The sequence below is a fragment of the Streptosporangium sp. LJ11 genome (assembly GCF_051918945.1).
In the GTDB taxonomy this organism is placed as follows: domain Bacteria; phylum Actinomycetota; class Actinomycetes; order Streptosporangiales; family Streptosporangiaceae; genus Streptosporangium.
Window position 1 is genome coordinate 1 of the sequence record NZ_JBPXMB010000044.1, and the last position, 54,458, is coordinate 54,458.

The following is a 54,458-nucleotide window of genomic DNA, read 5'->3' on the forward strand; positions in this document are numbered from 1 at the left end:
GCTTCATGCACTGGCTTTTAACACACTGTTGAGTTCTCAAGAAACGGACGCGTACACCATCACCCTGACCCGACCAAGTGGTCCGGCAGAACTCCGGGGCGTTCCATTTCGTGTCACTATCTTATCAGGAGTGTCGGTTTCGTGTCAAACTGTCGGATTTCCGACGCTCGACTCGAACCCGTCGAACCCGCTAGGATTGCGACTGCCCCGTTTCCAGGGCAACCCCTCTAACTTACTCCAACATCCGGTCGTTGTCCAACCGGACTTCGGCGTGACGCATGCGCCCCGACGAAGGAGGTGATCAGAAGGAGGGTCCCGAGGCTCTGGCGATCTCCGCCGACCCCCTCGGGCCTGTGAACTCTATGTACGCCGCCGAGCTCCGTCAAATCGAAGAGCGCGCCCTGCCATGACGTGTTTCCCACCCGCTGGGTAGAGATCCGTCATGACGGACCAAAGAGTGTTGCCCAGGGCGCTCGTCGTGCTCCTCTGCGCCGCGGGCGCCGTGGTCACCCTGGCGGGGATCAGGGAGATCGGGTCGATCATCGGGCCGGTGTTGCTGGCCCTGGTTCTGGTCCTGGCGGTATCCCCGGTAAGAACATGGCTTCGCGAACGTGGGGCTCCCGGGTGGACGCTGGTGGCGATCCCCCTCGCGATCGTGCTGCTGGTGCTCCTGGGCATGGTGGCGATCCTGACCGTGGCGGTCGCGCAGATGGCGGCCCTCGCACCCACCTACGACGCGCAGTTCAACCAGCTCGTCGCGGAGGCGCAACAGCAGGCGGCCAGGCTCGGCATCGGCACCCAGCAGATGAACGAGGCGATCAACTCCTTCGACCCCGGCAAGATCTTCGCGCTCGCGCAGGGATTCGTCTCAGGACTGCTGGGCGTGTTCTCCGGCCTGGTCCTCGTCATCGTCCTGCTCCTGGCCATGTGCCTGGACGCTCAGGCCTTCTCCAGGATCCTCGCCATGGGAACGGCGCGCAGGCCCCTGCTCATCGAGGCGCTCAGCAACTTCGGTCACAAGACCCGCCGTTATCTCCTGGTCTCGACGGGGTTCGGGCTGATCTGCTCCGCACTGGACGTGGCCGCGCTCTGGATCCTCGGTGTGCCGCTCCCCCTCCTCTGGGGAGTACTGGCACTGATCACGAACTACATCCCCAACGTCGGGTTCATCCTGGGACTGATCCCGCCCGCCCTGCTCGGTCTTCTGGAGGGCGGGCCGAAAACCATGATCTTCGTGATCGCCGCCTACATATTGATCAACTTCGTGGTGCAGTCGCTGATCCAGCCGAAGTTCCTCGGTGACGCCGTCGGCCTCTCCACCACCGTGACCTTCCTCTCGCTCATCCTGTGGACGTTCCTGCTCGGCCCTCTGGGCGCGCTGCTGGCCATCCCGCTCAGCCTGCTGACCCGGGCGCTGCTGATCGACAGCGATCCCGACGGTGACTGGGCCGCCGCTCTCGTCTCCGGGGACGTGCCCGACGACGGGCGACCCGGCGTGGGGAAGAAGCCGGGCGGGGGGCAGGAGAAGGTTCCTCCTTCGCCCGTACCCTGAGGTCATGTATCGCGAGTGGGCGCCGGACTCCCGCCTCGCCGGGCGGGTGGCCTGCGTGTGGAGCAACGAGGCGACCTTCGTCATGACGCAGCTGGTCGTGCCCGACGGCTGCGTGGATCTGATCTGGGGACCGGAAGGTGCGCTTGTCGCGGGACCCGACACGGGCCCGAAATCCGTCCGGATGACGCCGGGTAACCACTACACGGGGATCCGGTTCAGGCCCGGCGCGGTGGGCGAGCTGTTCGGCGTGCCGCTCGACAGGCTGCGCGACCTGCGGGTGCCGCTGTCCGACCTGGGGCCGTTCGCGGAGCTGTCCGAGCTGGAACCGCTCACCGCGCAGGCCGAGCCGGAGCCGTCCAGCGGGCCGGCCGGGGTCCGGCGGCCGGAGCCGTTCTCCGACGTCGTACAGCGGGCGCTGGCCGTACGGCTGCGCGCGGCGCCCGGCCCCGACCCGGCCGCGCCCGCGATCGCCGAGGCACTGCGGGCGGGCCGGAGCGTCAGGGAGGTGGCCTGGGACCTGGGGTTCGGCGAGCGACAGCTCCTGCGCCGGTCCCTGCGGTCCTTCGGGTACGGCCCGAAGGTGCTGCAGCGGGTGGTCAGGTTCCAGCGGGCACTGCGGCTGGCCAGGCGCGGCGTCACGGCGGCCGAGGTCGCCGCGGTCAGCGGGTACGCCGACCAGGCGCACATGGCGAACGAGGTACGGCGGCTGGCGGGGGTGCCCCTGAGCCGGTTGCTCGACCAGCCCGGCGACGGGACCACCTGACCGGACCGGTGCGGGTCAGGCGGTCTCCAGCGCGACCGCTCCGCCGCTCACCCGGCTCCGGCCGTCCGGGGAGGCGATCGAGACCTTCAGCGTGCTGGGCCGCCCCATGTCCACCCCCTGGATGACCGTGAACTCCGAGGAACCGTTCCCGAGAACACGCAGGTAACCGCCGAAGGCCGCGGCGGCGGCCCCGGTGGCGGGGTCTTCCACGACGCCCCCGACCGGGAACGGGTTGCGGGCGTGGAACCGCTCGTCGCTCTCCCGCCAGAACAGGTTCACCGTCGTCCAGCCTTCGCGGGTCATCAGCGCCTTCAGCCGCTCGTAGTCGTAGTCGAGGCCGGCCAGGCGTTCGCGCGAGGAGGCCGCGACCACGAGATGCTCCACGCCGCCGAAGGCGACGTGCGGAGGGAAGGCCGGGTCGAGATCGTCGTGGGACCAGCCGAGGGCGGCGAGGGCCTCCTCCAGCGCGTCCTCCGCGACGGGCCGTGAGTGCGTGGGGACGCTGGTGAGCGTGGCCCGGAGCGCGTCGTCGGCGATCTCGGTGTCGACGACGATCTCGCCCGCGTTGGTGTCGAACGTCAGGCGCCCGGTCCCGAGACGTTCGGCCAGCACCACCGAGGTGGCGATCGTGGCGTGCCCGCAGAACGCCACCTCCGCCGAGGGGGCGAAGTATCGGACCCGGAAGGCGCGTCGCTCGTCGTCGCGTGCGGTCACGAACGCCGTCTCGGAGTATCCGACCTCGGCGGCGACGGCCAGCATCTCCGCGTCGGAGAGCCCGGCCGCGTCGAGGACGATCCCGGCGGGGTTTCCCCCCTCGGGGTCGTGGGTGAAAGCGGTGTAACGCAGGATTTCCACGGTACTCGTCACGGAACCGGAATTTACCAGCCTTCCGGGCCGCCCCGCCGCCCCGTCACGCGGCGGTGACGGGGCGGGCGTGCTCGGGAGCGGGCGACCCGGACGGACCACGGGGCCGAGGGCCGGGCGGGAAGGACCGGCGCCGTTCAGGCGGGCGTCGGGATCCGGGCGCCGCGAGACGTCAGGCGGACGCCGGGACGGGTGCCGAGGGGGGTGGCCCCTCGGGGGAGGCGACGGGCGCGCGGGGGACGCGGCGCCCCCACGGCATGGCGAGCGCCAGGATCGGCAGCAGCACGATGGAGGACTGCGACCAGACGATGTGGAGACTTCGCCAGGTAGCGGAGTCGAACTGCGTCATGTAGAGGTAGCCGTAGCCCGCCCACAGGGAGACGCCGATGATCGCCGGCCACGCGAAGCGGGTGGGACGGGCGATCAGGAACGGCATGAACCACAGGAGATACTGCGCGCCGAGCCTGGGGGTGACGACCATGAAGGCGAGCAGCAGCGCCGTGGTGAGGTCGATCGGGTCGGCGCGGCGCCACACGAAGGCCACCGCCAGCATGGTGACGTAGATCAGGCGGGTGCCGAACGTGGCGAACCCCTGGTGCAGGTCGTTGATGCCGTGCATGCCGACGGCGGTCCAGCCCCACTGTCCGACGATCGGGCGGACGTCCTGGATCACCCGGATGACCTCGGGGATCTGGCTCAGCGAGGTGCCGGCGAAGATCGGCAGGGTGACCAGGAAGAAGACCGGTGCGATGCCCGTGGCCACGAACGCCACGGCGCGGGCGCGGAAGGTGGGCAGCAGCAGGAGCATGCCGGGAATGAGCCAGATCGGCCAGCTCTTGGCGCACAGCGCCAGTCCCATCAGCAGTCCCGCGAGCAGGGCGCGGCGCAGGGACTGCCGGTCGCCCTGGCGCGGGGTGAGCGCCCCGCGGAACATCCCCTCGGGGCCGAAGGCGTGCCGTACGGCGCCGGCGAGGCCGTGCAGCGCGACGCTCTGCCGTACCAGCGAGAGCGGGTCGGTGGTCATGCCCGGCCGGTGGGGATCGCCGGGACCTCGGGCCACGACGAAGGCGGCGACGCCGAAGACCAGGGCGACCGGCTCGACCTGGCCGTGGACGGAGGCGACGAGGATGGCGAGCGGGTTGCAGGCGTACTGGAAGGCGCGCAGCGACGCCTTGGGCCCACCGGCGAGCTTGCCGACCAGCGGGATCAGCACGATGTCGGCGACCACGGTGACCAGGCGGCCGCCGATCTCCCAGGGGATGCCCAGCCAGAGCAGGAGGCCGTAGACGTAGGGGATGGTCGGCAGGAAGTGCCAGCCTCCCGAGCTGCCCAGAACGGGGTCCTCGCGGTTCAGGACCGCCTCGCCGGCGGGCTTGAAGCTGTTGATGAAGTCGACCGGTTGCCAGGTGTCCACCGCCGAGGTGGCCATGATGAGCACCCGGAAGGCGATTCCGACCCCCAGCACGACCAGCAGCGAGGGCCTCCAGCCCTTCCACTGCGCGACCAGGGCGAGCACGACACCGAGAACGAGGACGAACCCCGTGAGAATTGCGTAGTCCATGACGGCCCCTAGCCTGCCGGACCTGGCGACCAACCAGCCACCCGGATCTCCAAACCGAGACCACTCTGCCAGTTTTCCCGGCCTCCGGAATCCGGGCCGTCACGGCGGGCGACCGCTTCGGGACGCCGGACACCCGCGGCCGTGAGGAGGCGCGGAGGGTGGAACCTCGCCGCCGGAAGTCCGTCTCCCCCGGCGGCGAGGGGCTTTCAGCCCAGGCCGTCGAGATAGGCCCGGTGGCTGCGGGAGAACTCGAAGGCGTTGTACCTGTCCCAGTTGATCGACCAGGTCATCAGGCCGCGGAGGTTCGGGTAGACCCCTCTCGGCCGGTACGACCCGCAGCCGGTCCCCTTGGCCAGGCAGTCGAAGGCCTTCTGGACCTCGGCGACCGTGGTGAAACCGTTACCCGCGAACGGGGCGGCGGGCAGGCCGATGGCGACCTGGTCCTGGCGCAGGGCGGGGAAGACGTTGTTCGGGTTGCCCGCGACGGGGAAGCCGGCGAGCAGCATGTCGGTCATGGCGACGTGGAAGTCGTGGCCGCCCATGGTGTGGTACTGGTTGTCCAGCCCCATGATCGGTCCGGAGTTGTAGTCCTGGACGTGCAGCAGGGTCAGGTCGTCGCGCATCGCGTGGATGACGGGGAGATACGAGGCGGCCCGCCGGTCGGCGGAGCCGTTGGGGCCCGGGCCGTAGAACTGGTAGCTCAGCTGGACGAAGAACGTCTCGGGGGCCATGGTCAGCACGAACCTGGCGCCGTACCTGGCCTTGAGGGTCCTGAGCGCGGAGATCAGGTTGACGATGACCGGGGTGGTGGGGGCGGACAGGTTGGTGTCGCCGTTGTCGAGATAGAGGGAATGGCCCTCGAAGTCGATGTCCAGCCCGTCGAGGCCGTACTTGTCGATGATGGCGCCCACCGACTGGACGAACGTGTCGCGCGCGGCCGTGGTGCTCAGCTGGACCTGGCCGTTCTGGCCGCCGATCGAGATCAGCACCTTCTTGCCGAGTGCCTGCTTGGCCCGGATCCCGGCGATGAACTCGGCCTCGGACTCGACGTTGGGGCACTCGGCGACCGGGCACCGGGTGAAGCGGATGTCCCCGGAGGTCACCGAGGTGGGCTCTCCGAAGGACAGGTTGATGACGTTCCACTCGTTGGGCACGTCCGCCATCCGGATGTAGCCGGAGCCGTTGGCGAAGGAGGCGTGCAGGTAGCCGACCAGCACCCGCTTGGGCAGGTTGCCGGGGGGCGTGCCGGTGACGGTCGCGGAGACCGCGCCGGACCTCGCCGACTCACCGGCGGAGTTGGAGGCGCTCACCTGGTAGCCGTGCGTCCCCGCGCCCGGGGTGTCGGTGTAGGAGGTCGCGGTGGGGGTGCCGACCCTCGTCCCGTTGCGGTAGACGTTGTAGGAGGTCGCGCCCGAGGAGGCGTTCCACCTCAGCGAGACGCTCGTGCCGCTGACGGTGGCGGCCAGCCCCGACGGTACGGACGGGGGCGGTGGCTGATCGTTGCCGACCGTCACGGAGACCGCGCCGGACCTCGCCGACTCGCCCGAGGCGTTCGTCGCGCTCACCTGGTACGAGTGGGTGCCGGTACCGGGGGTCTCGGAGAAGGTGGTCCCGGTGGCGGTGCCGACCCTGGTGCCGTCGCGGTAGACGTTGTAGCCGGTCGCGCCCGAGGAGGCGGTCCAGCTCAGCGAGGCGGTGGTGGCGTTGCCGGTGCCGGTGAGCCCGGTGGGCGCCGCGGGGGGCTGCCCCTGCCCCGGCGCTCCGTCGAGGACGACGTCGTCGGCCTGGTAGACGCCCTGGCCGTACCAGCCGTTGACGTGGATCGTCACCGAGGTGGTCGAGGCGCCGGTGGTGAACGAGGTCGACAGCTGGGCGTAGGACGACGGCGAGGACGTCCACGTGCTGGGGTCGGTCCCGCCGGTTCCGGTCGCGCCGAGGAAGACGTAGCCGCCCCTGACCCAGGCAGACAGGGTGTAGGCCGAGGACGGCCTGACACTGACCGTCTGCTGACAGCGGGCGGTGTCGTTCCCCGCCGGTGTCGCCTGCAGGGCCCCGGTCCCGCCGTGTACGGGTGAGGAGACGGTCGTGGCGCCCGAGGAGGCGGAGCAGGTCCACCCGCTCAGCCCGTTCTCGAAGCCCGGGTTCGTCGCGATGTTGGCCGCGTGGGCCGGTGTCGCGGCCAGCATCGTCCCGCTGAGCGCCAGTACGGCGGCCACGGCGAGTTTCCTGAGGTACATCCGATTTACCCCGCAAAGATCTTTAGGAGGGTGTCGTGGGATACGGCCCGCACCCCGGGCGGGGTGCGGGCCGTACGGGTCGTGCCGGCCGTACGGGTCGTGCGGGTCGTGCCGGTTCAGAAGCCGGCGGTGACGCGGGTGAAGTCCCAGTCGTTCTGGGCGATCCCGCTGCAGGTGGAGGTCACGCCGCCGCCCGGGCAGGGACGGTCGCGGTTGACCGCCCAGTAGGCGAAGCGGGTCAGGCCCTTGGACCTGGCCCAGTCGCGGATCTGGGTCCAGGCCGCCACGGTGGTCAGCTCCTGCTGGTCGGACAGGCCGTTCATGCCGGAGATGCCCATCCGGGCGTACGCCTGCGCGTCGGTCCAGCCGTTGGCGGCCTTGAGCGCGTTCTTCAGGCCCTCGGCGGAGCTGACGGTGGCGTTGTAGATGTTGGAGGCGCCGAAGTTGAACGGCATGATCGTGTAGTTGTCGATCGGGACGTTGAGCGCCCTGGCCTGGTTGATCAGGCGGACACCGGTCGAGCTCGGGCCGTTGATCCCGGTGCCGAAGGTGACGGCGATCTTGACGTTCGGGTTGTTCTGCTTGACGATCTTCAGGCCGTTGAGGATGCGGTCCTGGACGGTGTAGTTCTCGAACTCGTCGGTGTTCTCGATGTCGAAGTCGACGACCGCGGGGCCGACGGCGTTGATGACCTGCTGCACGGCTCCGGCGAAGGCGGCCGGGGTGGAGCAGTTCGGGCCGAGCTTGTTGCCCGACCAGCCGCCGAAGGAGATCTGCACGCTGCCGCCCGCGGCCTTGATCTGGTTGATCGCGGCCTGGTCGGTGCCGCCGGTCAGTGGCCGGTTGCCGTCCCAGGCGGGGTTGCAGCCGCCGCTGGACAGGATGAACGCCATGGTGAAGGACTTCACGCCGGTGGCGCTCATCACGGTGGCGGGGTTGGGCGGGCTGCCCCAGCCCATGTAGAGATACGGGGCTCCGGGCATCTTGCCGGGCGGCTGCGGGTCGGTGCAGCCGGTGGTGGTGGCGCTCACCGCGCCGCCGGCCGCCGACTCGCCCTGGGCGTTGTAGGCCTTGACCGTGTAGGTGTGCGAGGTACACGTGCCCAGCGAGCCGATCGTGGCGCTGGTGCCGGTGACCTGGGCCCGCTGCGTGCTGCCTTCGTAGACGCGGTAGCCGGTGACGGTGCCGCTGGAGGCACCCCACGACAGCGAGATCGAGGAGTTGGTCGTCCCGGTGACCGACGGCGTACCGGGCGCGCCCGGGGTGCCGGGGACGCCACCGCCGCCGCACGCCGCGCCGTTGAGGGTGCAGTTGGACGGGGTCACGCCGCCCGGACTGCCGTTGAAACCGAAACTCGCGGTCGCACCGGGCGCCAAAGTGCCGTTCCAGCCGACGTTGGTGAAGGTGAAACGCTGCCCGCTACGACTCAACGACGCGTCCCAGAAGGACCCGATGTTCGCCCCCGAGGGCAGATCGAAGGCGACCGACCAGCCGTTGACGGTCGTCGTACCACCATTGGTGATCGTGTACTTGCCCTCGAAACCGGTACCCCAGTCGGAGACCTTGGTGAAGACGGCGGTGGGGGGCGCCGCGAACGCGGGGGTCGCGACCAGTGACAGGCCGATTGACATGCCGAGCGCGGCCAGGACCGCGGTCAGCGTTCGTCGAAATCTCATGGCTCTTCCTCGGTTGGGGGGTGCGAGGTGTTGGGGGTGCGAGGTGCCGGGGGTCGAAAGAGGCGAGGTGTTCGAGGTACGGGATCCGGGGCCCGCCCGGCCCGGTCGTGGGTCGCGCGGTGCCGGGCAGGTCCGGAGATCGGGAGGTCGGGGGTCCGGGGGCGGAAGGTGAGGAGGTTCCGGGTGCTAGGGCAGGGTCGCCAGGTGCGGCTTGACGGTCCTGGAGAAGTTCCAGTTGTTGCTGGCGTCCCAGTTGATGGACCAGGTCATCGCGCCACGGATGCCGGGGTAGGTGCGCGGCGGCACGAAGCTTCCGCAGCCGGTCCTGGTGGCCAGGCAGGTCAGGGCCTGGTTCACCAGGGCGGGGGCGACGATCCCGCCGCCCGCCGCGCCGGGTCCGGCGGGCAGGCCGAGCGCCACCTGGTCGGGGCGGAGGCCGTTCTCCAGCTGGATGCAGGCCAGCGCGGTCATGAAGTTGACCGAGCCCTGCGAGTAGGCGGCCATCTGGTCGCAGCCGAGCATGGAGCCGGAGTTGTAGAACTGGGTGTGGACGACGGTGAGGATGTCCTTGATGGCCAGCGCCAGCTTGAAGTACTCGCCGCCGGTGGACTGCATGTCGATGGTCTGCGGCGCCATCGTGATGATCAGGTTCGCGCCCGCCTTGGCCCGCAGCGATCGGAGCGCCTGGCCCATGTAGGTGGAGTTGAGCCCGTTCTCCAGGTCGATGTCGACGCCGTCGAAGCCGTAGCTCTGCATCAGGGCGTAGACGGTGTCGGCGAACTTGGTCGCGGCGGCGGCGCTGGCCACCTGCACGCGGCCCGCCTCGCCGCCGACCGAGAGGATGACCTTCTTGCCGCGGGAGTGGAGGGTCTGCACGTCGGCCCTGAACTGGGCGTCGGTGTAGCCGCCGAGGGAGGCGGACAGGCCCGGGTCGACGCCGAAGACGACCTCACCGGGGGTGGCGGTGGCCTCGCCGAAGGAGACCGCGACCAGGTCGTACTCGTTGGGCACCGCCGACAGCCGCAGCTCGACGGCCGGGTTGTCGAAGTTGTGCCAGTAGCCGGTGAGGAAGTGCTTGGGCAGCGGGCCGCCGCCGGTGCAGCCGTTCGTGGTCGCGCTCGCCGGGTCGCTCCTCTGGCCCTCGCCCGCCGAGTTGTACGCCGCCACCGTGTAGGTGTGCGCCTCGCACACGCCCAGCCCCGACACCGTCGCGCTCGTGCCGGTCACGGTCGCCCTCACCGTGGACCCCTCGTACACCCGGTAACCCGTCACCGTCCCCGAGGACGCGCCCCACGACAACGCGACGCTGTTCGCACCGCCGGTCGCCGACAGCGCGCCCGGCTTGCCGGGGGCGCTGCTGTTGCAGCCGGTGGTGGTGGCGCTCACCGCGCCGCCGGCCGCCGACTCGCCCTGGGCGTTGTAGGCCTTGACCGTGTAGGTGTGCGAGGTACACGTGCCCAGCGAGCCGATCGTGGCGCTGGTGCCGGTGACCTGGGCCCGCTGCGTGCTGCCTTCGTAGACGCGGTAGCCGGTGACGGTGCCGCTGGAGGCACCCCACGACAGCGAGATCGAGGAGTTGGTCGTCCCGGTGACCGACGGCGTACCGGGCGCGCCCGGGGTGCCGGGGACGCCACCGCCGCCGCACGCCGCGCCGTTGAGGGTGCAGTTGGACGGGGTCACGCCGCCCGGACTGCCGTTGAAACCGAAACTCGCGGTCGCACCGGGCGCCAAAGTGCCGTTCCAGCCGACGTTGGTGAAGGTGAAACGCTGCCCGCTACGACTCAACGACGCGTCCCAGAAGGACCCGATGTTCGCCCCCGAGGGCAGATCGAAGGCGACCGACCAGCCGTTGACGGTCGTCGTACCACCATTGGTGATCGTGTACTTGCCCTCGAAACCGGTACCCCAGTCCGAGGTCTTGGTGAAGACGGCGGTCGCCGAGGCGGCCTGGGCCGGGAGCGCGACCGTCATCGCCAGGACGAGGGCCGCCAGGGCGACGAGAGAACGAGCGATGGCACGTAATTTCACGTTGACCTCATGCATTCCGTGGGGGTGACCGTACGACCCGCGCCACGCGGGGGGTGCGCGGGCGCGAACGTGGACGCGGGCCGTACGGCGGGGTGGGCACGGCTCCGACCGGGGGGGCGTTCCGTTGATCGGCGCGGGACGCCGAAGACCGCCGGGTTCGGCGAGTCGTCACCGGGTCGCCGGCGCCTGGGCCGCCGTCACACGCTCCGGACACCGCCGACCGGCGTGCGGTGCCGATGGGATCCGGTGCCGGCGCTTCGAGGACGGGCCGCGATGGCGGGGAAGGACGTGTCGCCGGAGACGGGGGTGGCGGGGCTGGGCAGGCCGCGGTGAGGGCTTGCAGCCGCAGTCAGGACAAGTAAGGAAAAGGTGCGCCGCATGATCGCTCCCATGGACGTGGAACCTGGGGGTGAGGCGTCCGGACGGTCGGACCTTCAGCAGTGACGGCTGCCGTCGTCGAGTTCTCGCAGCTGGACATCGGTCAGAGGGGAGGCACGGGCCACGGGCACCCCCGGTCGGCATTTCTTTTAGGAAAGTTTCCTAAGAGTTGTCGCGATCGTAGCCTTGACAGACCCTTGCCACAAGGCCCAAAAAAGTCAGTCTCCGATGCCGCGCCCAGGTGCGTTCCGGCGCCCGCCCCGGGCGCGCGGAGGAACGGTACGGCGACCCCTCACCCGCCGCCCTCCCCCGCTCTCCATTCCCGTCCGTCACTCCCGCCCGCCACTCCCGTCCGGACCGGGAGTGCCCCCCAAAGGCACGATTCGTCGCGCCCGAATGGCATGATCCGCCACATCCGGGCTACGCGATCCGCGGCGTCCGGGCGACATGGTGCGCGGCGTCTGAGGTACACGGCGCATGGCGTCCGGAAAACCCGGAAAGGGAGATAAGCACCTTTAGGCGATACGGTAATGACGCATCCGTAACGCCCCCTGGAGTATCGACGTGTTCTTCGGCATCACCGACATCTGGACCTACGTGGTCGGCGCCTTCTTCATCATCCTGTTGCCCGGCCCGAACTCGCTGTACGTGCTCAGCACCGCCGCCCAGCGTGGGGTGCGGCAGGGGTACCGGGGGGCGATGGGGGTCTTCGTCGGCGACACCGTCCTGATGGTGCTGGCGGCGGCGGGGGCCGCCTCCCTGCTGAAGTCGACGCCGCTCCTGTTCAACGTCGTCAAGTACGCCGGTGCGGCCTACCTCGCGTGGATCGGGTTCCAGATGCTCCGGTCGGCCTGGCGCTCGTGGCGTTCGCCCGACGCCGGGAGCGCGACCGCGGAGGCGGCCCCCGGCCGGGAGCGGGTCACGGAGAACCCCTTCCGCAAGGCCCTGATCGTCAGCCTGATGAACCCGAAGGCGATCCTGTTCTTCGTCTTGTTCTTCATCCAGTTCGTGGACCCCGCCTACGGCACCCCCGCGGTGTCCTTCCTGATCCTGGGCGCGATCTGCCAGCTGTTCAGCGTGCTCTACCTGTCGGCGCTGATCTTCGGCGGGACGTTCCTGGCCGGACGGTTCCGGGCCCGCCGCGGGCTGTCGGCCGGGCTGCGGACGGGCGTGGGCGCGCTGTTCATCGGCTTCGGGGCGAGGCTGGCCACCGCGACCCTCGGCTGACGCCGCCCACCACCGCCGCCGCCCGTTCACCGCAACTTCGGACCGGCGCCGGCCACCGCGAACCCCGGATGACACGCCTGCCGCCGCCCTCGGCCGACGCCGTTACCGCGGGCCCTGGTTGACCTTGATCGCGACGCTGACGAGCGAGAGGAACAGCTCGGCGTCGGCCCGGCCCTCGATGGACATGGCCACCCATCCGGCGTCGGCGCCCGGGGTGATCCGATGGCAGTCGGTGAGCACCCGCGCCCACTTGTCGATCATGGGTTTGGTGAGGAGCAGCTCCGCGGTGTGATCGCCGGACATCCTGACGATCTCCCTGCCGCCGGCCCGGAATCCCAGCCCTTTCCGGGTGCGTTTCAGCGCCAGGTCCGGCCAGCGGACGAGCTGGGCGGCCACATTCTCGACACCCTCGGTGGAACGGCGGGACGCGTGCGTGCGCAGCACTGCCATGTCTCTCATGGTCGCGGACCGGACCCGATCAGGAAAGCTCCCGTTTCTCAACCGTTACCGGCATAGTGATCCTTTTTGTGAATCGTAATGATCCGCACCTGTCTCATCCGTTATTGCAGTGTTATTGAGTTGTTTTCACGAGAGCACTGCACGGCGTCAGGTACGGTGAGTGGCCGGTGAACAGCCGGAAGCAACCCTCTCCGCAACCCCTCGCGACGGCCTGACATGCTCGTGTCATGCCGGGGTAGGCGTGAACGCCCATCGCCTGCCACCGCACCAGCCCGTGGAGCGTCATGAGCCACCAGCCCATCGTCCTCCCCCGCCTCACCGCCCTCGCCAGGCAGGCGGCACCGAAGCTGCTGGAGGGCGTCGTCGCCCCCCTCGCCGTCTTCTACGCCGCGCTCGCCCTCCTCGGCCTGAAGGGCGCGCTGATCGCGGCGGTCACCTGGGTGTACGCGGGGGTGGGGTGGCGGCTGATCCGACGGATTCCCGTGCCGGGCACGATGATCCTCGCCGTCATCGCGATCACCGTACGGGCGCTGCTGGGGTTCTGGACCGGGAGCGCGGTGATCTACTTCCTCCAGCCGGAGCTCGGGACGATCTGCATCAGCATGGTCTTCCTCGCCTCGGTGCGGTTCAACCGCCCGCTGGTGCAGAAGCTGACCCTCGACTACATCCACCTGCCCTCGGCGGTGCTGAAACACGAGCGGGTCCGCCGGTTCTTCGCGCGTATCACCCTGCTGTGGGCCTTCGTGCTGCTGGCCAACTCCGCGGTGAGCATCTGGCTCCTGCTGCACGAGTCGATCGGCACCTACCTGCTGGTCCGCACCACGGCCGTGGCCGCGATCAGCGGCCTGGCGGTGGCCTTCTCCCTGTACGCCTTCCGCCGGATGCTGCGCCGCCTGCACTACGACCCCGTCGCCACCCGGGCCATCGCCGCCCCGCCCGCCTGAGCCCCCCGCGCCCTGAACCCTACGCCGGGAAACCCCGGAGCTCCCGTACCGGGCCCGGCGAGGATACGGCGCCCCCGTACGAGGGAAACCGCGGCGCGGTAGATCCGCGAAGAGGGGGGCAGGGAGGTTTCCATGGTCATCGCGCAACAACCGAAACGCTGGGCCGGGCTGCCTGTCTTCGCCGTCGCGCTCGTGCTGGTCGCGGTGGTGGGATCGCTGTCGGCCGTCGACGCCGGCGGCGAGTACCTGTCGCTGGAGCGGCCGCCCTGGGCACCGCCGCAGTGGCTGTTCGGCCCGGCCTGGACGGTCCTGTACGTCATGATCACCCTGTCCGGCTGGCTCGCCTGGTCGGCGCGCGGCCTGACACCGGCGCTCGGCGTCTACGCGGTCCAGCTGGTCCTCAACGCCGCCTGGACACCGCTGTTCTTCGGCGCCGGCCAGTACGGCCTGGCGTTCGCGGAGATCGTCGTCCTCTGGCTCGCGATCGTGCTCAACATCGTCATGTTCCGGCGGATCAGCCGCCCGGCCGCCTGGCTGCTGGTGCCCTACCTGCTCTGGGTGACGTACGCGGCCTCGCTGAATCTCGCCATCTGGCAGCTCAACTGAGCCGTGTCTCCCCCTCCAGGAGGGGGTGGCTCAGGCCGTTCGAGCGATGTGACCGGCTCCCCCCGGTTTCCGGAGTCGGCGGGACGGACCCCCGGTGATCTCAGGGATGTGATCCGAGAACACCGGGGTTCCTCCCGGATGCCCTGAGGATCACCGGGCCGTCAGCGTGCTGCGTGAGACATTCGCAACCCCCCGGCTGGAGCCCGACGTGACACAGGCCATCCTCGACGTCCTGCACGATGTGATGACATCTCCATGGATCTACCTGGCGCTGTTCGCGCTGGCGATGCTCGACGGTTTCTTCCCCGTGGTCCCGGCGGAGACGTCCGTCATCACGGCCGGGGTGTTCGCCGCGGCCACCGGCGCGCCCGACCTGCTCCTGGTGATCGTGGTGGCCGCGCTGGGCGCGTTCGCGGGCGACCACATCTCGTACGCCATCGGGCGTACCACCAACGACCGGCTGCGCAACGGCAGGCGCAGCCGCAAGGCGTTCGCCTGGGCGGAGCGGGCGCTGGCCGAGCGGGGCGGGCTGGTCCTCGTGGTGGCCCGCTACATTCCCGGCGGCCGGACCGCCTGCACCCTGACCATGGGCGCGGTCGCCTATCCCCGGCGCTCGTTCGCCCTCTTCGACGCCCTCGCCGCGGTGACCTGGGCGGTCTACTCGGGAATGATCGGCTACGTGGGCGGCGCGGCCTTCGAGCACGACCCGATCAAGGGCCTGCTGCTCGGTCTCGGCATCGCCCTGGCGGTCACCGTCGTGGTCGAGGTCGTCCGCCACCTCCGCCGCCGTTCCGCGCCGGAGGCGGAACTGGTCACCTCCGGCGACTGATGAAGGAGACCGTTCCCGAGGAGGTCCGCACCCCGGCACGGGGCACGACGTTCACGACCGCCTCCAGATCAGGGTGTGCCACCGGCCGCCCTCACCGGCCGCCAGGACCAGCCGGTCACCGTCGGCGTTCAGCTCGCGGATCTGGACGGTGCCCGCGAAGGCCGGGTTGAGCGCCACCTCGACGTCATGGGCGACGTGGCCGTCGCGGACCTCGTAGCGGCCCGCGTAGGCGAAGAACGACGTGAACGCCTCGGCCAGCGCCTCCGGGGGCGCCTGCCGCGGGCCGACGCCGGGCAGCGGGGCGCGCCCGGCCCGCGCGATCGTCGCGCTCATGTGGCCGTCGGGGGTGTAGCAGAGCAGGCCCACCGCGTCCGTGCCGAAGGGGTGCGAGACCCGCCCGTCGGCACCGGCGATCCGCCACTCGACCAGGCGCCAGGCGCCCACGAGATCCATGCCCGAGAAACTACGATAAGAGAAGCCAGCAGGTCAACAGCCCCGACGCGAATCTCGGGGAATTCCCTGCGAAGTCAGGGTGAACCCCTATGGCTCCGGCACCTTCCCGCACGGGACGCTTCGACTGTTCACCCCGAACCCCTCAACGGACGCCTCCCCGAGGCGATCCGGTCATCTCGCCATGTCTTCATCTGCTTGGAAGGAGTGTGCATGACCGTGCTGGCGGCCGGCCTGGCGTTGCTGGGATCCCTGTTCTTCGCACTCGGTGCCGCTCTGCAGCAGTTCGAGGCGGCGAGCACGTCCCGCGCCGGTCTCGGGTACCTGGCCAGGCGCCCCCGGTGGCTGCTCGGCGGCCTGGCCATCGCGGGCGGCACGGCCCTGCACGTCGTCGCCCTGAAATACGGCCCGCTCACCCTGGTGCAGCCGATGGGCGTGGCCAGCCTCCTGTTCGCCCTGCCGTGTGCCGCGGCCCTGCAACGCCGCAGGCCGCGGCCCGGTGAGCTGGCCTCGGCGGCGGTGATCGCCATCGGGCTGATCGGCCTGGTGCTGGTCGTGCCCGAGCACGGCGGGAACCCCCACCTCAGCACCGGGGAGGCGGTGGTCCTGCTCGCGGGGGCGGCCACCGCCGCCCTGGTGCTGTGGACCCTCGCCAGGCGGGTCTCCCCCGCCGCACGGGCCTGCCTGCTCGCCACGGGCGCGGGCGTGCTGTACGGCGCGACCGCCACGCTCACCCGCGTCCTGGTCGACGGCGACTGGGAGCCGTGGTTCCTGTTCGCCGTCCCGATGCCCGCCGTGATCGCGCTGGCGCTGCTCCAGCGCGCCTACGCCGTCGGCCACTTCGGCGTGGCGTTCGCCGCCCTGCAGGTGGCCGACCCTCTCACCGCCGTCGCCTTCGGTGCCCTCCTGCTCGGCGAGCCCCTGCCGACCGGCGCGGCGAGCACGCTCACCGCGCTGGCGGCGGCCGCGCTCACCGCCGCCGGAACCGTCGCGCTGGCCCGTACCACCCCGATGTCCCCCTCACCTGATGTGACAGCACGATGAACGGAGCACCGATGGTCATGCCGGCCACCGCCCCCCTGTACGCCCCCGTGCGGGCCCCCGCCCTCCTCGCCACCCGGGCCCGCCGGGTGCTGATCGGGGCGGACACCTACCCGCCGGACGTGAACGGCGCCGCCTACTTCGCCCACCGGCTGGCCCAGGGCCTGGCCGAGCGGGGGAACGAGGTCCACGTGGTGTGCGCCTCGGACGAGGGACCGTCCAGGACCGAGCACGTGGACGGGGTGACCGTGCACAGGCTGCGCTCGGCGCCGGTGCTGGTCCACCCGACCATGCGGGTAACGGTGCCGACCCGGCTGGACCGGCTGATCGACAGGATCGCCCCCGACGTGGTCCACGTGCAGGCGCACTTCGTCGTCGGCCGCGCGGCGATCTCCGCCTCCCGGCGCGCCGGCATTCCCGTCGTGGCAACCAACCACTTCATGCCCGACAACCTCTTCCAGTTCGCGCACATCCCCGGCCGGCTCCGCGAGAGGGCGGGCGCGCTGGCCTGGAAGGACTTCAACCGCGTCTTCTCCAAGGCCGACCGCGTCACCACGCCCACCGAGATCGCCGCCGGTCTGCTCACGGGCAAGGGTTTCGGCCCGCCGGTGGAGCCCATCTCCTGCGGCATCGACCTGGCGAGGTTCCAGCCGCGCGCCGAGCCGAAGGCGTGGGCCCGCAGGGCCTTCGGCCTGCCCGACCGGGACACGATCGTGTTCGTCGGCCGACTGGACGAGGAGAAGCGGCTGGACGAGCTCGTCCGGGCCCTGCCGCACGTGCTCGTCCACACCGACGCGCAGATCGCGCTGGCCGGAACCGGCGGGCAGCGGGCCGCGCTCGCCAGGCTGGCCGACCGGATCGGGGTCGGGGACCGGGTGTCCTTCCTCGGGTTCGTCCCCGACGAGACGCTGCCCCAGGTGTACGCCGCCGGTGACGTCTTCGCCATGCCGGGCGTCGCGGAGCTGCAGAGCATCGCCACGCTGGAGGCCATGGCCAGCGGCCTGCCGGTCGTCGCCGCGGACGCGATGGCCCTGCCGCACCTGGTACGGCCCGGCGAGAACGGCCACCTGTTCCGGCCCGGCGACGTCCGGGAACTGGCCCGGCACCTGGGCGCCCTGCTCGCCTCCCCCGGGACGCGTGCCGCGATGGGCGCCGCGAGCCGCGCCATCGCGCTGACCCACGACCACCAGGCCTCCCTGGCCAGGTTCGAGCGGATCTACCAGGAGGTCGCGCGATGAGGTTCGAGACGATCCGCCGGGAGATGGGACCGGACTTCGAGACGGTCCGCCGGGAGGTGGCGCGATGAACTCCGAAGCGGCACACCGGGGGGTGGCGCGGTGAACGAGGGCCCGCCGTCCCGCTGGCCCGGCGTGGCCGGGCCGCTGTTCGCCCTGGCCGCGATGGGCTACGCGCACCTGGTCGCGGCCGACACGGTGGACCCGTTGAACGGCCTGATCAGCGACTACGCGCTGCGCGACGACAGCGCCTGGGCGATGGTGGGCGGCACGATCGCCCTGGCGATGGGCTGTCTCTGGGTCGCGTACCTGCTGGCCCGGGTGGCGCCGGTGCGCGGTGCCGCCTCGCGCGCGCTGTTCGTGGCCGCGGCGCTGGGACTCCTTCTCACCGCCGCGTTCCCCACCGACGCGGCGCCCGGCGTCGTCTCGATCGCCGGGGAGATCCACCGCTGGTCGGCGGCCGTGGTCTTCACCGCGCTGCCCTGCGCGGGGTGGATGCTCGGCCGCCGGTCGGGAAACGGGCCGCTGGCGACGGTCTCCGTCCTGTCGGTGGTGTTCCTCGCCTGGTTCCTGGCCGCCCACCCGGGCTCGCTCGTCTCGGACCTGATCGACGGCGCCGACCACTACGGCCTGGTGGAACGGCTGCTGGTGCTCTCCGAGATGGCGCTGATCCTCCTGGCCGCCCTCTGGCCGGGGCACCGCGACGGCGTGGCCGGTCACCGGTCCGCGGTGCGGGAACAGGGCATGACGGTCCCCGCCCAGCCGGGCCCGGACGGCACCCGCCGTCCTCACCGGCCGGGTCCGGACGGCACCCGGCATCCTCGCCAGCCGATCGGTCTCGGCTGACGGCGAAGGTGCTCCCTTGAATCGCCCACGAGCGAGTAAATGAGACATGCGGCACGTACCCATCACGTCTTACCTACGCTAACGTAGGTTACGGTTGCGTAGTCTTCGAGGGAGAAAACCTGATGCGAGAGTTCAGTGAGACCGAGCTGCTGCTCGAGCTTGAGCCTGTCGTCGCGGGGGAACTGGACCGGCACCACAAGGTGGCCAAGGAGTGGTTCCCGCACGAGTACGTCCCCTGGTCGGAGGGACGGAACTACGACGGCCTCTACGGCGGGGACGCCTGGGTCGAGACCGACACCAAGATTCCCGAGGAAGCCCGCATCTCCCTCATCGTCAACCTGCTGACCGAGGACAACCTCCCCAGCTACCACCACGAGATCGCCACGACCCTGGGTCGCGACGCGGCGTGGGGCACCTGGGTGCACCGCTGGACCGCCGAGGAGGGCCGCCACGGCACCGCCATCCGCGACTACCTGACGGTCACCCGCGCGGTCGACCCGGTCGCGCTGGAGCGGGCCCGGATGGTGCACATGAGCGAGGGCTTCACCAACTCCTACGAGGGCGTGCTCGCCTCGGTGGCGTACGTCTCCTTCCAGGAGCTCGCCACCCGCATCTCGCACCGCAACACCGGCAGGGCCTCCGAGGACCCGAACTGCGAGCGGCTGCTCGCCAGGATCGCCGCCGACGAGAACCTGCACATGCTCTTCTACCGCAACCTGCTCAACGCGGCCTTCCAGCTCGCCCCCGACCAGACGATGCGTGCCGTGACCGACGTCGTCACCACCTTCCAGATGCCGGGAACCGGCATCGAGGGCTTCACCCGCAAGGCCATGACCATCGCCAACGCGGGCATCTACGACCTGCGCCTGCACATCGACGACGTCCTGCAGCCGGTCCTGCGCCAGTGGGACGTGTTCAACATGAAGAACCTCGGCGCCGAGGGCGAGAAGGCCCGCGAGGAGCTCTCCGACTTCCTCGGCAAGCTGGAGGTCACCGCCTCCCGCTTCGTCGAGCGCCGCGAGGCCCGCCGCGCCCGCCAGGCCGCCGGCGCCTGATCCATCCTCCGGCCACCGCGTCCCTCCCCGCGGCACCTCGTCCCCGTCCGGGCCACCGCGGCATCCGCTTCGCGGTGGCCCGGCGTCGACCGCCGGCGCCCGGTTGCCGGGCACGCTCCACGGATCGTGTCGAGGCGGAGCCGTGTCCTGCCGCGACCTCAGCCGCGCGCGCGGATCAGCATGACCAGCCCGGCGACGAACGACCCGAGCAGGGCCGGCGACAGGATCGCGAGGCCGCCCCACACGAAGAGGCCGAGATAGCCGAGCGCGGACGAACCGTACGCCGGGTCGGCATCGGCGGCCGCGAACAGCCCCAGTCCGAGGACGACACCGGCCACCGTGAGCGCGATCGGCGTCCACAGGAGCACGCGGGCCCACACACGGTACCTCCGACTGTAGACACGCCGGGCCGACGGCACGTTCGGCTGCGGGGGAAACCCGACGGATTCGCTCATGCCGCATTTGTACCAGCCCGCGTGGGTCCCGCACCGCGGTTCAGCGGCCCTGGCGGCCTTCACGTTCCCGGTGGGCCCTGGCTTCCCGACGGCGTAGGTTGACCCGGCCCAGCCATTCGTAGATCGCGTCGTACCCCGCCATGCCGAGCGCGATCAGGCCCAGGAGGCCGGTGATCACCGTGACCGGGATCAGGTTCAGCGCCCTGCACAGCACAGCCACGACCAGGAGCCCGACGCCGATACCGAGGCTCCACCTCCCAAGGCCGCTCATGCCGCCACCAGCTCTCCGGGCAGCGCCCGCAGCCCGTTCGTCCCGACTTCCTGGAGTGTGTGTGTCACCGGTGTCCGTTCGTCGTCGTGCCCGTTGCCCCGCGGAGTATGGATCATAGAAGATCCCCATACCGGGCGTGTTCGGCCGTTCCGACAACGCCGGATTCATCGGACATGACCTGGCTGTACCGTCCCGGCGGGTCGGTGACACGGCTGACGGGTGGTTGACCTCCCAGCGCGGTGCCTCTCAGGCCGCGGAGACCAGGTCGCGCGCCGGGGCGCGGTCGGCCCCCGGCCGCAGGCGGCGCAGGAAGACCAGCACGAGCAGGGCGGCCAGGCCGGTGGTGACCGGGGGGACGAGGAAGGCGAACGCCGCGCCGAAGCGGTCCACGAGCTGGCCCGCGACGGCCGCGCCCGCGGCGATGCCCACGCCGACGGAGCCGTTGAGCCAGGTGAAGGCCTCGGTCCTCACCTCCGCCGGGATGAGGCCCTCGACCAGGGTGTAGCCGGTGATGACGGCCGGGGCGATGACGAACCCGGCCACGGCGGCTCCGGCGTACAGCAACGCGACGGATCCGGCGAGCGTCAGGGCGACGGTGGCCGCGGAGAGCAGGCCGAAGGCGGCGACCAGCCTGACCGGGGCGCCGACCCGCCAGCGGACCACGCCGTAGAGGATGCCCCCGACGAAACTGGCGCCGGAGAAGCTCGCGTAGACCGGTCCGGCGGCGCCGGCCTGGCCGAGGGCCGCGGTGTAGGAGGTGACGCCGACCTGGAGGCTGCCGAAGACGGTGCCGAGGGCGACGAAGGCCAGCGCGAGCACGGCCACCCCGCGCAGCCGCAGCACGCCGCGCTGGGAACGGACCAGGACCGGCATCGGTTCGGGGGCACCCCTGCGGACCCCGGCGAACGCGAGCGTCCCCACCACGACCATCACCAGCGCCACCGACAGTGCCCATACCGGTGAGAACCCGGTCGAGATGGCCACGAGCAGCACCGGAGCGAGGGTGAAGGTCAGCTCGTCGGTGATGGACTCGAGGGCGAAGGCCGTGTCCAGCCTGCCCGACCCGCCGAGCACGTGCGCCCAGCGGGCGCGGACCATCGAGCCGACCTGCGGCATCGTCGCCCCGGCCAGCGCCGAGACGACCACCAGCGAGACCGCGGAGGCGTGCACCGAGGCGAGCACGAGCAGGACGCCCAGCGCGACGGCGTGCACGACGACCTGCGGGACCAGCACCCTCGCCTGGCCGTACCGGTCGGCGAGCCGCCCGGTGCGCGGGCCGACCAGCGCGGGCGCCACCGCGGCCACGGCGGCGGCGACCCCGGCCGCGCCGTACGAGCCGGTGGACCAGTGCACGAGCAGCAGCACGCCGAGCTGGAGCATCGCGTTCGGAAGGCGCGCGACGAAGGCGGGAAGCAGGAAGCGCCAGGCTCCGGGCGAGCCGAGCACGGCGACGTACGAGGTCAACATCTCTCCGTCCATCATCCAGACGGAGACTCCGCCCGGTTCGGGAGCCCACCGGGGTGGCGGGCTTCGACCGGGGTTGATACCGCTTTCGCGGCCGCCGAGCGGTCATCGTGCGCGTCCATCCTGAACGCACCGACGAGCCACCTTATGCCATGAACCTCCCTTCCCTCACATGCGACGGCTGAGGGGTGTGCGGAGACGAGTCCCACGGGGAACCGTCACCGACGGCCGAGCGCAGCGACGGCCAGGTGAGGACCGCGAGGGCGACGGCCAGCGCGGCGACGGCCACCATCGCCCCCGGCAGGCCGGTCCCCTCGGCCCAGCGCCCGACGTAGACCGGACCGGCGAGGAACCCCAGGTAGGCCACTGTGGTGACCACGGACGTCGCCCTCCCCCTCGCCGCCTCGCCCACGTGCGCCGCGACGACACCCATCAGCATGGGGAAGAGCACCGCCGTGCCGGCGGCGGCCAGGGCCAGTCCCAGCAGGACCGCCGGGACGGCCGTCGCGACGGACACCAGCGCGGTCCCGGCGGCGGCCGTCGCGGCGCCGCAGACGAGCACGGTCGCGGCGTGCCGGGAGCCGACCGCGCCGGCCGCGAAGCGGGTGAGGGCGACGACGGCGGCGAAGACCGCCGGACCTGCCGCCGCGAGCGCGGGACCCGCGCCGGCCACGTCGGCCAGGTAGACCGCACCCCAGCTCTGGTGGGCGTTCTCCACCGCGAAGGCGAGCGCGCCGAGGCCGCCGACCACGAGCAGCGGGAACAGGCGCACAGCGTGCCCCCTGTGCCCTCGGTGCCCCCGCCGCTCGCCGTCCCGGGCGGCCCCCGCCGCGTCCGGGACGATCCTCCCGACGGCCGAGGCGGCCCGCCGGTCGGCCAGGACGCCGAGGGCCGCGCCGGCCGCGGCCCCCGCGACCAGCAGGAACGGCACGACGACCGGCAGTCCCAGGCCGCCGAGCAACAGCCCGGTGGAGAGGCTGCCGGCCACCACCATGGCGGAGAAGGTGCCGTGCGCGCGGGTGATGACCGGCCGGCCGGACGTCCGCTCCGCCGAGGCCGCCGCCGAGTTGATCGCGACGTCGGCCGCCCCCGAGGAGGCGCCGAGCAGCGCCAGCCCCGCCGACAGGCTCCAGAAGTCGCGTCCCGCCACGGCCACCAGCGTCCCCACCGCGCCGAGCGTCACCAGCAGGAACGCGGCCACCCGGAGCCCCCAGCGGTCGACCGCCCTGCCGGTGACGAGCATCGCGGGCAGCGCCCCCGCCCCGACGAACAGCAGCGCCGTGCCCAGCTGCCCGTCGCTCAGCTGCGCCTGAGCACGGATCGCGGGCACCGAGGCACCCCACACTCCCCAGAAAGCACCGAAGGCGGCGAACCCCATGTAAGCGGTACGCGCCCGAACTCCGCCCATTCCTCCTGACATGTGTGTAACGATACACAAATCAGCTGTGTATCGATACACAGATATCCTCGACCCATGAGCGAACGGGCGGCGCGACGCCGGGTGACCATGGCCGAGGTCGCCCGCGCGGCAGGGGTGTCGGTGATGACCGTCTCGTACGCCTACGGCCGGCCGGGCCGGGTCTCCGACGAGGCGCGGGCCAAGGTCCGCGAGGCCGCCGAGCGTCTCGGCTACCCGGGCCCGCACCCCGGCGCGCGCTCGCTGCGCAGCGGCCGGACCGGCAACCTGGGCGTCGTCCTGGGCGAGCACCTCACCTACGCCTTCGACGACCCGCAGGCGACCCGCTTCCTGTCCGGCGTCGCGCAGGTCTGCGCCGACCACGGCATGGCGCTCACACTCGTCCCCGTCACCGGAAGCCCCTCCGACGTCGACCGGGTCACCGAGGCGGCCGTCGACGCCTTCGTGGTCTGGACGACCGCCGACGACGACCCCGTCATCGACGCCATCTCCGCCACCGGCCTGCCCGCCGTGGTCCACGGGGGCCCGCGCCGCGACGGCCTCTCCTTCGTCGCCGCCGACGACCGGGCCGCGGCGGCGGCCGTCGGCCGCGAGGTCTTCGCGGGGGCGCGGCGGCCCGGGGTGCTGAGCTTCCCCCTCGACCGCGACCGAATCCCCCGGGTCGCCTTCGGCACGGCCGCTCCCCGCCCGCTCCCCGGAACCGGCCATCCCGGGGGAGGCCATCCCGGGGGCGTCACCCCCTCCCCCGCCCTCCCCGATCCCGGGCGTACTCCTCCTGCGGATCGCGGTCGAGTTCCCGCTGCCGCGCCGTCCGATCCCGTCCGTGCCCCCGTCGCCCCCGTCACCCCCGTCCCCGCGACCCTCGACCCGAACAACGCGTCCGCGGGAGTCGACCCCGACGCCTCGACCTTCCGGGTCACCCGGCAGCGCCTGCGCGGTTACCGCGACGCCTGGGCCGAGGCCGGTGGCGACTGGTCACAGGTCCTGGTCGCCGTCTGCTCCACCAACAGCGCGCACGAGGCCGAGGCCGTCGCGGCAGAGCTGCTCACCGGTCCGTACGCCTGCGACGCGATCGCCGCGATGAGCGACGAGCTGGCCCTCGGCGCGCTGCGCACCGCCACCGGGCTGGGCTTGGACGTCCCCGGCGACCTCGCCCTCAGCGGCTGGGACGACTCCGACGCGGCCACCTCCGCCGGACTCACCACGATCGCCCAGTCCCTGCGCGACCAGGGCGCCCGCTGCGCCCGCACCGCCCTCGGCCACCCCGCCCCCACCGACCGGGGCACCGACGTCTCCTGGCACCTGGTCAGCCGCGCCTCCACCCGGCGCCCCTGAAAGACGGACGCGGCACGGCGTCACCGAGCCGCCGGAGTGAGGAGCCGTTTCAGCAGGGGCGCCAGCGGATGTTCGACCAGGGCGTGGATGGCGTAGGCCCCCAGGCGCATCAGCACCAGCAGGCCGGCCAGCAGGACGTAGCGTGGCACGCTGTCGCCGAGCCGATCGAAGACGATGAAACCGATGTGCGCGTGGATCAGGTACAGCGGGTAGGCCAGAGCTCCGGCGACGGCGAACCAGGGACGTCCGAGACGTCGGGTGGCGCGGAGCGAGACGAGGAACATCACGATGAAGATCGCGACGATGACGGCGACGACGACACCACTGTCGATATCGGTGTGTTGACGCGCTCCCCGGCCTGAAAGGCCGGGGATTCAGTCCGTGCCGCGTCACGCAGCACCTCTGAGGCTTCCTGCTTCGTCGACCCACGCCACCGCGAGCGGTGGTCCTACCAAGTCTCCACAGGCGTTTGACGTCTCCGCCTCCCGCCGCGTCCCAGCGGCGACGATTCGTCGTCCTTCGGCCAGCACATTGATCGCCGCGTTCACATCCCGGTCGTGGGCCGCGCCACAGGCACAGATCCACGACCGGACATCCAGCGGCATCGAGGTGGCGAGGCTTTCGCACGTCGAGCACAGCTTCGAGCTGGGGAACCAGCGGTCGATCCTGGCAAGGTCCGCCCGTACCGCCTCGCCTTTTACTCCAGCATGGCCACGAACTGTGACCAGCCCGCGTCGTGCACGCTCTTGGCCAGCTTCGTGCGCGCCAGACCCGACACCGCCAAGTTCTCCACGTACAGTCGGGTAGCCGGAGCGCATTGCTGCGCCCCGGCCCCCTCAGAACCGGGCATGCGAGCTTTCCCCGCACCACGGCTCAAGCAAGCCCCAGGGGCGTTGCGGGTTCCTGTTTCCGGGTTCGGTTGCCATCACCTGCGTGATGCTGACGGTGGCAATCGGCGTATACGAGGCGAAGATTGCTCCTCTCGTCCGTTCCGCCGTCGCGCCGGTATACGAAGTGGTGCTTGTTAAGCGCCTTCTTCGACGCCTCGAACCATTGAACCTTTTTCATCCTCAGGCGGTTTGTGCGACGCGGTGGTTTTGAAGGACGGCGATGGCCTTGCACAGGTGGCCGGCCTTGCCGGGGCTACAGCGTAGCTTCCGGAGGATCTTCCAGCTCTTCAGCTGGGCATTGGCGCGTTCGCCGGGTCCGCGGAGCTTGGCATGGGAACGGTTGGCCTGTTTCTGTGACGCGGGCTTGTTCTTGCCCTTGTACGGGGTGGCGAGTGGGCCCCCGACTCCCTGATACGCCTTGTCGGCCAGGGTGATGATTCCCACCCGCTCCAGCGCACGCAGGATGCCCCAGATGCGGGCAGCGCTCAGATCATGTGCCTTGCCCAGCAGGGCCCCGGAGGTCCACAGGATCGCCCGGCCGGCGAGGCGATGACCTGGACGTTCATTCCGTGCACGCGGTGCTTGCCGAGAAGCACGGCCGGTCGGCCTTGATCCGGCCGGTGTGGATCAGCGTGCCGTCCAGCACCAGGTAGCACAACCCGTCCCGCCTGGCCTTGCGCAGCGCCTGGCCGAGCTTGGGCGAGCGCGCCGAACAGCAACGCCACCGCCTCCTGCACGTATCGCCACGCGGTTGCCGTCGACACCCCGATTTCACCCCGGTCTCCGGACCGGCCTCATTGCGGCCGGCGGAGTTTCTCCTGCCCAGCCAACACCATTTGAGTATGATGACGAGTATGAGCGGAGAGAAGAAGGAACGAATCACGATCACCGTCGACCCCGACGTCGCTAGATACGCCGAACACCTGGTTGCCACCGGCAAAGCAACCAGCGTCGCCGCCGTCTTCAACGACTCCGTCGCCGCCAAACGCATCGCCGACCAGCACGGCCTAGCCCTCCTGCGGGAACGCGCCCGCAGCGCCGACCCCGACCGGGTGGCGCGCATGCGGCGGCACGTGAACCTCCAACTCGCCGAGCAAGGGTTCCCGGCGGCGCCCGGTGAGTGACTTCACCCCCACCCCCTACATCCTCGACTCCAGCGTCCTCGTCGATGTCGCCCGCGGTGACGCCGATCTGATCGGCTTCCTACAGGATTTCGACCGGGCAGGTCACTCCCTGGTCATCCCGTCCCTCACGGCGGCCGGCGCCTTACTTGACAGCCAGGGTCTTCCTGACGCACAGGCGCTCCTCACCGGCCTGGCCGCGTTCGAACGCACCACCGTTGCTCCGCTTGATGGCATCCCCCAGGCCGCGAAACTTGCCGCCATGGTAAATCTCATGTCGTCAACCGAGCTCAACTTGTTCGACGCCCACGCGGCCGCGATCGCTGATGTGGCGATCTGCCCGATCCTCACGCTCAAAGCCTCTATGTGGGCGTGGCTGTCGAGCACCCTGGACGCGCCGCTGCACATCATCGAGATCGCTGACCCAGACCAGTAAGGAGAACACCTCTCACGATCGAGCACTCCGTCGCCTTCCAGCACGAACGGCAAGCACGGGCTCCAGACCGCATGTTTCACCCCGGTCTCCGGACCGGTCTCATTGCGGCGCGATCAGCGTGGCCGAGCATCAGCAGACGGCGCGGTGTTTCACTCCGGTCTCATTGCGGCTCGTAGCTTTCGGCGATGATCGCCGTGATGGTCACCTCGTTTCACTCCGGTCTCCGGACCGGTCTCATTGCGGCTAATGATGGAGCTCGTCCCACTATCAGGTAGTCAATGTTTCACTCCAGTCTTCGAATCTGGTCTCGTTGCAGCAGACTCAACAATTAGGACGACTCCGACACCTCCGGTTTCACCACCGTCGCCCAGTCCCTCCGCGACCAGGGCGCCCGCTGCGCCCGTACTGCCCTCGGCCACCTCACCTCGGCCGACCGGGACACCGAGGTCGCCTGGCACCTGGTCGGCCGCGAATCCACCCGGCGCCCCTGAACGGGCCGGTGACGAAGGCCACGCCGGGCGGTGCGCCAGGCCGACGGAGGTCCGGCGACGATCGGACCTGACGCGGTGTCGCGTCAGCGGCCGTGTCAGCACGGCGGCGGCCCGGTATCAGGGCGGTCGGCGATCGTGAATGCCATGAACGGTTCAGTGATCGCGGAATTCGCGGCCGTGCTCGTGGTCGCCGGTGCTCCCGTCGTGTCCGCGTCGGCGAGGCCGGGAATCGCGGTCTCCGGCGCGCTGACGCGACCTCTTCTCTCCCGAGGAACGGCGAGCCCGCTCGCGAGCGGCGATCAGGTCACACGCACCCACACGCTCACGGTCCGGTCTCGCGTCTCAGCTATTTAGTGTTGCTATGTACCGGTAGTCAGTGTTACTTTGTACCAGTAGTCAGCGACATTAAGTAGCTGGAGGGGGTGCCCCATGAGCAAGCAGCTGACGGAGATGCTCAAGGGAACGCTGGAGGGCATCGTCCTCGCGATCTTGTCCGGTCGGCCCGCGTACGGCTACGAGATCACGGCGTGGTTGCGGGACCAGGGCTTCTCCGACATCGCCGAGGGCACCGTCTACGCCCTGCTCGTCAGGATCGAGCGGCGCGGTCTCGTCGACGTGGAGAAGGTCCCGTCCGAGAAGGGGCCGCCGCGCAAGGTGTACTCCCTGAACGCTCAGGGACGTGAATATCTCGAAGAGTTCTGGAGGAACTGGAGCTTCCTCGCAGAACGGCTCGAACAGCTCCACGAAGGAGGCAACTAGACATGGAAACAGGGTCGAACGAGCCGAAGAGCCGCTACCGGCAGTACCTGGAGGTGGTCACAGGGCCGCTCGAGGACAAGAAGCGCTACCGGCAGTACAAGGCGCGCGTCAGACAGCTTCCCGAGGACTATCGCGCGGCGGTCGAGGCGCTGGAGCGGTACCTGATGCACTTCGGGCCGGGGGACAGCTCCGACGCGGCCTCGATGTACGACGACCTCGCCGACCTGTTCGAACAGAGCGTGGCGAGCGGAACCCCGATCCGCGAAATCGTCGGGGAGAACCCCGTGGAGTTCGTCGAGGCGTTCCTCCAGAACTACCCGGGGGGTCAGTGGATCAACCGGGAGCGGGAACGGCTGACCGACGCCATCGATCGCGTCACGGGCGACAAGCCGTGACCAGGCAGAGAACGGATGTACGGATGACAACCGATCAGGTCCAGGGGCCCGCGATCCACGTGCGGGGCCTGGAGAAGTCGTACAAGGAGCTGCGTGTGCTGCGCGGCGTGGACTTCGAGGTGGCGCGGGGCAGCATCTTCGCCCTGCTCGGCTCGAACGGGGCGGGCAAGACCACGGTCGTGAGAATCCTGTCCACCCTGCTCAAGGCCGACGCGGGCACGGCCGGCGTCAACGGCTTCGACGTCGCCACGCAGGCGGCGGACGTGCGGGAGTCCATCAGCCTCACCGGGCAGTTCGCCGCCGTGGACGAGATCCTCAGCGGGCGGGAGAACCTCGTGCTGGTCGCCCGGTTACGGCACCTCAAGGATCCGGGCAGGATCGCCGACGACCTGCTCACCCGTTTCTCGCTGACCGACGCGGGCGCGCGGAAGGCGTCGACGTACTCGGGTGGCATGCGCCGCCGCCTCGACATCGCGATGAGCCTCATCGGGAACCCGCCGGTCATCTTCCTCGACGAGCCGACGACCGGGCTCGACCCCCAGGCGCGCATCGAGGTGTGGCAGGCCGTCAGGGAGCTCGCCGCCCAGGGTACGACGGTGCTGCTCACCACGCAGTATCTGGACGAGGCCGAGCAACTCGCCGACCGGATCGCGATCCTCCACGAGGGCCGGGTCATCGTGAACGGCACCCTCACCGAGCTCAAGCAGCTGCTCCCACCCGCCAAGGTCGAGTACGTCGAGAAGCAGCCGACCCTGGAGGACGTCTTCCTCTCCCTCGTCGGCGCCGACGGCAAGGACGCGACGCCGGCGACGACCGCAACGCCGGCACAGACGAGTAAGGAACAACGATGAACAGGCATTTCCTCGGCGACACCGCCGTCCTGCTGGGACGATCCCTGCGCCACATCGCGCGCAGCCCGGACACCATCATCACGACCGCGATCATGCCGATCGCCATGATGCTGATGTTCGTCTACGTGTTCGGCGGCGCGATCAGAACGGGGTCGGGTTCGTACGTGAACTACATGCTGCCCGGCATCCTGCTCATCACGGTCGCCTCGGGCATCGCCTACACCGCGTTCCGGCTGTTCATGGACATGAAGGGCGGGATCTTCGAGCGCTTCCAGTCCATGCCGATCGCACGCTCGTCGGTGCTGTGGGCACACGTGCTGACCTCGCTGGTCGCCAACGTGATCTCGCTCGTGGTGGTCGTGCTCGTCGCCCTGCTCATGGGCTTCCGCTCTGCGGCGGGAGTGCCGGCGTGGCTCGCGGTCGCGGGCATCCTGATCCTGTTCACCCTGGCGTTGACGTGGATCGCCGTCATCCCCGGCCTGTCCGCCAAGACCATGGAGGGCGCGAGCGCGTTCTCCTACCCGCTCATCTTCCTGCCGTTCCTCAGCTCGGCGTTCGTGCCCACCGACACCATGCCCGGCCCGGTGCGCTTCTTCGCCGAGCACCAGCCGGTGACGTCCATCGTCAACGCCATCCGCGACCTGTTCACCCAGCAGCCGGTCGGCACCGACATCTGGATCGCCCTCGGCTGGTGCGTCGGCATCCTCGTCGTCGCGTACGTCTTCGCCATGAACACCTACCGCCGCAAGATCTCCTAGGGCCGTGCCGATCGAGTCCGTCCTGATCCGGCTCGACGTGGCGCCTCCCACGCCGCGCCCGGCCGTACCGGCCGAAGAGGTCGCCCCGCCCCATCCCCATCGCCCCCGATTCGCTCGGCGAGCTCTTCGCCCGAGTGCGACACCAGAGACGAGGAACCATGAGAACCCCATTCCCAACAGCGACTGCGACGACCAGGGCGCGCATCTCCGGCGTGCACCGGCGCCCGGTCATCCGCGGCGAGGTCCTCCGGCGAGTGGCGGTCACGGCGCTGGCGGCCGTGCTGCTGGCCGGGGCGGCCACACCCGGGGTGGCCACCGCGGACGGCAGGCCGGCGCCGAAAGCCGCTGCCGGGCAGGATCGCCCGGAGCTGCGGAAGGCCGTCCAGGAATTCGTCGATGCCGGTTACGCCGGAATGCAGATGCGCGTGCACGATCAGCGGGGCGAGTGGGCCGGCAGCGCCGGGGTGCGCAAGCTGGGCCGGAGCGCCAAGCCGCCGACAGACGGCCACTTCCGGATCGGCAGCGCCACCAAGACCTTCGTCGCCACCCTGGTGCTGCAACTGGTGGCCGAGGGCAAGGTCGGGCTGGACGACGCGGTGGCCGACTACCTGCCCCGGTTCAAGCTGGACCGGCGGATCACGGTGCGGATGCTGTTGCAGCACACCAGCGGGTTGTTCAACTACACCGGCGAGTACTACGACGACGGGACGGTCGTGCCCGGGATCCCCTGGCAGGGCCAGGAGTGGGTGGACGAGCGGTTCCACACCTACCGGCCCGAGGAGCTGGTACGGCTGGCGTTGTCCAAGCCGGCGAAGTTCGCGCCGGGAACGAACTGGAGCTACTCCAACACCAACTACGTGCTGGCCGGACTGCTGATCGAGAAGGTCACCGGCCGCTCCTACGCCGAGGAGATGAAGCGGCGGATCCTGCGGCCGCTCGGCCTGCGGGGCACCGTGGTGCCGGGTGCCCGGCCGGGGATCCCCGGGCCGCACGCCCACGGCTACCACCGCTACCAGGACGCCGGCCAGTGGAAGGTGGTCGACGTCACCCGCCAGAACCCCTCCTGGAGCTTCGGCGCCGGTGAGATGATCTCGACCACCAGGGATCTCCACACGTTCTTCTCCGCGCTGCAGAGCGGCAGGCTCCTGCCGGCGCCGCTGCTGGCCGAGATGCGCGAGCCGCACCCCGGGAGCGACGGCCTCTTCGGCCGCTACGGCCTCGGGCTGTACGTGCAGGACACGGGCCCGGGCTGCGTCGGCACCGTCCTCAACCACAACGGCGGCGTCAACGGCTACGGGGCGCTGATGTACAGCACGCCCGACGGCAGCAGGACCCTGACCGCCTCGATCACCGCCGGGGACGCCGCGATCGACCCGGCGCAGGTGTTCCCGAAGGCGCTGGAAAAGCTCCTCAAGGAGGTGTTCTGCGACGGGCGGACCGCAGGCTGACGGGACCGGGCCAGCCGGACATCAGAAACAAAAACGCGATTATCATTATACCATGAATTACCGCAAATAGCACATTAATTGCGATTTGCCCCACATAAAAGAAATCGATAAATTCGCGCTCGTGAAGGCGAACGAAGAGAAGTTTGTCGTGTCCGGCGATGTGCGGCTGTGGACGGAACGGTTCGGCGATCCGCGAGATCCCGCGGTGCTGCTCGTCATGGGCACCTCCACGATGGGAATGGGCTGGCCGGACGAACTGGTGGAGGCCCTCCTCGAAGGCGGGCTGCAGGTGATCCGTTTCGACCATCGCGACACCGGGCGGTCCGACCGCGTGGACTTCGCGACGCACCCCTACACGCTGGCGGACATGGCCGGTGACGCGACAGCCGTGCTGGACGGGCACGGGGTGGCCGCCGCGCACGTCGTGGGAGCCTCGCTCGGCGGCGCGATCGGGCAGTGGCTGGCGGTGCACCGCCCCGAGCGCGTGCTCACCCTCACCGCGATCATGACCGGTCCGATGGGCCACAGCGCGGGGCCCGCCTTCGCCCGGGCCTTCGCCGGGCAGGATCCCGACCCCGACGACCTGCCGCCGCCCACGCCTCGGTTCCTCCAGCACCTCGTCCGGCTGGCGACCTCACCCCCGGCCACCCGCGAGGAGCACATCGCGGCCGGCATGGAGACCTGGCGCGTGCTGAACGGCGACGTCCTGCCCTTCGACGAGCGGGCCGCGCGACGGCTCGTCGAGGCCGCGAGCGAGCTGGGCGACCCGCGCGCCGCGGCCAACCACGACCTGGCCGGGAAGGTGATGACCGAGGACAGGCTCGCGCCGCTTTCCGCCGTCACCGCGCCGACACTGGTCGTGCACGGTACCGAGGACCCCCTCCGCCCGCTGCCGCACGGCGAGGCGGTCGCCGCGCAGATCCCGCACGCGCGCCTGGTGGCCGTGCCCGGCATGGGGCACGGCTTCTTCTCCCCCCTGCTGCCCCGCCGGGTCGGCGAGATCATCCGCGACCACATCTCTCTCGCCGGACGCGGAGAGCGGGAGGTCGGCTCACACAGTCCTGGGTCCTGAGGCCCAGCCCGAGTTCCTCGGCCCTTTCCGCCGGTCGACACCGAAGTAGGAGTACGCCCCGCGGTTGCCGGGAACGGCGGGGAGACCGCCTGCGGCTCCGCGCCGTCCGGCGCGGAGCCGGGGTCACGGCCGGTACGGCGGGATGACTCTCCCGTGGCGGTCGTCCGCAACCCCGACCAGGATCCGGGGTCACGGCCGGTACGGCGGGGCGACCCCCCAGCCCCAGCGCGGGACCGGCGCCTGCGAGGGCGGGGTGGCGCCCGGCTGGGAGTTCTGTACCGCGAGGCGGGTGCCCCACTCGATGTATCCGGCGAACGCCGCCCGGAACTCGGGGTCGGCGGGGAGTCCCACCTCGTCGGCCGCGTCCATCAACAGGCTCACCCACCTGCGGCGCTGCCGCTCGGTGAGGTGCTTGCCGAGATGCTGGGAGAGCATGTGCGCATAGCCCCCGCGCTCGCGGGTGTAGCGGTCGGGACCGCCGAAGACCTCCGCCAGCCACAGCGCGACATGGTGCGGATGGTCCGGATCCATGTGCGCGAACAGCGGGCCGATCACCTCGTCCTCGCGCACGTGGCCGTAGAACGTCTCGGTCAGCCGCTCGAACGCCGTCGCGCCGCCCGCCCAGTCGAACAGCGTCGGCTCGGTCTTGTTGAGCACCGGCTCGTAGTGCCGCATCTCCTCGATGTCCGCGACGTACGGCTTTATCTCGGCGAAGAACTCCGTGAAGTGCTCGCTGTTACGGAAGCCCTCCAGGTGACCCTTGGCGGAGGTCCAGACGATGCGCAGGATGTAGACGCCCGGCTCGTCGGCACATCTCGACAGCTCGTAGTCCAGGCACTGGGGCGCTCTGCCCAACGGCACCGCCGCCCGGCGGTAGGCGGCCTCGAACTCCTCGGCCCGGGGGACGCGGTAACGGATGTACTCAACGATCATCGTCTCCACTTTCTGAGTGATCAAGTAAGCATGTAATCATCCTATGCGGCCGACGATCATCACCGGAAGGGCCGATACCCGCTCCACCTCACCGGAGCCGGCTCCGGGCGGCCATGGTTCCTCAACCCACGCCATCAACTTCTGACAGCGGTTGGGAACCCCGAGCACGCACGTTTCTCCTGGGGGTTCCCAACCTCAAACAAATAGCCATGAGGTCAAACCGGACACTTTTCCAGCATGAAATTGGCCGCTTTCCGCTATACGGCCGGCTCGCGAACCGTTTCGCTCCGATATCCGGACCGGTCTCATCACGGCCCCTCGATAAGCTCTCCGGTGGCAATGACGGCGAGCGTTTCACTCCGGCCTTCGCGCTGGTCTCATTCGGTCGCCGTCTCGCCCGTTGCGTCTGCCTGTTCGGGACGGGCGCGACGGTCTCGGCGGTGCCGTACCAAGGAAGGCAGCCAAGGCGCGACGCCGATGACGAGCAGCAAGGCCAGCAGTGGCGTGCGCCACCAGGGCGAGATGCTCGCCGGTGGCGGGGAGGGTGGTGAGGCCACCCATGGGCGTGCGGTCTTCGACCAGGCCAGGAACGCGTCGCCGATCGGGAGGAGGCCGAAGGCGTACCTCTTGGTCCACGGGGTGTCGATCGGCAGGCCGGCCAGTTCGCCGTAGTTCGCCAGGGCTCCGGCGAGGGGGGCGTCGCCGTGGACCTGGGCCGCGCCGAGGGCGACCGCGGTCGCCGACAGGCTCACGCCGAGCGGGAGAGGGCCGGAGTCGACGTCGCCAGGGCCGTCCATGCCGACGGGATACTCGCGTACGGCCGGGCCGAGGCCGAGCGGGGAGACGACGTAGTGGTCGCGGAAGCGCCGGTACTGGTCGGCGGCGAAGGCCGGGTCGATCTCGACGAGGAAGCGCTGGCCGAGGCTCTGCGAGCTGCCCCTGGCCACCTCGGCCGGGGCGCCGGTGCCGGGGTCGGCCTCGTGCGGGAGCAGGCCGGTGCGGGGATCGAGCCGCCGGCGTACCGCCTGGAGCCATCGCTCGGCGGTACCGGCATACCGGGACGGCAGCAGCGTGTCGTGCAGCCGCAGCGACGCCATGGCCACGGTCGAGTCGACCGGCCACGCCTTCCCGGGGTAGGCCTCCAGGTAGGGCGACTCCGACGCGCCGAACGCCTCGGCGAGCGCGACGGAGTCGTCGGCGAACCGGCGCAGCTCGGCCGGGTCGCGTCGCTCGGGCGGTTGCAGGGCGAGCGTCCCGCCGCGCAGCCAGTTGGTCCAGCCCCGGTAGAAGACGCCGTGCGGCGGGGTGAGGTCCGGGCTGAACGGGGCGCGGCCGGACGGTGATTCCAGCCGGGCCAGCGCCCAGCGCGCTTCCCGCAGCGCCGCCGACCGCTCGCCGGGCGGTTCGCGCATGCCGAGCTCGACCCGGCTCAGGCCGTACAGCGCGTGCAGGAAGAAGTACCCCTCGGGGAACAGGCTCTGCGCCTGGTCACCGGCACCGCCGTCGAGCGCCGCCCGCAGGAACGTCAGCTGCCGCCGGACTCCGGGCGGCTCGCCGGTCGTGCTCGCGGTGGCGGGCGCTACGAGCCGTACCGTGCCCAGCAGCGCGCAGACGGCGACCGCGACGGCGACCAGCCGCCGCAGCACCCGGCCTGCCCTCGGACGCGTTCTCGGGGGCGGTGTCACCTGCGCCGTGGAGGGCGGCTCGAGCATCTGTCGATCTTAGTTCGGCGCGCGGTCAGGTACATGGCCAAGCGGGCAAACGGGCAATCAGGCGCGTGGCCACGTGGGCGTTCCACCGAGCGACCGCCCACGTTCCGGGCCGTCGTCCGGGATGTCGTTCCAGGACATCGGGTCGCGCCGCCCGTGGCTTCCCCGGGCGTCGCGCCTCCCTGTCGGGATTACGACATGTCCTAAATTAGCCATACGGAATTGTTGATATACGCCCGTTTTATCCCGAATCATGGCCCTTGATCTTTTGTACCATCGCCACTTCGGGAGAAACTCCTTGCACGGCACTCCCCCCCCGGAGGCACGGGCTGCTCGCCCTCGCCTCCGCGCTCACGGTTCTCCTCACGGCCTCGCCGGTCTCGGCCGCCGTCACCGGATCCGCCGGCGCGACGACTCCCGCGACCTCCGTGACCTCCGCGAAAGCCTTCGCGCGAACGTCCGCGACCGCTTCCGGGGACACCCCGGCGAAGCCCGCCGCCAAGGCCGCCGGGACCCGGTTCACCGTCACCCTGATCACCGGGGACAAGGTCGCGCTCGCGCGGGTGGCCGGCGCCCTGACCGTCGTGTCGGTCACGGGCCCGGACGGCGGGCGCGTCGGCGCCCGGGTCAGCACCGTCGACGACCACCTCTACGTGTATCCCGACTCGGCCGCGAGGTACGTCGGCGCGGGGCTCCTCGACGAGGGGCTCTTCGACGTCACGCGGCTCGTGGAGTACGGCTACGACGACGCGCGCAGCGACCACCTCCCCCTGATCGTCACCTACACCGACGACGCGGTGGGCAGGCGCGCGGAGAAGGTGCCGGGCGGGGCGGAGAAGGTCCGTACGCTCAGCAGCATCCAGGGCGCCGCGCTGTCCGCGGGCCGTGACGGCGCGGCGGGCTTCTGGACCTCGCTCACCGGGTCGGACCCGCGGGCGGAGTCGCGTACCGCGACCGGCGCTCCCTCCCTCACCTCGGGGATCGCCAAGGTCTGGCTCGACGGCAAGGCCAGGGCGAACCTGGCCGACACCGTCGCGCAGACCGGCGCCCCCGAGGTGTGGGCGGCCGGGAACACCGGCGAGGGGGTGAAGGTCGCCGTCCTCGACACCGGGGTCGACGCCGACCATCCCGATCTCAGGGACCGGGTCAAGAACACCGCCACCTTCGTCCCCGGCGAGGACGTCAAGGACCGCCACGGCCACGGCACGCACGTGGCCTCGACGATCGCCGGCACCGGCGCCGCCTCCGCGGGCCTGGAGAAGGGCGTCGCCCCCGGCGCGGACCTGCTGGTCGGCAAGGTCCTGGACAACCAGGGAAGCGGCCAGGACTCCTGGATCATCGCGGGCATGGAGTGGGCCGCCCGCGACCAGCGCGCCAAGATCGTCAGCATGAGCCTCGGCGGCGGGCCCACGGACGGCACCGACCCGCTCAGCCGGGCCGTCAACGAGCTCAGCGCCGAGACCGGCGCGCTGTTCACCATCGCGGCCGGCAACTCAGGCCCCGAGGAGAGCACGGTGAGCGCGCCGAGCACCGCGGACGCCGCGCTGTCGGTCGCCGCGGTGAGCGTCGCCCCGAAGGGCACGGCGCTGGCGCCGTTCTCCAGCCGGGGCCCCCGCGTGGAGGACTTCGGCCTCAAGCCGGAGATCGCCGCACCGGGCGTGGACGTGCTGGCGGCCAGGTCGCAGTACGCCACCGAGGGCGAGGGCTCGTACCAGACGATGAGCGGCACCTCGATGGCCACCCCGCACGTCGCGGGAGCGGCGGCCCTGCTGTCGAAGGCCCACCCCGGCTGGACCGGGCAGCAGCTCAAGGACGCCCTGGTCAGCAGCAGCAGGCTCCTGCCGCAGTTCAGCGCCTACCAGGTCGGCGGCGGCATGCTCGACGTCGCGGCGGCCACGCGGAACACCGTCTTCGCCACCGCCACCGCCCAGGTCAAGGTCCGGTGGCCCTACGCCCCCGGCCAGAAGGGCGAGCAGCCGGTCACCTACACCAACATCGGGGAGAACCCGGTCACCCTCGACCTCGCGGTCACCGGCGGGGCACCCGAGGGCCTGTTCGACCTGTCCGCGGCCCAGGTCACGGTACCGGCGCGCGGCACCGCCACGGTGAACGTGGTCCTGAACGTCGACCGGGCCGAGCTCGACGGCCACCTCAGCGCGCGGCTCGACGCGAGGGACGCCGAGGGCGCCCTGCTGGCCCACACCGCGATCGGCTTCTACAAGGAGGGCGAGCGGGCGAAGCTCACCGTGCACGCCAGGGACCGCGCGGGCAAGCCCCTCGCCGGGGACCTGATGATCTCCCGGGATCTGCCCGACGGGCACCAGACGCTCGAGTACCACGGGGTCGACCCGTCCGGCACCGCCGAGCTGCGGCTGCCGACCGGCGACTACGCCCTGTGGATGTGGGGCGACGTGGAAGGCGTCAACGGCGCGTACTCCCTGGGCAGGGTGCTGCTCGGCAAGCCGAAGATCTCCCTCACCGGTGACACGCGGATCACCCTGGACGCCTCCGCCGCGCGCCAGGTCACATCCGTCCTGCCGTCCGGCAGGGACCAGGCGCGGACCACGACGATGGCCAGGATGGACTTCTACCGGGGGTTCGGCAACGGCGCCGTGAGCGATTCCTACCTTCCCGGCGTGCAGCACGACAGCCTCTGGGTACTGCCCACCGGCGCGAAGGTCACCGACGGGAAGCTGACGTTCGCCGCGCGCTGGCGCGACGAGCAGCCCCGCCTGGCGGTCTCCTCCGAGACGGAGGACTTCGACGACCTGCTGATCCAGACCCGTTCCAAGCCGCTGCCCGAGGGCCGCTGGACCTACGGCTCGGTCTTCGCCGGCGCGGGATCCGCGGCGGAGTTCGCCGGGGTGAAGGCGTCGGGCAAGGTCGCCGTGGTGCGATGGAGCGAGTCCGTCACCCCGGAGGCGCAGGCCGACGCGGCGGCGAAGGCGGGGGCGAAGCTCCTGCTGATCGTCAACCCCGGCCGCGGCCGGCTCGACGCCTGGGACGCGGTGCAGACCGACGCCCCGCTGGCCGTGGCGTCGATCACCCGCGACGAGGGCGAGCGGCTCGTCACCCGCCTCCAGCGCGGCTCGGTGCCGCTGCGCGTCGTCTCCCACCCGACCGTCGCCTACCTCTACGACCTCGTCCACAAGTGGGAGGGGGCCGTCCCGGCCGACCCGACCTACCGTCCGCGCAAGAGCGACCTGGCCCGCGTCGACGTCTCGCTCGACAACCACAGGCAGCAGGCGGCCGTGGAGACCCGCATCGACCTCCAGGACGGCCTGCGCTCCGGGTTCAGCGGTTACACCAGCGCGCTGCCCGCGCAGAGCAGGCGTACCGACTGGGTCTCCACCGACGACTCCGTCCGCTGGCACGAGTCGCTGTACGTCATCCCCGACGAGACCCAGCAGAGCTCGGACATCCTCACCTACCAGGGCGGTACGACCAGCGAGGCACGGTGGCTCGGCCCGGTCCAGCGCCCCCGGATGAACACGGCGTCCCTGCTGCCGACCCGCGCGGGCGACGGGCTGGTCGCCATCGTGCCCTCCTGGGGAGCCTCGGGCGGCAGCCACGCGGGTGAGGCGCTCTTCAACCCGAACGCCACGCAGACCCTCTCGCTCTACCAGGGCGACACCCTCCTGGAACAGGCGAAGACCGAACGGCTCGACCGTACGCTGATGCTGGCACCGATCGTCAGCCCCGACCGGCTGCCCTACCGCCTGGTCAACGAGGCGTCCCGCGACGCCTCGGTGTACCCGTACTCGACCCGCACCCTGACCGAGTGGAACTTCACCTCGGGGTACGTCGAGAGCAACTCGACCAGGGACCTGCCGCTGATCCAGCTCGACTACGACGTCGACGTGGACCGGGCGGGCCGGGCCGGCCGCCGGGCCGAGCTGACCGTCACCCCGCTGCACCTGCCGTCGGTGGTGGACTCGGGCCGGATCGGCACCGCCACCCTGGACGTCTCCTACGACGACGGCGCCACCTGGAGCAGGGCGAGCCTCGATCACGACAAGAAGGGCTGGACGACGAAACTGCGCGCCCCGAGCGACGCCCGCACGGTCACCCTGCGCGCCGGCGCCCGCGACAGCGCGGGCAACAGCGTCACCCAGACCATCGTCCGGGCCTTCGGGCTGAGGTAACCGGAGACCTGAAGCAACCGGAGACCTGAGGTAGCCGGGGACGGCCGCCGGGGAGGAACCGGCGACGGACACCGGAGACGGACGGGCCCGCCGGGCCGGCCGGCTGGATCAGCCGGCCGGTTCCCCGCCGGGCCCGGTGCGAAAGCGCCCGGACCCACCCGCGTGCCGGGTGGGTCCGGGCGTACGCGTGTGAGCGCCGGGCGAGCGAACCGCCCCCGCGCGCGGGAGGTGCTTCGTTCCGGTCTCGCCGCGACCTCCACGGCTCGGGCGTCTTGCGGTCGGCGAGGAAAGTTTCATGCCATTCCTGGAATCCGGTCGCGTCGTGGCGTTCTCGACGAGCCGGAAACGGATCGTTCCATTCCGTCGCACGCTGCGGCTCAATTGTCAAAAGAACCCGTTACCCCTTTCGGGCCTCCTTCGCCGCCCTCTTGCGAGAGGCGTGAACCTTTCATTCAATGAGGGACGGCGATGATCGTACTTCGGAGGGGTCTTTCCATGGGAATTCGTACACGCGTGCTGTCGGCGGGGCTTTTCGCGGTAGCCGCCCTCGCGCTCACCGGCGGTGTGGCGGCGGCCGCGTCAGCTGGTCAGGGCACCGATTACACGAGCATCAGCGCGATGGACTACTGGCAGTATCACGACCATTACCAGACCCACGGCCAGTGCGTCGCCGTGGGCGAGGAATACCTGTGGCCGCACAATCCCGGCGGGGCCGACGACTACGAATGCCTGGCCTCCGGTGGCGGCTGGAACCTCTGGCTGATATTCGCGACCTGATCCGGGAAGCACACGGGCGACGGCGCCGGGCCGGGGTTCAGGCGACCTTGGGGGTTACGCGCATGCCGATGTACACGCATTCGGTGCCGTCGGTCAGGGTGGAGAAGACCACCGGAATGTGCTCCCCTCCGAAGGAGGGACCGCCGGAGGCGGCGAACACCGTCTCCGACACCGGCACCAGGTCCATCTCCAGGGGCGGGGAGAAGTCCTTCATGCCGTCGACGAACTCGTACCGGATGTGCGCGCCGTCGTCGTCCTGGGTGACGGTGGTGACGACGCCCTCGCGCCGGTAGGTGCCCACCAGCCGCGTCATGTCCACCGCGGGCGGGTTCGCCGCCGGTCCGAAGGCGTCCGGCATCCGCACCCCGGCCAGCTCGCCCAGCAGTTCCCGGAACAGGTCGGCGTACAGCCCGCCGGTGCCGCCGCCGTTGGCCAGCAGGACGACGGCCACTCCCGCGTGCGGGACGACGCGCAGGTAGGAGTACTGGCCGATCGCGGCGCCGTCGTGACCGAAGCCGGGGACGCCGTCCCAGTCGTACAGGGTCCAGCCCAGGCCCCAGCCGTCGGCGCTGACGGTCCACTTGTCCGGGCTGTCGACCACGCGCCGCCGCATCTCCGCGGCGGCGCCGGCGGACAGGACCCGGGTGCCGTCGGGGGCGACGCCGCCGTCCAGGTGTGCCCGCGCGAACCGGGCGACGTCGCCCGCGGAGACGATGACCCTGCCGTACGGCCCGGCGGAGCGCGGCATCAGGTCCCAGGCCGGGGCCGGGTCGGGGTCGGCGCCCGGCTCCCCCAGGTGACTCATGGCCACGCGGAACCGCAGCGCCTCCTCGGGCAGCGTCATCGAGTGCTCCAGCCCGAGCGGGGCGAGGAGCCGCTCCTTCAGCGCCCGGTCCCAGGTCAGGCCGGTCAGCACCTCGACGACACGGCCCAGCACGGCGTACCCGACGCTGCTGTACGACAGCGCCGTCCCGGGTGAGCAGTCCGGCGCCACTTCCCTGGCGGCCTCGACGTACCTGGCCAGGCAGTCGTCGCCACGGCCGGAGTCGTAGGTGAAGTCGCAGGTCAGCCCGCCGGTGTGACTGAGCAGCCGACGGATCGTGATCGTCTTCGTGGCCTCCGGATCCGGGGTGGCGAACTCCGGCAGCACGCTCACCACGGGCGTGTCGAGTTCCAGCTCACCGGAGTCGACCAGCTGCATCACCAGAGTCGCGGTGTAGACCTTGGCGAGCGAACCGGACAAGAACACCGAGTCGGTCGTCACCTCCACCCCGGTCGCCCGGTGCAACACACCACTCGCCAGTTCGTGGACGTTCCCGTCGACCAGCACGGCGAGCGACGCCCCCGGCACGTGGTGGGCGGCGCGAAGCTCGTCGAGCCGGGCCTGCCAGCGGGCGGAGTCGAAAGTCATGGGAGATCTCCTCGGTTCTGATGGCGCCGGACGCCGGGCGAGGCGTCCGCCGATCGGGCAGGAACGCGAGCCGGGGCATGCGGACAACGCCGGTGCCGTCGAAGCACCGGCCGGAAGGGGGGAGCCGCCCTCGGGGACGGCTTGACGGATCTCGACGAAGGGAGGACCCACCCTCGGGAGCGGGCCTGGCGGCTTCGCCGAAGGGGAGGAACGTCCTCACGGGACGGCCTCGTGGCTTCGGGTCGTTTCGGGCTGAGGGGGACCGCCCTCGTGGGCGGTCCGGTGACGTCGGGCTAGGGCCGGCTCGTTCCGGCGTCGTCGGGCAGTGCGCCGGAGGCGCGCAGGGCGTCGCGGCGCTCGCGCCACTCGGCCGCGAGCGCCGGCATCCGCTCGACGAGGAACTCGGCGAAGGCGGCCCCCTCGAGGAGACGCGCCCGGCGGGCCGGGGGCGCCTCGTCCAGCACCTTGAGGCCCCGGTGCGCGAGCGCGCCGAGCGAGACGTACTCCGAGGGTTTGTCGACCATCCTCAGCCAGATCGCGGGGTGGATACTGACGCGGTCCACGCGTTCACCGGCGGCGCGTGAGCGCTGGATCCAGGACCACTCCTCGAGCATGGAGACCGCGCCGCTGACGGCGGTGCGGCTGGCCCGCAGCGCCTCGCCGAGCTCGGCGATGGTCTGCTGCGGCGGGTCGCAGATGAGAAGCCATCCGGCCACCCGGCCGGTCATCGGAGGCAGGCCGTTCTGCCGCGCGAAATGGCGGCCGACCTCGTCGGCGTAGGCAAGCTCGGCCTCATAGTCCATATCGCCGACATTACCCATATAACTGAGATAACGCAAATCTCTGATATTTGCGATACGACTGGTTTGGCGCCTCAGGTCCGCGGACGGCCGGGGCGAGCCGATACGACCGCGACCGGCCGTGTCCTGCCGTGTCCTGCCGTTCCCTCTGCTCCGGTCCCCACGAGGCCCTCAAACGCCGAACGGTCCCCGCCGGGTCCTCAAACGCCGAACGCGGGATAGCCCGGCAGCGGAGGAACGTCCCAGCCGCCGGCCACGTCCCGGAGCAGCAGCCGCATCGTCTCCGCGAAGGCCGGGAACTCCTCCAGGGTGCTCGCCGTCTCCCAGCGGTGTCTCAGCAACTGCCACAGCGTCGGGACCGGACGCCGGACCCTGTGCGTCGGCGCGTCCTTCGCCATGCGCGGGATCAGCTCGGTCGTCAGATACACCGTCCAGAGCGCGACCGCCCGCCGGATCGCGGGCTGCCAGATCCCGTCCTCGACCAGCTCCGGGTACGCCTCGACGACCTCCGCGCGGTAGGTGTCCTCGATCTTCTCCGCCAGGCCGGCGGGCAGTGTGAAGACGCACCAGCAGGTGGCGAAGGGCATCCGGCAGTACGCGGCCGTCATGAAGACCGGCTGGTAGCAGGCCGACTCGAAGTCGAGCAGCCGCAGGCCGCCCGGGGTGAGCAGGTTGTTGTCCGGGCAGGTGTCACCGGGGGTGAAGGCGAGATACTCGTCCGCTCCCGTCGCCGCGATCCGCTCCAGCTCACCCGCCAGCTCCGGCGGCGCCTCGACCCCGATCCCGGCGAGCGCCGAGGGGAACCCGGCCGCGTACCGTACGGTCCACGGCTCCTCGTCCCAGGACGGCACGCCCCTGCCGTACCGGGCCGACAGGGAGGTCAGATCGGCGCGCCGGTGCACCGACGCGGCGGACAGCCGCCCGAGCCCGCGCGCCCAGGCCGACAGGCCGTCCAGGGCGGCCCGCGGATCGTCGCCGAGCAGCACGTCCGCCAGGGTCGGCGCCGTCCCGAGGTCCTCCATCACCAGCAGCGGGACCGAGTCGTCCACACCCAGCAGCCCGGGACCGGCCAGCCCCAGCGAGAGCCCGGCCGCCTCCCCGGTGAAGGCGCGCAGGCCCTCGGAGTCGGTGCCGTACTTCTTGACGACGACACTGCCGCCCGAAGCCGTCCGGCAGCGCAGGACGACGCTACGCGGACTGCCTCCGAGGTCCACCGGATCGGACAGCTCGACGCCCACCACTTCGCTCGCGGCCCGCAGGATCGCATCCATCCCGGCATTCTGCCCATCGTGCGCCGGACGGGAAAACCCTGGTCCGGCCCGGCCGGGAAAACCCACGGGTCGGCGGCTCGGAAAACACGTCGTCACCTAGGGCGTTTCGGCGGCGCGGAGTGCCGCGAGGAGTTTGTCCATCGCGGAGCGGGCGCTGGCGGAGGCGTACGGGCCGACGGCGGCCAGGGCGACCACCAGCGCGGCGGCCTCGCCGGGGGTGAGGGACAGCGGGGCGAGGCTGGAGGACGTGTCAAGACGGTAGCCACCGCCGGGTCCGGACCGCACGGTGATGGGCACACCGGCGTCCCGTAGCCGGGCGATGTCACGTTCGATCGTGCGTACGGCCACGCCGAGCCGCTCGGCGAGCAGGTGACCCGTGGTGGCACGCGGGGCACGGGCCCGTAGTGCCTCGATGAGCGCGTGCTGGCGTTCCACCCGGCGCAGGACCAGATGCTGGTCCATCGACTCGGCGGAGTGGTTCCGCGCCGCCGGCATCGGGGAATCCTCTCGCCATGACCGACACGGGCGTGTCGGTCACTCCAGCCTAGGGTCGAGCCATGGAGATCAAAGCCTTCCTCTTCCGGTACGCCGACGCTCTCACCGCGGGAGACCTCGACGGTATCGCCGCCTGTTACGGGTATCCCTCCCTGATCCTCGGCGACGAGAGCGCGCAGGCCGTCGCAGAGGCGTCCGACGTGAAGAACGCCTTCGCCGGAGCCGCCGAACGCTACCGGGCCCAGGGGCTCACCGAGATACGCCCGACGATCGGCGAGACGACCCGGATCACCGAACGGCTCGTCGACGTCAAGGTGCGCTGGGAGTATCTCGATGCCGAGGGCGTCACGCGAGCGGAGGGGTACTACCGCTACACCCTCCGCGGTGATGACGGCGACACGGGGATCGGGACGGACACCGGCACCGGCACCGGCGACAATCTGGCCATCCACGTGGTCGTCCCGATCCCGGCCGCCGAATTCGGAGCCTGAGACGTCGGCGTCGGCCGGTGAAAGACGAAACCCGTCGAGGGCACGACGCCGGCCTCGGCACCCCGAACCGGCCGGGGCGGGAAACCGGTTGAAGGCCGCGCCCCCGGCTGGCACCCTGCCAGGATGCCGACGCCCCCCGCGGGTCCTCCCGCGCCGAGCTTTCCGCTGCCCGATCGGTCCGGCCTGGAGGCGCTGCTGACGAAGGCGTTCGGCGCGCCGGTGGTGCTGGACCGCGTGGAGCACCTGGCCCCGTGGGCGGTCCTGCGCGCACACCTGGCCGGACCGGAGGCCGAGACGCCCGCGTACGCGGCCAGGCCGGAGGCCGGGCCGCCCACGCACCCGGCCGGGCCGGATCACGAACCATCCGCGCGCCCGGCCGGGCCGAACCCGGGGCCGCCCGCGTCGGTGATCGTGAAGTGGCTGCGCGTCCATCCGTCCAGATCACGCACGGACGCGAGACAGGTGGTGACCGAGCGGGCCGCGCTGCGCTTCCTCTCCGAGGACCTCGGGCTCGACCTCGCCCCCAGGGTGCTGGCCGACGACATGGCGGCGTCGCTCCTGGTCCTGGAGGACCTCGCTCCCCGCACGCCGCTGGACCGGGTGCTGCGCCGCGACGGCGCGGTGCCCCCACCGGCGGGACTGGCGGCCTTCGCGCGGGCGCTGGGCGAGCTGGGCGCGGCCACGGCCGGGCACGCGGAGCTCTACCTCGCGAGACGACCGGCCGTGGTTGTCGACCTCGCGTGCTCGGACACCGACGCGTGGCGGCGGGCCGTGGAGCACGCCGCGGGGTTCGGGGTCGCGCTGCCGAGCCGGGCCGAGACCGAACTGGCGCGGGTACTGGCGGAACTCGCCGATCCGGGCCCTTTCCTGGCGTTGACCAACGGGGACGCCGAGGCGAACAACTTCCTCACGGCGGACGGCGACGGGCGGCTCATCGACTTCGAGTTCGCCGGCTACCGGCACACCCTGACCTCGGCCGTGTGCCTGTACGTGCCGGGCCCGGCGTGGCTGACGGTGTCCGACCCGGTCGCGACCGGCCTGGAGGCCGGTTACCGCCGCGCGCTGGCCCGGGGCGTACCGGAGGCGGACGACGACCGCCTGTTCGGCTTCGGCCTGGCCGCGGCGTGCCTGACCTGGGCCGCCCGCCGCCTCACCCGGTTCCCGACGCTCGACGCCCGGGTGCCGGGCGAGAACAGCCGGCTCCAGCTGGTCTTCACCCTGGACGCCGCGGCGTGGGCCGCCGAGAACCACCGCGCCCTGCCCCACCTGGCCGGATGGGCCCGCAGGGCGGCACAGGCGCTGCGCCGCCGGTGGCCGGACACGGACGTGGACCGGACGGCGTGCCCCGCGTACACTCCGCGCGGGTGAGGGATCACCCTCGCGTCGCGTGAGCCCGGGAGTACGCGTACGGCCGCGGGGGCAGCACGTTCGGAATGTGCCAGGCGGACGGCAGGACCCAGCGGCCGAAGACGACCTTTCCCCCGTTCGGTGACCGGTAGTGGCCCCACTCGTCGGTGCACATGCCGACGAGCCGCAGGCCCCGGCCGCTCTCGTCGTCCTCCCCGGCGTCGGTGACCTCGGGCGAGCCGTCGCAGCTGTCCCAGACCTCCGCGAACAGGCCCGCGGTGGTGAGACGGAGCCGCAGGAGGATCGGGTCCGGGTCGGCGGTCCGCGCGCGAGCGCAGGCGGACGGGCAGGCGACGGTGTGCGGGTGGCCGCCGGAGGCGGACGGGCAGGTGTAGCCGTACGGGACGGGCGGGGTGGCGGTGGCCTTGATGGCGTTGGTGGTCATCTCGGAGACGACCAGGACACAGAGGTCGGACAGTTCTTCCAGGCCCCACGCCAGCAGTCGTGCGCGCGTGAAGTCGCGCGCCTGGGAGGCCGCGGCCGGCTGCGCCGCCAGCCACAGCTCGTTCGCGTCCAGGGGCAGGTGGTCGGCGGTGTCCGGATCAGGGTGAAACGGTGAGTGCATCGGTCCCGGCCGTTCGACGGGGAGCACGGTCATTGATGGCTCCAGGGAAGTTCAACGAAGGTTCGGTCGCGCGTCCCCGGCGCAGAATGGGGACGCCCCCGCCCGAGCGCTGAGACCACACGAATCCGACGGCTCCGGCGTTGTCTCAACCCTGCTGTACGGAGCGTGCTGGAAACAGGCGACGACACCGAGTCTGTTCGTCACTCTCAGAGGTCACATCGAGCCTCAGAGCGACGGCATTGCAGAGAGCGGTGATCTGATCGCCGGTTTCTGCACTCGACCGTCACCGAACGTGAGCGGCCAGTAACGTTCAGCCCGAAGAATCGCCGCCGGAGAACCCGCCGGGAGGGGCCGAGCCGATGCCACGTGCACCGCGCAGCGTCAAGCAGCAGATGGACGCCTTCAGCGCTGAGCTTCGCGAGCGTGGTTTCACGTGGGCCGAGGTCGCCGCTGAGTTCAAGCGACGCTGGCGCCTGAACTCCCGCCAGGGCTTCCGTGAGGCGCATCGCCTGACACAAGCCAAGGTCTGCCATCTATGGAACGAGTACTGGCCGAACGAGCCACTGACGACCCGAAAACTCGGGTCGTGGGAAGCGTGGCCCGGCCCCACCGGCAACGAGCCGCCGATCGCCGGGCTCAACCGGCTGGCCCGCATCTACCAGTGCCGCACCGCCGACCTGGTCGACGGTGAAGACCACCGCGATGCCGACGAGCACAACACACCGGCCGTCCGGTCCCGGGGGCGTGCGCTGGTGGCGGCCGGGGCGGCGGGCAGTCTCGGCCCCGAGGACATCCGGGGAGTGCTGGCCGCCCTGCCCACCCTGCCCACGGGACCCGTGCCGTTCGGAACCTCGCGCGACGAGGAGTACGACGCCCTGGTGCGGGCGCTCGCCCAGTGGGCGGCGACCATGAAACGGCGCGACGTCCTGGCCCTGATCAGGGCCGCAGCCGCCGCGGCGGCGGCCTCTCCGCTGCTGGCCCGGCTCAACGACGACGAGCTCGACCGGCTCGCCCTGATCGCCGCAGAACCGTCCCGGGTGGACGAGGCCACCGTCGACCACATCGACGCGGTGCTGCACCACTGCATGCGGCAGGAGGACACCCTCGGCCCCCAGGCGGTGCTGGGGACCGTGCTCGCCCAGCACCACCTGGTGCGGTCGCTCATCCCGTCCGCGTCGAACGACGAGGTGCGCGAGCGGTTGCTGTCGCTGCTGGCCAACATCTGCCGGTTCACCGCCTGGGTGCTGTTCAACCTCAACGACTTCAACGGGGCGAACCACTACTACGAGCAGGCCAAGGTGGCCGCGCACCAGGCCGACGACGACGCGATGAACAGCTTCGTCCTGGCCAACTGGTCACAGCTGGCGACCTGGCGGGGTGACCCCCGCCAGGGCGTCGAGCACGCGCTGGGGGCGCTGGCCTGGGGGCATCGCGCCAACAGCAAGCTGCTGGTGTCGTACGCGTGCGACGTGGGGGCCCGCGCCTACTCGGCGGTGTTGCGCCGCTCGGCCAAGAACGACCGTCACAAGGACCACGCCCGGTGCATGACCAGCCTCGACCAGGCCCGCCGCGAGCTGGGCCACGCGGGCGAGGGCGACGTGGGGGCCAAGCTTCTCTACTTCTACGGCGACGGGCAGTATCTGTCGACCAGGACCAAGTGCCTGCTGGACATGGGCGACGCCCAGACCGCCGTCGAGATGGCCGCGCGGTCCCTGGCCCGGATCGATCCGGCGTTCGTCCGCAACATGGCGTTCAGCCGCCTGGATCTGGCGCGCGGGCACCTGCGGCTGCGCGCCATCGACGAGGCGTGCGAGCAGATCGGCGAGGCCGCCCGCCTCACCTGCAAGAACACCTCGCCGCGGCTGGCCCGCTCGGTGGTGGAGGTCCGCGAGGCGCTGAATCCGTGGGCGAGGACCCGCCAGGTCGCCGCCCTGGACGAGAAGCTGCACACCTTCCAGCTCATCGCCTGACGGCCTCGCGGCCCGCCGCGGTCGATCAGCGCGCCCCGGGCATCTCCTCAAGCACCAGGATCTCGAAGACCGGGGCGGGGATCGGCGGGTCCATCAGCTTTTCGGACACCTTCCGCCATCCCCACCTCCGGTAGACCTCCCGGGTCCGCGCGGCCTTGGGCTGCACCGAGAGCGTGGCCCGCTCGGCCCCGGATCCCGACAGCAGCTCGTCGTGGATCCGGTGCCCGATTCCGGCGCCTCGCCAGTCGGGCAGCACCCCGTAGTCGACGACGACGAACGTCCTGCTCCCGGTCTCGGCCGCGAACTCCTCGCCGACCGGGTCGGCCAGCGAGCTCCACCAGCGGGTGTCGGCCGGCAGCAGGTGTCCGTACCCGAACCCGACGAACTCCGCCCCGGACCGCGCGGTGGTCAGCCGGAAGCCCGGCCGGTCGACCAGCCGGGGGAAATAGGAGCGCTGGTTGGCGAACTCCGCGGCGTTCCCGTCGAACGGGGGCAGCGAGAACACCGCCTCGTAGAGATCGCAGATCGTCCCGGCCAGCGCGAGCGCCTCCCGGCGGCCGTGTGTCTCTATGGTCAACTTGCCGGTGGGGGCCGTGTCGGTCATGCCAGTCTCCTCGCCTTCGTCTCGCCACCCTCCCCCAAGGGCTTTTTACCCGTGGACGGGCGTGGTAGCCGCTCCGGTTCATGGGAGGGGTGAGAGCGGGAAGCCGGGAGGGGACCGGCTTCCCGCGGAGGAAGCGGCTTCCCGCGGAGGGGCGAGAGCGAGGGGACGGCGGGAGCGGGTCAGCTCTTCGCGAGGTCGGCCAGCGGTACGGAGAGGTCGGTGAGCCGGTCCGGGGCGACGGTCGCGCCGCCGCGGATCAGCTCCTGCGCCGGTGAGATGCCCTCGTCCCACTGGTTGACGTGCATGCCCGCCACGACACGTCCGCCGGAGAGCCAGAAGGCGTGGAAGGCCTCCGACTCCAGGTCTCCCCGGATGACCACGGAGTCGTACCCCCCGGGCGCGAACCAGCCGGAGAACTCCATGCCGACGTCGTACTGGTCGGTGAAGAAGTACGGCGGCCTGTCGTAGACCACCTTCCGGCCGAGCATGGCCTTGGCCGCGGCCGCTCCCCCGTTGAGGGCGTTGGCCCAGTGCTCGACGCGGATGCGGGTGCCGTACAGGGGGTTGAACGCGTTGGCCACGTCACCGGCGGCGTAGACGTCGGGGTCGGCGGTGCGGAGGGACTCGTCGACGAGGATCCCGTTGTCCACGGCCAGGCCCGCCCGCTCGGCGAGTTCGGTGTTGGGGCTCACTCCGACGCCGACGATCACGATGTCGGCCGGGATCTCCTCGCCGTCGTGGGTGGCGACCGCGCGGACGTGCCCGGGGCCGAGGATCCCGGTCACCTCGCGGCCGAGCCGTACGTCGACGCCGTGGCGCCGGTGCACGTCGGCGAAGAAGGCACCCAGCTCGGGGCCGAGCGCGGCGTGCAGCGGCACCGCCCTCGGCTCGACGACGGTCACCTCGCAGCCGTACTCCCTGGCGGCCGCGGCGGTCTCCAGCCCGATCCAGCCCGCGCCGACGACGACCACCCTCCTGCCGCCGCCGCGGACGGCCTCGCGCAGCCGCTCCGAGTCGCCGAGGCTGCGCAGGTAGTGCACGCCGTCCAGGTCGGCGCCGGGTACGTCGAGGCGGCGCGGGGAGGAGCCGGGGACGAGCAGCAGCTTGTCGTACCGGACGCGCCGCCCGTCGTCGAGTTCCACGTGGCGCGTGGCCCGGTCGAGGTCCGTCGCGCGGCGCCCGAGCAGCCGCTCCACGGAGTTTCCGGCGTACCAGCCCTCGTCGTGGACATAGAGCTTCGCCTTCTCCTCCTTGCCGAGCAGATAGCTCTTGGAGAGCGGAGGTCTCTCGTAGGGGGGCTCGGTCTCGGCGCCGATCAGCGTGATCCCGCCCTCGAAGCCCTCGTCGCGCAGGGACTCCGCCGCCTTGGCACCCGCCAGGCCCGCTCCGACGATGACGAACGTCTGCTCGGTGGTCATAGGTCCCTTCCTACTCCGATTCCCCCACCGGTTCCAACGATCGCGAGAAGCGGCAGGTCGTTCACCCGTTCCTTCGGAAGATGACCACCAGTACCCGCAACCCCAGGATGGCGCTGACGAGCAGGAGGTTGTAGCCGACGAGCTGGTGCAGCCCGACCCCAGGGGTGACGCGCGGGCCGGTGTCGGCCCCGAGCAGCAGCGCGGCCATGAGACCCGTGGTGGCCGCCAGCACGGTGAGCAGCACCTGGTGGAGCATCCCGGTGACGTGCCGCCGGTCGCGCTCGTCGGAGAAGAGGCGCACGTTCAGGCTGAAGCGGCCGTGCTCGGCCGCGTCGGCGATCCGCTCGATCCGGCGGGGCAGGCGGCGCACCATGGGAAGCAGGCCGAGCACCTCCCGGGTGACCTCGTCCCGTACCCGCCGGTGGTCGGGGCGTTCGGTGAGGTGACGGAGCGAGAACGCGCGTGCCTCGGTGACGATGTCGAACCCGGGGGCGAGCCGGGCGAGCGTGCCCTCGATCGTCGCCAGGGCCCGGAACACCGCGGCCACCTCGGGCGGGAGGGACAGGCCGTGCGAGGAGACGATCCGGAAGAGCCGGCCGAACATCCGCGCGTCCGGGGCGGTACCGGCGAGCAGGTGCCGGGCCATGAACCGGCCGAGCTCGCGTTCCAGCTCGCGCTCGTCGATCTCGTCCGGCCGCGGCACCACCTCCAGCAGGGCGTCGCTCACCCCGAGCGGGTCCCCCCGGTCCATCGCGCCGAGCAGGCGCCCCAGCGAGTCGCGCAGCGAGCCGTCGAGCCGCCCCACCGAGCCGAAGTCGAGCAGCGCCAGGCGCCCGTCGGCGAGGAGCATGAGGTTGCCCGGGTGCGGATCGGCGTGGAACACCCCGTGCAGCATGATCTGGCGCAGCAACGTGTCGAGCAGGGTCCTGGCGAGTTCCTGCCCGGCCTGCCCGCCGGGCGCGGCGGACCCCAGCGGGGTGCCGTCCAGCCATTCCATGACGAGCACCCGCCGTCCGGACTGCTTCGGGTACGGCACCGGCACGTGCACCGGCTCGCCCGCGGAGACGGCCGCCACGGCGGCCATGTTCCCGGCCTCGATCCGGAAGTCGAGTTCCTCCCGCAGCGCGTCGGCGAATCCTCTGGACAGGGCGGCGACGCCGAACGCGCGCCCCCAGCGGGTACGTCGTTCGAGCGAGCGGGCGAGGCGGTCGATGATGTCGAGATCCTGCTCGACCACGGTGGCGATTCCCGGGCGCTGGACCTTGACCACCACCTCCTCGCCCGTCCGCAGCCTGGCGCGGTAGACCTGCGCGATCGAGGCGGCGGCGAGCGGTTCGCGGTCGAAATCGGCGAACGTCTCCTCCACGGGCCCGCCCAGCTCGGCCACGAGCACCGGCTCGATCTCCGTCCACGGCGCCGAGGCCGCGCCGTCCTGCAGCAGGCGCAGCTCCTCGACGAACTCCACCGCCAGCAGGTCGCTCCGGGTGGACAGGATCTGGCCCAGTTTCACGAACGTGACCCCGCCGTCGTCGAGGGCCTCACGCAGCGACCTGGCCAGCCGGGCCCTGCTGGAGGGCGCGCCGAGGTCGGGGTCCCGGCCGCGCAGGTACGGTCCGAGACCGTGTCGTACGAGGATTCGCGTGATCCGGAGGTAGCGGCGCGAACGGATCAGGTGACGGCGCAGCCTTCCCGCCAGTTCCAGCGGTCCCGGCAGCGATCCGGACGGTATCAGGGCCTCGGCGATCACCAGGGGTACCATCCCGGCGAGCAGGGCGCTGACCACGGCGAGGATGAAGAACCAGATCGGGGTGACACCGGGATCGTCCGGGGCCACCGTCCCCGCGAACGCCTTCATGAGCGGCCCGGCGATCAGAAGCACGAACGTTCCGGCCAGCAGCGTGCGGACGATCCCGAACCGCAGGTCGAGCAGGCGCCGCGCGGCCACCGTGAACGCGGTCACCAGGACCAGCACACCGATCACGAGCGTCAGAGTCGTTAGAAGGTCCACATTCGTTCCGTTCGCTCCGTCGTGTGGGCGAGGTCTCGGCACGCTCTCCGGCCCGTGGCGCGCGGGCCGCGGGACGGAGGTGCGGTTGACGGCGAACAGACTAGATCACCTGGAAACCGTCCCGGAGACCATCCCGCAGACCGGCCTCGCGGACCGGAGAAGACGCTCAACACCTTCCGATGACAGGGCGAGGAAATTTTCGTTTACCCTGCCGGAAACGGAATTCGATCCCCTCTCAAAGGAGGGCGTATATATTTTTCACGCCATCAAGATCGCGCCGCCGACGGAGATATCGACGAACTCCGTCCACGGCGCGCTTTTTTGATAAAAGGAGCATGCCGTATGCCATTGAAGCGACGATTCGCCCGAGTCACGGTCAACTGCGCCTTCGCGGTGGCGGCCGTCCTGAGCCTCGGGGCCTTCTCTCCCGTGCCGCCGGGCATTCCGGACAACCCGCCCGCACCCCAGCCCGCGGAAGCCGCGCCCCAGCCCTGGGAGGTCACCCCCCGGTCGTGGGAACCCGCACCTCAGCCCGGGGAGGTGGCACCGCCCCCCAGGCCCACCGTACGCGCCCTGACGGCAGCCGAGATCCGGGAACAGGGGCTCGATGAATACATCGACATGTCCCGCCAGAAGGAAACGGTTCCCCGTATTATCGACACATCCCAGGACAAATTCACCAACAATCTTCTTACTCCCGCGAAGCGGACGGGAACCGCCGGTTCCGCCGATCTCGCGACGGGCTGCTGGTATCTCACGACGACATACGGATACCCCGCTCTCCAGGGAAGCGCCGACCACACCTGGTGCGGCGACGGCTTCCAGGTCACGTACACCTCGGCCGGCTGCACCGGGAGCACGAGCCTTCCCACCTACATCTACGAGGGCTGCCAGAACATCCAGGCCTACGGGGTCGGCTGGAGCGCCTGGGACGTCACCGACAGATGGCGTTTCTGCGCGGCCTACAACCGTTTCACGGGCGTGTGCTCCGCCCGGATATACCCGTGGCAGAAGAACCGCTACGGCGCCGACGGCCAGGTCTGGCTCCTTGGCTGGGGAAACTGAAACGGTGTACTGAGTTCGGGTCTTCGGGTGTGCCGGAAATTCCGGGTCCATCCCCAGGACGGCGTCCCGCAGGTTAGGCCCGGCCAGGTGGTTCCGGGGACTTGTCGAGGCGGAAGGCAGGCCCACGCCGTTCCTCGATCCGGGTGATGCGGCACCCGGTGGTGTCGCGGCCCCTCCGAGGGCGGGGGGCGGCGCAGGGCCCTGCCGGCACATCGCGCAGAGGGGTTGCACGGGACCATCGACTACGGAAGGTCTTAAATCCGTAATAGTGCACCTTCGGCCGCGAGTGTGCATTCCTGCGCAGAAGGAAGCGTCGACTGTTTCTAGTGTCCGTGGTGTCCGAACGGCACAACCCCTCCACCACCCGCACAGGAGCATGACGATGAGCACCACGCGCGCCCTTCTCGCCGGAGCGGCCCTGGCCGGTTCCCTGCTGGCCGGCATCGCCGCGGCCCCCGCCGCCTCCGCCGACACC

Annotated in this window: 50 protein-coding genes and 1 pseudogene; 26 read left to right on the forward strand and 25 right to left on the reverse strand. The window is 70.9% G+C overall.

Annotation, left to right across the window (positions count from 1 at the left end):
- Positions 1-442 precede the first annotated feature (442 nt).
- Complete coding sequence (locus ACTOQ3_RS40270) at positions 443-1,552, forward strand: AI-2E family transporter (RefSeq protein ID WP_440089085.1); 1,110 nt, start codon at positions 443-445, stop codon at positions 1,550-1,552.
- Between the two features lie 4 nt (positions 1,553-1,556).
- The gene (locus ACTOQ3_RS40275; protein ID WP_440089087.1) at positions 1,557-2,315 is read left to right on the forward strand and encodes a DUF6597 domain-containing transcriptional factor; all 759 of its coding nucleotides are present in this window, start codon (positions 1,557-1,559) and stop codon (positions 2,313-2,315) included.
- Positions 2,316-2,330: 15 nt separating this feature from the next.
- On the opposite strand, the gene ACTOQ3_RS40280 is transcribed toward ACTOQ3_RS40275, so the two are convergent.
- The 5 genes from ACTOQ3_RS40280 to ACTOQ3_RS40300 form a co-directional block, all read right to left on the reverse strand.
- On the reverse strand, positions 2,331-3,182 hold the full coding sequence (locus ACTOQ3_RS40280) for a PhzF family phenazine biosynthesis protein (RefSeq protein WP_440089089.1): 852 nt from the start codon (positions 3,180-3,182) through the stop codon (positions 2,331-2,333).
- Between the two features lie 169 nt (positions 3,183-3,351).
- Positions 3,352-4,740 carry a hypothetical protein gene (locus ACTOQ3_RS40285; RefSeq protein WP_440089090.1) on the reverse strand — a complete coding sequence of 463 codons (1,389 nt, stop codon included), beginning with the start codon at positions 4,738-4,740 and terminating at the stop codon, positions 3,352-3,354.
- Positions 4,741-4,946: 206 nt separating this feature from the next.
- On the reverse strand, positions 4,947-6,977 hold the full coding sequence (locus tag ACTOQ3_RS40290; RefSeq protein ID WP_440089091.1) for a carbohydrate binding domain-containing protein: 2,031 nt from the start codon (positions 6,975-6,977) through the stop codon (positions 4,947-4,949).
- A gap of 116 nt (positions 6,978-7,093) precedes the next feature.
- Complete coding sequence (locus tag ACTOQ3_RS40295) at positions 7,094-8,653, reverse strand: cellulose binding domain-containing protein (RefSeq protein ID WP_440089092.1); 1,560 nt, start codon at positions 8,651-8,653, stop codon at positions 7,094-7,096.
- A 186-nt stretch (positions 8,654-8,839) separates the two neighbouring features.
- Positions 8,840-10,681 carry a cellulose binding domain-containing protein gene (locus ACTOQ3_RS40300; RefSeq protein WP_440089094.1) on the reverse strand — a complete coding sequence of 614 codons (1,842 nt, stop codon included), beginning with the start codon at positions 10,679-10,681 and terminating at the stop codon, positions 8,840-8,842.
- Positions 10,682-11,623: 942 nt separating this feature from the next.
- Here ACTOQ3_RS40300 and leuE point away from each other — a divergent pair.
- Positions 11,624-12,286 (forward strand): leucine efflux protein LeuE, encoded by a 663-nt coding sequence (gene leuE / locus ACTOQ3_RS40305; protein ID WP_440089096.1) that lies wholly within the window; start codon positions 11,624-11,626, stop codon positions 12,284-12,286.
- Positions 12,287-12,388: 102 nt separating this feature from the next.
- On the opposite strand, the gene ACTOQ3_RS40310 is transcribed toward leuE, so the two are convergent.
- Positions 12,389-12,736, reverse strand: a complete 348-nt coding sequence (locus tag ACTOQ3_RS40310) for a luciferase domain-containing protein (RefSeq protein WP_440089097.1) — start codon at positions 12,734-12,736, stop codon at positions 12,389-12,391.
- 293 nt (positions 12,737-13,029) lie between these two features.
- Between ACTOQ3_RS40310 and ACTOQ3_RS40315 the strand changes: the two genes are divergently transcribed.
- The 3 genes from ACTOQ3_RS40315 (at position 13,030) to ACTOQ3_RS40325 (ending at position 15,124) form a co-directional block, all read left to right on the forward strand.
- Positions 13,030-13,689: a VC0807 family protein gene (locus ACTOQ3_RS40315; protein WP_440089099.1), complete on the forward strand. Its 660-nt coding sequence runs from the start codon at positions 13,030-13,032 to the stop codon at positions 13,687-13,689.
- A 132-nt stretch (positions 13,690-13,821) separates the two neighbouring features.
- Entirely contained in the window at positions 13,822-14,295 is a 474-nt protein-coding gene (locus tag ACTOQ3_RS40320; RefSeq protein ID WP_440089101.1) for a TspO/MBR family protein, read from the forward strand.
- Positions 14,296-14,503: 208 nt separating this feature from the next.
- The gene (locus tag ACTOQ3_RS40325) at positions 14,504-15,124 is read left to right on the forward strand and encodes a DedA family protein (RefSeq protein WP_440089102.1); all 621 of its coding nucleotides are present in this window, start codon (positions 14,504-14,506) and stop codon (positions 15,122-15,124) included.
- A gap of 51 nt (positions 15,125-15,175) precedes the next feature.
- Here ACTOQ3_RS40325 and ACTOQ3_RS40330 read toward each other — a convergent pair whose 3' ends face one another.
- Positions 15,176-15,577: a lipocalin-like domain-containing protein gene (locus ACTOQ3_RS40330; protein ID WP_440089103.1), complete on the reverse strand. Its 402-nt coding sequence runs from the start codon at positions 15,575-15,577 to the stop codon at positions 15,176-15,178.
- A gap of 210 nt (positions 15,578-15,787) precedes the next feature.
- Here ACTOQ3_RS40330 and ACTOQ3_RS40335 point away from each other — a divergent pair, with 210 nt between their 5' ends.
- The 4 genes from ACTOQ3_RS40335 to ACTOQ3_RS40350 all read left to right on the forward strand — a co-directional run bounded on the left by ACTOQ3_RS40335 (position 15,788) and on the right by ACTOQ3_RS40350 (position 19,751).
- A complete protein-coding gene (locus tag ACTOQ3_RS40335; RefSeq protein WP_440089104.1) occupies positions 15,788-16,618 on the forward strand; it encodes a DMT family transporter in 831 nt (276 codons plus the stop codon).
- A gap of 11 nt (positions 16,619-16,629) precedes the next feature.
- Positions 16,630-17,853: a glycosyltransferase gene (locus tag ACTOQ3_RS40340; RefSeq protein WP_440089151.1), complete on the forward strand. Its 1,224-nt coding sequence runs from the start codon at positions 16,630-16,632 to the stop codon at positions 17,851-17,853.
- Between the two features lie 99 nt (positions 17,854-17,952).
- A complete protein-coding gene (locus ACTOQ3_RS40345) occupies positions 17,953-18,696 on the forward strand; it encodes a DUF998 domain-containing protein (protein ID WP_440089106.1) in 744 nt (247 codons plus the stop codon).
- Positions 18,697-18,818: 122 nt separating this feature from the next.
- Complete coding sequence (locus ACTOQ3_RS40350) at positions 18,819-19,751, forward strand: acyl-ACP desaturase (protein WP_440089107.1); 933 nt, start codon at positions 18,819-18,821, stop codon at positions 19,749-19,751.
- A 158-nt stretch (positions 19,752-19,909) separates the two neighbouring features.
- Here the strand turns inward: ACTOQ3_RS40350 and ACTOQ3_RS40355 are convergent, their stop codons facing one another.
- The 4 genes from ACTOQ3_RS40355 to ACTOQ3_RS40370 all read right to left on the reverse strand — a co-directional run bounded on the left by ACTOQ3_RS40355 (position 19,910) and on the right by ACTOQ3_RS40370 (position 23,349).
- Positions 19,910-20,206 (reverse strand): hypothetical protein, encoded by a 297-nt coding sequence (locus ACTOQ3_RS40355; protein WP_440089109.1) that lies wholly within the window; start codon positions 20,204-20,206, stop codon positions 19,910-19,912.
- A gap of 40 nt (positions 20,207-20,246) precedes the next feature.
- Positions 20,247-20,477: a hypothetical protein gene (locus ACTOQ3_RS40360; protein ID WP_440089110.1), complete on the reverse strand. Its 231-nt coding sequence runs from the start codon at positions 20,475-20,477 to the stop codon at positions 20,247-20,249.
- 246 nt (positions 20,478-20,723) lie between these two features.
- On the reverse strand, positions 20,724-21,944 hold the full coding sequence (locus ACTOQ3_RS40365) for an MFS transporter (RefSeq protein ID WP_440089112.1): 1,221 nt from the start codon (positions 21,942-21,944) through the stop codon (positions 20,724-20,726).
- A 142-nt stretch (positions 21,945-22,086) separates the two neighbouring features.
- On the reverse strand, positions 22,087-23,349 hold the full coding sequence (locus ACTOQ3_RS40370) for an MFS transporter (RefSeq protein WP_440089114.1): 1,263 nt from the start codon (positions 23,347-23,349) through the stop codon (positions 22,087-22,089).
- Between the two features lie 66 nt (positions 23,350-23,415).
- On the opposite strand from ACTOQ3_RS40370, the gene ACTOQ3_RS40375 reads away from it, so the two are divergent.
- The gene (locus ACTOQ3_RS40375; RefSeq protein WP_440089115.1) at positions 23,416-24,693 is read left to right on the forward strand and encodes a LacI family DNA-binding transcriptional regulator; all 1,278 of its coding nucleotides are present in this window, start codon (positions 23,416-23,418) and stop codon (positions 24,691-24,693) included.
- Positions 24,694-24,713: 20 nt separating this feature from the next.
- Here the strand turns inward: ACTOQ3_RS40375 and ACTOQ3_RS40380 are convergent, their stop codons facing one another.
- The 4 genes and pseudogenes from ACTOQ3_RS40380 to ACTOQ3_RS40395 form a co-directional block, all read right to left on the reverse strand.
- Positions 24,714-24,977, reverse strand: coding sequence for a hypothetical protein (locus ACTOQ3_RS40380; RefSeq protein ID WP_440089116.1), 264 nt, complete (start codon positions 24,975-24,977; stop codon positions 24,714-24,716).
- A 105-nt stretch (positions 24,978-25,082) separates the two neighbouring features.
- Positions 25,083-25,421 (reverse strand): zinc ribbon domain-containing protein, encoded by a 339-nt coding sequence (locus ACTOQ3_RS40385; RefSeq protein ID WP_440089153.1) that lies wholly within the window; start codon positions 25,419-25,421, stop codon positions 25,083-25,085.
- 145 nt (positions 25,422-25,566) lie between these two features.
- A complete protein-coding gene (locus ACTOQ3_RS40390) occupies positions 25,567-25,761 on the reverse strand; it encodes an HNH endonuclease (RefSeq protein ID WP_440089118.1) in 195 nt (64 codons plus the stop codon).
- 2 nt (positions 25,762-25,763) lie between these two features.
- Positions 25,764-26,347, reverse strand: a pseudogene (locus tag ACTOQ3_RS40395) (transposase family protein); the annotation flags it as partial.
- A gap of 90 nt (positions 26,348-26,437) precedes the next feature.
- Here ACTOQ3_RS40395 and ACTOQ3_RS40400 point away from each other — a divergent pair.
- The 8 genes from ACTOQ3_RS40400 to ACTOQ3_RS40435 all read left to right on the forward strand — a co-directional run bounded on the left by ACTOQ3_RS40400 (position 26,438) and on the right by ACTOQ3_RS40435 (position 32,914).
- Positions 26,438-26,707, forward strand: a complete 270-nt coding sequence (locus ACTOQ3_RS40400; RefSeq protein ID WP_362698125.1) for a hypothetical protein — start codon at positions 26,438-26,440, stop codon at positions 26,705-26,707.
- Positions 26,700-27,140 (forward strand): hypothetical protein, encoded by a 441-nt coding sequence (locus ACTOQ3_RS40405; protein WP_440089120.1) that lies wholly within the window; start codon positions 26,700-26,702, stop codon positions 27,138-27,140. The genes ACTOQ3_RS40400 and ACTOQ3_RS40405 overlap by 8 nt, the downstream gene beginning before the upstream one ends.
- 920 nt (positions 27,141-28,060) lie before the next feature.
- Positions 28,061-28,390: a PadR family transcriptional regulator gene (locus tag ACTOQ3_RS40410; RefSeq protein WP_362698131.1), complete on the forward strand. Its 330-nt coding sequence runs from the start codon at positions 28,061-28,063 to the stop codon at positions 28,388-28,390.
- 2 nt (positions 28,391-28,392) lie between these two features.
- Entirely contained in the window at positions 28,393-28,785 is a 393-nt protein-coding gene (locus tag ACTOQ3_RS40415) for a DUF1048 domain-containing protein (protein ID WP_440089122.1), read from the forward strand.
- A gap of 23 nt (positions 28,786-28,808) precedes the next feature.
- Positions 28,809-29,636, forward strand: coding sequence for an ABC transporter ATP-binding protein (locus tag ACTOQ3_RS40420; protein ID WP_440089124.1), 828 nt, complete (start codon positions 28,809-28,811; stop codon positions 29,634-29,636).
- Positions 29,633-30,394 carry an ABC transporter permease gene (locus ACTOQ3_RS40425; protein ID WP_440089125.1) on the forward strand — a complete coding sequence of 254 codons (762 nt, stop codon included), beginning with the start codon at positions 29,633-29,635 and terminating at the stop codon, positions 30,392-30,394. The genes ACTOQ3_RS40420 and ACTOQ3_RS40425 overlap by 4 nt, the downstream gene beginning before the upstream one ends.
- A 158-nt stretch (positions 30,395-30,552) precedes the next feature.
- Entirely contained in the window at positions 30,553-31,842 is a 1,290-nt protein-coding gene (locus ACTOQ3_RS40430) for a serine hydrolase domain-containing protein (protein WP_440089127.1), read from the forward strand.
- A 121-nt stretch (positions 31,843-31,963) separates the two neighbouring features.
- On the forward strand, positions 31,964-32,914 hold the full coding sequence (locus tag ACTOQ3_RS40435; protein WP_440089129.1) for an alpha/beta fold hydrolase: 951 nt from the start codon (positions 31,964-31,966) through the stop codon (positions 32,912-32,914).
- 189 nt (positions 32,915-33,103) lie between these two features.
- Here ACTOQ3_RS40435 and ACTOQ3_RS40440 read toward each other — a convergent pair whose 3' ends face one another.
- Both ACTOQ3_RS40440 and ACTOQ3_RS40445 read right to left on the reverse strand, forming a co-directional pair.
- Positions 33,104-33,871: a group II truncated hemoglobin gene (locus tag ACTOQ3_RS40440; protein ID WP_440089130.1), complete on the reverse strand. Its 768-nt coding sequence runs from the start codon at positions 33,869-33,871 to the stop codon at positions 33,104-33,106.
- 353 nt (positions 33,872-34,224) lie between these two features.
- Positions 34,225-35,559, reverse strand: a complete 1,335-nt coding sequence (locus ACTOQ3_RS40445; protein WP_440089131.1) for a hypothetical protein — start codon at positions 35,557-35,559, stop codon at positions 34,225-34,227.
- Between the two features lie 425 nt (positions 35,560-35,984).
- Here ACTOQ3_RS40445 and ACTOQ3_RS40450 point away from each other — a divergent pair, with 425 nt between their 5' ends.
- Together ACTOQ3_RS40450 and ACTOQ3_RS40455 are read left to right on the forward strand one after the other, a co-directional pair.
- Positions 35,985-39,701: a S8 family peptidase gene (locus ACTOQ3_RS40450; protein WP_440089132.1), complete on the forward strand. Its 3,717-nt coding sequence runs from the start codon at positions 35,985-35,987 to the stop codon at positions 39,699-39,701.
- Between the two features lie 495 nt (positions 39,702-40,196).
- Positions 40,197-40,478, forward strand: a complete 282-nt coding sequence (locus tag ACTOQ3_RS40455; RefSeq protein ID WP_440089133.1) for a hypothetical protein — start codon at positions 40,197-40,199, stop codon at positions 40,476-40,478.
- Between the two features lie 37 nt (positions 40,479-40,515).
- Here ACTOQ3_RS40455 and ACTOQ3_RS40460 read toward each other — a convergent pair whose 3' ends face one another.
- The 4 genes from ACTOQ3_RS40460 to ACTOQ3_RS40475 all read right to left on the reverse strand — a co-directional run bounded on the left by ACTOQ3_RS40460 (position 40,516) and on the right by ACTOQ3_RS40475 (position 44,455).
- A complete protein-coding gene (locus ACTOQ3_RS40460) occupies positions 40,516-41,889 on the reverse strand; it encodes a serine hydrolase domain-containing protein (RefSeq protein ID WP_440089134.1) in 1,374 nt (457 codons plus the stop codon).
- 293 nt (positions 41,890-42,182) lie between these two features.
- Positions 42,183-42,692, reverse strand: coding sequence for a GbsR/MarR family transcriptional regulator (locus ACTOQ3_RS40465; RefSeq protein WP_440089136.1), 510 nt, complete (start codon positions 42,690-42,692; stop codon positions 42,183-42,185).
- 197 nt (positions 42,693-42,889) lie between these two features.
- Positions 42,890-43,960, reverse strand: a complete 1,071-nt coding sequence (locus tag ACTOQ3_RS40470) for a hypothetical protein (protein ID WP_440089138.1) — start codon at positions 43,958-43,960, stop codon at positions 42,890-42,892.
- Positions 43,961-44,056: 96 nt separating this feature from the next.
- On the reverse strand, positions 44,057-44,455 hold the full coding sequence (locus ACTOQ3_RS40475; protein ID WP_362847128.1) for a helix-turn-helix transcriptional regulator: 399 nt from the start codon (positions 44,453-44,455) through the stop codon (positions 44,057-44,059).
- Positions 44,456-44,517: 62 nt separating this feature from the next.
- Here ACTOQ3_RS40475 and ACTOQ3_RS40480 point away from each other — a divergent pair, with 62 nt between their 5' ends.
- Both ACTOQ3_RS40480 and ACTOQ3_RS40485 read left to right on the forward strand, forming a co-directional pair.
- Positions 44,518-44,946 (forward strand): hypothetical protein, encoded by a 429-nt coding sequence (locus ACTOQ3_RS40480; protein ID WP_440089139.1) that lies wholly within the window; start codon positions 44,518-44,520, stop codon positions 44,944-44,946.
- Positions 44,947-45,069: 123 nt separating this feature from the next.
- Positions 45,070-46,314 carry a hypothetical protein gene (locus tag ACTOQ3_RS40485; RefSeq protein ID WP_440089141.1) on the forward strand — a complete coding sequence of 415 codons (1,245 nt, stop codon included), beginning with the start codon at positions 45,070-45,072 and terminating at the stop codon, positions 46,312-46,314.
- Between the two features lie 4 nt (positions 46,315-46,318).
- Here the strand turns inward: ACTOQ3_RS40485 and ACTOQ3_RS40490 are convergent, their stop codons facing one another.
- The gene (locus ACTOQ3_RS40490; protein ID WP_440089143.1) at positions 46,319-46,951 is read right to left on the reverse strand and encodes an ATP-binding protein; all 633 of its coding nucleotides are present in this window, start codon (positions 46,949-46,951) and stop codon (positions 46,319-46,321) included.
- Between the two features lie 326 nt (positions 46,952-47,277).
- On the opposite strand from ACTOQ3_RS40490, the gene ACTOQ3_RS40495 reads away from it, so the two are divergent.
- Positions 47,278-48,888 carry a hypothetical protein gene (locus ACTOQ3_RS40495; RefSeq protein ID WP_440089144.1) on the forward strand — a complete coding sequence of 537 codons (1,611 nt, stop codon included), beginning with the start codon at positions 47,278-47,280 and terminating at the stop codon, positions 48,886-48,888.
- 25 nt (positions 48,889-48,913) lie between these two features.
- Here ACTOQ3_RS40495 and ACTOQ3_RS40500 read toward each other — a convergent pair whose 3' ends face one another.
- The 3 genes from ACTOQ3_RS40500 to ACTOQ3_RS40510 form a co-directional block, all read right to left on the reverse strand.
- A complete protein-coding gene (locus ACTOQ3_RS40500; RefSeq protein WP_440089146.1) occupies positions 48,914-49,492 on the reverse strand; it encodes a GNAT family N-acetyltransferase in 579 nt (192 codons plus the stop codon).
- Positions 49,493-49,671: 179 nt separating this feature from the next.
- Positions 49,672-50,910: an NAD(P)/FAD-dependent oxidoreductase gene (locus ACTOQ3_RS40505; protein WP_440089147.1), complete on the reverse strand. Its 1,239-nt coding sequence runs from the start codon at positions 50,908-50,910 to the stop codon at positions 49,672-49,674.
- Positions 50,911-50,971: 61 nt separating this feature from the next.
- Positions 50,972-52,891: an ABC1 kinase family protein gene (locus ACTOQ3_RS40510; protein WP_440089148.1), complete on the reverse strand. Its 1,920-nt coding sequence runs from the start codon at positions 52,889-52,891 to the stop codon at positions 50,972-50,974.
- A 112-nt stretch (positions 52,892-53,003) separates the two neighbouring features.
- Between ACTOQ3_RS40510 and ACTOQ3_RS40515 the strand changes: the two genes are divergently transcribed.
- Both ACTOQ3_RS40515 and ACTOQ3_RS40520 read left to right on the forward strand, forming a co-directional pair.
- Positions 53,004-53,243, forward strand: coding sequence for a hypothetical protein (locus tag ACTOQ3_RS40515; protein WP_440089149.1), 240 nt, complete (start codon positions 53,004-53,006; stop codon positions 53,241-53,243).
- A 17-nt stretch (positions 53,244-53,260) separates the two neighbouring features.
- Positions 53,261-53,983 (forward strand): hypothetical protein, encoded by a 723-nt coding sequence (locus tag ACTOQ3_RS40520; protein WP_440089150.1) that lies wholly within the window; start codon positions 53,261-53,263, stop codon positions 53,981-53,983.
- Positions 53,984-54,458 lie beyond the last annotated feature (475 nt).

Coding starts and splice junctions, on each gene's coding strand:
- ACTOQ3_RS40270 (WP_440089085.1), top strand. CDS start 443: ATGACGGACCAAAGAGTGTTGCCCAGGGCGCTCGTCGTGCTCCTCTGC.
- ACTOQ3_RS40275 (WP_440089087.1), top strand. CDS start 1,557: ATGTATCGCGAGTGGGCGCCGGACTCCCGCCTCGCCGGGCGGGTGGCC.
- ACTOQ3_RS40285 (WP_440089090.1), bottom strand. CDS start 4,740: ATGGACTACGCAATTCTCACGGGGTTCGTCCTCGTTCTCGGTGTCGTG.
- ACTOQ3_RS40290 (WP_440089091.1), bottom strand. CDS start 6,977: ATGTACCTCAGGAAACTCGCCGTGGCCGCCGTACTGGCGCTCAGCGGG.
- ACTOQ3_RS40295 (WP_440089092.1), bottom strand. CDS start 8,653: ATGAGATTTCGACGAACGCTGACCGCGGTCCTGGCCGCGCTCGGCATG.
- ACTOQ3_RS40310 (WP_440089097.1), bottom strand. CDS start 12,736: ATGGCAGTGCTGCGCACGCACGCGTCCCGCCGTTCCACCGAGGGTGTC.
- ACTOQ3_RS40315 (WP_440089099.1), top strand. CDS start 13,030: ATGAGCCACCAGCCCATCGTCCTCCCCCGCCTCACCGCCCTCGCCAGG.
- ACTOQ3_RS40320 (WP_440089101.1), top strand. CDS start 13,822: ATGGTCATCGCGCAACAACCGAAACGCTGGGCCGGGCTGCCTGTCTTC.
- ACTOQ3_RS40330 (WP_440089103.1), bottom strand. CDS start 15,577: ATGGATCTCGTGGGCGCCTGGCGCCTGGTCGAGTGGCGGATCGCCGGT.
- ACTOQ3_RS40335 (WP_440089104.1), top strand. CDS start 15,788: ATGACCGTGCTGGCGGCCGGCCTGGCGTTGCTGGGATCCCTGTTCTTC.
- ACTOQ3_RS40340 (WP_440089151.1), top strand. CDS start 16,630: ATGGTCATGCCGGCCACCGCCCCCCTGTACGCCCCCGTGCGGGCCCCC.
- ACTOQ3_RS40350 (WP_440089107.1), top strand. CDS start 18,819: ATGCGAGAGTTCAGTGAGACCGAGCTGCTGCTCGAGCTTGAGCCTGTC.
- ACTOQ3_RS40355 (WP_440089109.1), bottom strand. CDS start 20,206: ATGAGCGAATCCGTCGGGTTTCCCCCGCAGCCGAACGTGCCGTCGGCC.
- ACTOQ3_RS40360 (WP_440089110.1), bottom strand. CDS start 20,477: ATGAGCGGCCTTGGGAGGTGGAGCCTCGGTATCGGCGTCGGGCTCCTG.
- ACTOQ3_RS40365 (WP_440089112.1), bottom strand. CDS start 21,944: ATGTTGACCTCGTACGTCGCCGTGCTCGGCTCGCCCGGAGCCTGGCGC.
- ACTOQ3_RS40370 (WP_440089114.1), bottom strand. CDS start 23,349: ATGGGCGGAGTTCGGGCGCGTACCGCTTACATGGGGTTCGCCGCCTTC.
- ACTOQ3_RS40375 (WP_440089115.1), top strand. CDS start 23,416: ATGAGCGAACGGGCGGCGCGACGCCGGGTGACCATGGCCGAGGTCGCC.
- ACTOQ3_RS40380 (WP_440089116.1), bottom strand. CDS start 24,977: ATGTTCCTCGTCTCGCTCCGCGCCACCCGACGTCTCGGACGTCCCTGG.
- ACTOQ3_RS40390 (WP_440089118.1), bottom strand. CDS start 25,761: ATGAAAAAGGTTCAATGGTTCGAGGCGTCGAAGAAGGCGCTTAACAAG.
- ACTOQ3_RS40400 (WP_362698125.1), top strand. CDS start 26,438: ATGAGCGGAGAGAAGAAGGAACGAATCACGATCACCGTCGACCCCGAC.
- ACTOQ3_RS40410 (WP_362698131.1), top strand. CDS start 28,061: ATGAGCAAGCAGCTGACGGAGATGCTCAAGGGAACGCTGGAGGGCATC.
- ACTOQ3_RS40415 (WP_440089122.1), top strand. CDS start 28,393: ATGGAAACAGGGTCGAACGAGCCGAAGAGCCGCTACCGGCAGTACCTG.
- ACTOQ3_RS40420 (WP_440089124.1), top strand. CDS start 28,809: ATGACAACCGATCAGGTCCAGGGGCCCGCGATCCACGTGCGGGGCCTG.
- ACTOQ3_RS40425 (WP_440089125.1), top strand. CDS start 29,633: ATGAACAGGCATTTCCTCGGCGACACCGCCGTCCTGCTGGGACGATCC.
- ACTOQ3_RS40430 (WP_440089127.1), top strand. CDS start 30,553: ATGAGAACCCCATTCCCAACAGCGACTGCGACGACCAGGGCGCGCATC.
- ACTOQ3_RS40445 (WP_440089131.1), bottom strand. CDS start 35,559: ATGCTCGAGCCGCCCTCCACGGCGCAGGTGACACCGCCCCCGAGAACG.
- ACTOQ3_RS40455 (WP_440089133.1), top strand. CDS start 40,197: ATGGGAATTCGTACACGCGTGCTGTCGGCGGGGCTTTTCGCGGTAGCC.
- ACTOQ3_RS40460 (WP_440089134.1), bottom strand. CDS start 41,889: ATGACTTTCGACTCCGCCCGCTGGCAGGCCCGGCTCGACGAGCTTCGC.
- ACTOQ3_RS40465 (WP_440089136.1), bottom strand. CDS start 42,692: ATGGACTATGAGGCCGAGCTTGCCTACGCCGACGAGGTCGGCCGCCAT.
- ACTOQ3_RS40470 (WP_440089138.1), bottom strand. CDS start 43,960: ATGGATGCGATCCTGCGGGCCGCGAGCGAAGTGGTGGGCGTCGAGCTG.
- ACTOQ3_RS40475 (WP_362847128.1), bottom strand. CDS start 44,455: ATGCCGGCGGCGCGGAACCACTCCGCCGAGTCGATGGACCAGCATCTG.
- ACTOQ3_RS40480 (WP_440089139.1), top strand. CDS start 44,518: ATGGAGATCAAAGCCTTCCTCTTCCGGTACGCCGACGCTCTCACCGCG.
- ACTOQ3_RS40485 (WP_440089141.1), top strand. CDS start 45,070: ATGCCGACGCCCCCCGCGGGTCCTCCCGCGCCGAGCTTTCCGCTGCCC.
- ACTOQ3_RS40490 (WP_440089143.1), bottom strand. CDS start 46,951: ATGACCGTGCTCCCCGTCGAACGGCCGGGACCGATGCACTCACCGTTT.
- ACTOQ3_RS40495 (WP_440089144.1), top strand. CDS start 47,278: ATGCCACGTGCACCGCGCAGCGTCAAGCAGCAGATGGACGCCTTCAGC.
- ACTOQ3_RS40500 (WP_440089146.1), bottom strand. CDS start 49,492: ATGACCGACACGGCCCCCACCGGCAAGTTGACCATAGAGACACACGGC.
- ACTOQ3_RS40505 (WP_440089147.1), bottom strand. CDS start 50,910: ATGACCACCGAGCAGACGTTCGTCATCGTCGGAGCGGGCCTGGCGGGT.
- ACTOQ3_RS40520 (WP_440089150.1), top strand. CDS start 53,261: ATGCCATTGAAGCGACGATTCGCCCGAGTCACGGTCAACTGCGCCTTC.